Here is a 43,320-nt window from a genome sequence, read left to right on the forward strand (position 1 = left end):
GGAACCAGCGGCGGCACGTCCGGGGGAACCAGCGGCGGCACGTCCGGCGGAACCAGCGGCGGCACGTCCGGGGGAACCAGCGGCGGTACGTCCGGGGGAACCAGCGGCGGCACGTCCGGCGGAACCAGCGGCGGCACGTCCGGGGGAACCAGCGGCGGTACGTCCGGGGGAACGAGCGGCGGCACGTCCGGCGGGACGAGTGGCTGAGCCTTGCTGCACGATCTGAAAACGCTGCGATTGAGCGCTCCGGATTCGCCTCCGCGATCGGCAACCGGGGCGTGGAGTGGCATCGCCGGTCTCGCCGCCATGATCGCGGCGGTGGTTACGCTGCGTTCATGGCAGCAGCCGGATTACGTCAAGACACTCGCTGTCCTCGCCGTCGTCGCGCTCGTCATGGTGGTGGTCGACCTGCAATTCTATCGGGTCCAGCTCAATGCCTCGTCCGACCTATCCGCCGCACCGCTGCGACCGTTCAATGTAAAGCGAACCCTCCGCAAGCTGGCCGGGCTGTGGTTCACCATCGGCATCATCGCCGCGCTCTACTGGCTGCTGCCGGTCTATGCCGATAGTTTTTATGATCCTTTCAAACAGGCGGCGCTCTACAGCCTGCCTGCGCTGGTGCTGCTTTCACCCCTCTACATCGCCTTTGTCGACAGCCTGCAGCGCCAGCCCGAGGATGCCTATGCTGAACTCGGCCGCCTCATCGCCGGCGACCGGTCAAGGGACTGGTCGATGCTAGCCGCGCTTGGTCGAGGCTGGATCATCAAGGGCTTCTTCCTGCCGCTGATGTTCGTCTACACGAACAATGATCTCGCCGCGCTCTGGGCGCGCTCGCCGCTGGCGCCGGCCGACGATTTCGAGCATTTTTTCTCCTTCGGCATCGATCTTCTCTATCTGGTCGATGTTATTTTCGCGGCTGTCGCCTACACGCTCACCTTGCGCCTGACCGACAGCCATATGCGCTCGACCGAGCCCACCGTCGGCGGTTGGGTGATCTGCCTGTTCTGCTATCCGCCCTTGTGGAGCTCGGTCGGGGTGAAATATCTCGCCTATGATCAGGACGGCGCCTATTGGGGCCAGTTCCTCGCGTCCTATCCGCTGCTCTATGGCCTCTGGGGCAGCATCATCCTGGCGCTGGTCTTGGTCTATGCTTGGGCGACCGTCTCTTTCGGCCTGCGGTTCTCAAACCTCACCAATCGCGGCATCATCACCAACGGACCGTATCGCTGGGTCAAGCATCCCGCCTATCTCTGCAAGAACATCAGCTGGTGGATGATCTCCATGCCGTTTCTGAGCACGATCGGTTGGGCAACTGCCGTGCAGTCGTGCCTGCTGCTCGCCGGCGTGAATGCCGTCTACTGGCTGCGCGCTGTGACGGAAGAGCGTCATCTCGTGGCCGACCCGGCCTATCGCGAATACCAGGATTTCATCGCCCGCCACGGTTTGTGGGCGAGGATTCGGCGGGGCTTGCCCCGGGTTGAAGGGGTAGCCTGATCCGCAACGTGACATAATTGGCACGCGACGACAGTTCCGCCTGGGGAAAACCTGCTTCGTCCTTGGCTTGTGCGCGCCCGCCATCCTAGAAGGCGCCCGCCCTGTAACGTCCGTGCAACCGCGATGAACCTTCTGTGTGATCTGCGCGACACACCGGCGAAACGGAATCTGCTTAGAAGCGCGAAATCGTCAAAACATTGAGACGCATTTTATCGTTTCAACGCATTGGTAACCGCCTCGTGCACAGATGCAGAAAGCTCAACCAGAGATGACGTCCGTGAAAGCAGCGCTTTTGTCCTTTGTCATGCTGTCTGCCATCGTCGTGTGCGGCCTAGGCATTTATTCCGCCGACGCGGCCAACAATCATCAGGCCGTCGACGGCTACGGTGTCACCGCCGCGCTTCGCTAAAGCCTGTCCTTCCCGACAAACGGAAAGCTGATCCCACAGTCGGGATCATGGCTAGAACGCCGTTCCCTCCACCGTCAGGATGAGCTTTTCAGCGCCATTGACGGCGAGCGCGCTCAGCGTTCCCGCCTGCCAGGCGAGTGTGTCGACATTGACGCGGTTGGCCATCACCTCGGCTTCCGGCACCGGCGTATGCCCGTGCACGATCACTTTGGGAAAGAGCCCGGGGTGATCGTGGAACGCGTCGCGGATCCAGATCAGATCCTGCGGGCTCTGGTTTTCGAGCGGGATGCCGGGCCTTATACCGGCATGGCAGAAGAAGAAGTCGCCGAAGGTCACTGAAAAGGACAGCGAGTGCAGGAAGTCGACATGGGCTTGCGGCACCGCTTCGACCAATGCTGCGTGTCCGTGCGCCAGCGCCTCGTCCGATCTGCCGAACCAGCTGCTGCCGGTCGAGAGCTTCACCCCGTATGATGCCGCCGTCTGGACGCCGCCATAGCGCATGAACAGACCGTCTGGATCGGGTTTGGCAAGAAATTCCAGCATGCCGATGTCGTGATTGCCGGCAAGCATGATGTTGCGCGGGTCGCGCTCCCTTGCCTCGATCAGAAACTCGATGACGCTTTTGGAGTCCGGCCCGCGGTCGACATAGTCGCCCAGATGGATGATGCGCCAGTCCGACGACGGCGCATATTCCAGTTCGCTCTCGATCCGGCGGTGCATGGCGGCGAGCAGGTCGTGACGGCCGTGCACGTCGCCGATGGCATAAAGCCGCATGCCTTCCGGCCCACGCGCGTCGAGATAATGGATGCCCGTTTCAGTCAAGGCGAGCGTCTTCCCGTATCGATCATCACGGGAAACTAGGGCGGATCGGTGAATAAGCCCCTAGCGTCGCAGCTGGTCCTTGCCCATGTCGGTTACCAGACGCTTACCGCACAGCGCCAGCGTGATGTCCATTTCCTTGCGGATGATTTCCAGCGCCTTGGTGACGCCCGCCTTGCCCATCGCGCCGAGGCCGTAAAGGAACGGCCGGCCAATATAGGTGCCCTTGGCGCCGAGGCAAAGCGCCTTGAGCACGTCCTGGCCCGAGCGGATGCCGCCGTCCATGTGCACTTCGATCCTGTCGCCGACGGCATCGGCGATCTCCTCCAGCACCGAGATCGAGGAGGCCGCGCCGTCGAGCTGCCGCCCGCCATGGTTGGAGACCACAATTGCGTCGGCGCCGGTCTCGGCCGCCATCAACGCATCCTCCTTGTCGAGGATGCCCTTCAGGATCAGCTTGCCGCCCCAGCGCTCCTTGATCCAGGCGACGTCCTTCCACGACAGCTGCGGGTCGAACTGCTCCGTCGTCCATGACGACAGCGAAGAGACGTCACCGACGCCCTTGGCGTGGCCGACGATGTTGCGGAAGGTGCGGCGCGGCGTGCCGGCGATCCCGAGGCACCAGCGCGGCTTGAGGGCCAGGTCGACGATGTTGGCGAGCGTCATCTTGGGCGGCGCCGAAAGCCCGTTGCGGATATCCTTGTGGCGCTGGCCGAGGATCTGCAGGTCGAGCGTCAGCACTAGCGCCGAGCATTTGGCCGCCTTGGCGCGGTCGATGAGGTTCAGCACGAAATCCTTGTCGCGCAGCACGTAAAGCTGGAACCAGAACGGCTTCTTGGTCGCCGAGGCGACATCCTCGATCGAGCAGATGCTCATGGTCGAGAGCGTGAACGGCACGCCGAACTCTTCCGCCGCCTGCGCCGCCAGCATCTCGCCGTCGGCATGCTGCATGCCGGTCAGCCCGGTCGGGGCGAGCGCCACCGGCATCGCCACCTTCTCGCCGATCATGGTCGATTCCAGCGAGCGGTTGCTCATGTCGACCAGCACGCGCTGGCGGAACTTGATCTTTTGGAAATCCTCTTCGTTGGCCCGGTAGGTGCTCTCGGTCCAGGCGCCGGAATCGGCATAATCGAAGAACATCTTCGGCACCTTGCGGCGCGCCACGTCCTTCAGGTCGGCGATGGTGAGGATGTCGCTCATGGTGGTCCCCGCTTGATCGATGCTTAGGAGCGTTTGCGTGTGGGTTCGATGTCGTCGGCTTCCGAGCGCTGCCTGAGCCTCAGCCGCGAGACGCGCTGCCAGTCGCCGCTGCGCTCGGCTTCCGCCATCGAGCGCTCGACATAGGTGATGTGATCCATTGCGGCCTTGCGCGCTGCCGCCGGATCGGCAGCCTTGATCGCGGTGTGGATGGCGCGGTGCTGCTCGAGCAGCGCCTCGCGCGCGCCGGGCACGGTGAAGACCAGAAGCCGGTTCTGGAACACGCCCTCGGACAGCAGCCGGTAGCAGGAGCGCAACGTGTGCAGAAGAATGATGTTGTGCGCGCATTCGCAGACCGCGTGGTGGAATTCGACGTCGATCTCAGCCTCGTCGTCCAAGTCGCCGGTACGGTGCGCTTCGTCCATGCGCGCCATGATGCGATCGAGCAGGGCGAGATCCTCCGGCGTCGCGCGTCGCGCCGCATACTCGGCCGCGATCGCCTCGATCTCGCGCCGGTATTCCAGATAGTCGGTCACCGCCTTGCGGTGCATCGAGATCAGATCGGTCACCGGCTTGGTGAAAAGCTGGCCGATGACATCGGCGACATGCGTGCCGCCGCCGGGCCTGGTGGTCAGCAGCCCGCGTGCCTCCAGCGCCTTCAGCGCATCGCGCAGGATCGGCCGCGACACGTCGAACTGGCGCGCCAGCTCGCGCTCGCCGGGCAGCCGGTCGCCGGTGCGCAGCACGCCTTCGAGGATCAGGCTCTCGATCTGCTGCACCACCTCATCGGCGGTACGCGAATGCTCGATCCTGGAGAAGATATCGCTCAATGGAGGGGCGCCTGGGAACGGATTGGATGTCGCGCAGATTAAAGCCACTGTCGCCAACTGGTCAAATTATTTATCCAATTCGCCGGATCCGGTCGGTTCCGGCGCCGCGCCCTCCCATGCGTGCCTGCTAAAATTTGCTGTTTACGCGCCTGGCCGATTGCCGCAAGACAACGCGATTGCACGAACGGTCGAAACCAGGGGGACCAACCGTGTCGGACGAGACGTCCAATCTCGAATTCCAGCCGCGCGCCCAGGGCAGCGTCATGGGCTTCCCGGCTTTTGAAGGACGCCCCGGCGCGCTGGGCGAGGTCCATGCGCGTCCGCATCCGCTGGTCGAGAAGCCTCGCGTGCTCATCCAGCTTTCCTTCATGACCGAGGGCGGCTCGGCCGTCGACCATGCCGTGCTTTCGGAATTGTCGCGGCGCCTCGGCATCGCGGCGCCCGAGCGCCATGCCCGCCATCACGCCATGAGATGGGGCAAGGGCACGCTGCGCTGGGAGCGGCACACGGAATTCTCCACCTACCTTTGGGAAGGGCCGCTCGCCGAAAACGGCCGGGGCCAGGAGGATTCACCCTTCGGCAACGGCTTTTCGCCGCCGGGAACGGTGATTTCCGGCATCCGGCTCGAGATCCGCAAATGGACGCAGGCGAGCGAGAAGCTGATCGCCGGCTTCGACCCGACCAGCCTTTGCTACTCGCTGGTCGAGCGCGGTGCCGCCGCCATCATCACCGACTTCCGCCAGGACGGCGACGGCCTGACCCGCATGCTGGTGCTCGACCGCGGCCTGACGCCGGCCAGCACCGGCGCGCTGTCGCAGCGGCTGATCGACATCGAGACGTACCGGACGCTTGCCATGCTTGGCCTGCCGCTGGCGCAGACGCTGTCCGGCCGCGCCCGCCGTATCGAGGACCGGCTGGCGCAGACGACGCTTGAAATGAAGGCGGCCGAGACCCGCGACAGCCAGAATTTGCTCGCCGACCTCACCGAGCTTGCCGCCGAACTCGAGGCGGACGCGGCCTCCAGCCTCTACCGCTTCGGCGCCAGCCGCGCCTATGACGGCATCGTCTCCGAACGGCTCGAGGCGCTGGATGAGGAGCCGGTGCAGGGCTACGATACCTGGGCGGGCTTCCTGCAAAGGCGCATGGCGCCGGCGATGCGCACCTGCCGCTCCGTCGAGGAGCGCCAGGCCAACCTGTCGCGCAAGCTCACCCGCGCCACCACGCTGCTTCGCACTTGGGTCGATGTCGATGTCGAGCGCCAGAACCGCGACCTGCTCGCCTCGATGAACAACCGCGCCCGGCTGCAATTGCGCCTGCAGCAGACCGTCGAAGGCCTCTCGGTCGCCGCCGTGTCCTATTACGTCGTCGGCCTGATTGGCTACGTCGCCAAGGGCGCCTCGACCTTCGGTCACGCCTTCGCGCCGGAAGTCGTCACCGCGGCTTCGGTGCCGGTCGCCATCCTGCTCGTCTGGTGGGGCGTGCGCCGCGTGCGGAAGATGCATTCCGAGCCGGCCAAGCATCCGGGCGAGTAGTCTCACCTTTTACCCTGCCCTTTGTGGGGAGGGTTGATCCGCGCAGCGGAGCGGGATGGGGGTGCTCGTAGGCGCTTCCAGCGCGACCCCCACCCCGCTCACTTCATTCGCGACCTCTCCACGAGGGGAGGGTGAACTGCCAGCGGCAGATTGCCGCTGCGGAACCGCGTGCGCATGGTCGATGCCCGATCCCGACCAAAGCAGGGTTTGCAACAGTCACGCTCAGCTGGTAAAAGATTTTGACCAGTCAAGCCAGATGAGGCTGCCCGATGTCCGGCCTTGCCATGCCCAAGCCAGATGCCGAGACGATGCGCCGGCGCGCCGAGATCGTCGCCGACATGCGCATCATCGTGCCGGGCGAGGGCGTCGTCGACACGGCAAACGAAATGCGCGCCTTCGAGAGCGACGGCCTCACCGCCTATCGGCAATTGCCGCTGGTGGTGGTGCTGCCGGAGACGGTGGCGCAGGTCTCGCGCGTCTTGAAATACTGCAACGAGCGCGGCATCCGCGTCGTGCCGCGCGGTTCCGGCACCTCGCTGTCGGGCGGCGCGCTGCCGCTCGAGGATGCGGTGCTGCTGGTGATGAGCCGCTTCAACCGCATCCTCGCGATCGACTATCCCAACCGCGTCGTCGTCGCCCAGCCGGGCGTCACCAATCTCGGCATCACCAACGCCGTCGAGCAGGAGGGCTTCTACTACGCCCCCGATCCATCCTCCCAGATCGCCTGCTCGATCGGCGGCAACGTCGCGGAGAATTCCGGCGGCGTGCACTGCCTGAAATACGGCCTCACCGCCAACAATGTGCTGGGCATCGAGATGGTGCTGATGAATGGCGAGGTGGTGCGGCTCGGCGGCAGCCATCTCGACCAGGAAGGCTACGACCTGCTCGGCGTCATGACCGGCTCGGAAGGCCTGCTCGGCGTCGTCACCGAGGTCACCGTTCGCATCCTGAAGAAGCCAGAGACGGCGCGCGCGCTTCTGATCGGCTTCCCGACCAGCGAAGAGGGCGGCCAGTGTGTCGCCGACATCATCGGCGCCGGCATCATCCCCGGCGGCATGGAGATGATGGATCGTCCGGCGATCCACGCGGCCGAGGATTTCGTCCATGCCGGCTATCCGCTCGATGTCGAGGCGCTCTTGATCGTCGAGCTCGACGGACCGAGTGTCGAGGTCGATCACCTGATCGGCCTCGTCGAGGCGATCGCCTACAAGAACGGCTCGACCACCTGCCGAATCTCGCAGTCGGAGCAGGAGCGGCTGAGTTTCTGGGCCGGGCGCAAGGCGGCCTTCCCGGCGGTCGGCCGCATCTCGCCCGACTATTACTGCATGGACGGCACCATCCCGCGCAAGGAATTGCCGCGGGTGCTCGCCGGCATGCGTGACCTCTCCGAGAGATACGGGCTCGGCGTCGCCAATGTCTTCCACGCCGGCGACGGCAATCTGCACCCGCTGATCCTCTACGACGCCAACGTGCCGGGCGAGCTCGACAAGGCCGAAAGTTTCGGTGCCGACATCCTGCGCCTTTGCGTCGAGGTCGGCGGCGTGCTCACCGGCGAGCATGGCGTCGGCGTCGAGAAGCGCGACCTGATGCCGGAAATGTTCAACCAGGTCGACCTCGACCAGCAGATGCGGGTCAAATGCGCCTTCGACCCGAACCATCTTCTCAACCCCGGCAAGGTCTTCCCGCAGCTGCGCCGCTGCGCCGAGTTGGGACGTATGCACGTGCATCGCGGGCAGGTGGCGTTTCCGGACATTCCGAGGTTTTGATGGGGTTTCCATCCCGCATGTCGACGATCCTTCGCGCCCCCCTCTGTCCTACCGGACATCTCCCCCACAAGGGGGGAGATCAGCCGCTTTGGCGCCGCGCTCAATCCTGCCACGTTAGAGATTGGCGAAATCGGCGGCGACATCTGATCTCCCCCCAAGTGGGGGAGATGTCCGGCAGGACAGAGGGGGGCGCGACAGAACGCGACTTGCCACCTCTCCCCCGCTTTGCGGGGGCGAGGAACGAGGTGCATTCATGACCGCCTTCACCCCGTCCACCAGTGCCGAAGTCCTCTCCACCATCCAATGGGCGGCAGCGGAGGAATCACCGCTGGAGATCCTCGGCCACGGCTCCAGGCGCGGCATTGGCCGTCCGCTGCAGACCGGGCACACGCTGGATCTCTCGAAGCTTTCCGGCGTCACCCTTTACGAGCCTGCCGAGCTGGTGCTCTCGGCAAAGGCCGGCACGCCGCTCGCCGAGATCGAAAAACTGCTGACCGAAAGCGGCCAGCAATTCGCCTTCGAGCCCATGGACTATAGCCCGCTGCTCGGCGGCGGGGCGGGCAGGGGCACGATCGGCGGCGTGCTGGCCTCCAACCTCTCCGGTCCGCGGCGTCTCAAGGCGGGTGCCGCGCGCGACCATATCCTTGGCATCGCCGCCGTCTCAGGACGCGCTGAAGCCTTCAAGTCTGGCGGCCGCGTCGTCAAGAACGTCACCGGCTACGACCTTTCCAAGCTGATGGCGGGGAGTTGGGGCACGCTTGCCGTGCTGACTGACGTCACCTTCAAGGTGCTGCCCGCGGCCGAAACCGAAGTGACGCTGGCCATTCGCGGCCTGCTCGACGATGCTGCCGTCGCCGCCATGGCGCTGGCGCTTGGCTCCAGCGCCGAAGTGTCGAGCGCGGCGCATCTGCCGGAGCGCATCGCCGCGCGCGTCGCCGCCGGCCATCTGGGCACCGACGCCGCGACCCTGCTGCGCGTTGAAGGCTTTGGGCCGTCGGTCGTCTATCGCACCGAGGCGCTCAAGCAGCTGCTCGGCAAGGCGGGGCCGCTGCAAGAGATCGCCGGCGAAGCCTCAAAGACGATCTGGCGCGATATTCGCGATTGCTTGCCCTTCGCCGACGGCCCCGCGAGGCCGGTCTGGCGCGTCTCGATGGCGCCGTCTGAGGCGCATCTCATGGTAATGGCCTTGCGTATGCAGGCCGCGGTCGATGCCTTCTACGATTGGCAGGGCGGACTGGTGTGGCTGTCGATGCGCGAGGATGAGCCGGAGGCTGAATTGCTGCGCGGCTTGATCCGCAAATATGGCGGCGGTCACGCGACACTGGTGCGGGCGTCTGCCTCGCATCGCGCCGCTCTGCCTGTGTTCGAGCCGCAGCCGCCGCATCTTTCAGCGCTGTCGACGCGGCTCAAGACCGAGTTCGATCCGAAGAATATCCTCAACCCCGGCCGAATGGCCTAGGACTGATATATGCAGACCAATTTCTCAGCCGCGCAGCTTGCCGATCCGCATGTGGCGGAATCGGAGAAGATCCTGCGGAAATGCGTGCATTGCGGCTTCTGCACCGCCACCTGTCCGACTTATGTGGAGCTGGGCAACGAGCTCGATTCACCGCGTGGCCGCATTTATCTCATCAAGGACATGCTGGAGAACGGCCGGCCGGCCGACAAGGAACTCGTCACCCATATCGATCGCTGCCTGTCCTGCCTTGCCTGCATGACCACATGCCCTTCGGGCGTGAACTACATGCATCTGGTGGATCATGCCCGCGCCCATATCGAGCAGACCTACCAGCGGCCGCTGCTCGACCGGCTGACGCGCGCCATGCTGGCTTTCGTGCTGCCTTACCCGGGGCGCTTCCGGGCTGCGTTGAAGCTCGCCGGCCTCGGCCGGCCGTTCATCGGGCTGTTCGAAAAGCTGCCAGCGCTGAGGCCGGTCGCGGCCATGCTGAAGCTTGCGCCGGCGTCTATCCCGCCGGCATCGCCGATGGCTTCCCCTGGCGTGCATGTCGCCCACGGCACGAAACGCGGCCGCGTCACCATCCTCACAGGCTGCGCGCAGTCGGTGCTCGATCCGGCCATCAACGAGGCGACCGTCTCGCTGCTGACGCGGCTGGGCGTCGAGGTCGTAGTGCCGGAAGGCGAGGGGTGCTGCGGCGCGCTCGTCCACCATATGGGTCGCGAGGATCAGGCCCTTGCCTCGGCAAGGCAAAATGTCGATGCCTGGACGCGCGCCATCGATCAGGGCAGGCTCGACGCCATTATCATCACGGCGTCCGGCTGCGGCACGACGATCAAGGATTATGGCTTCATGCTGCGCCTCGATCCGGCTTATGCGGGAAAAGCGGCGCGCGTTTCGGCGCTCGCCAAGGACGTCACCGAATATCTCGCAGCACTCGACCTGCCCGAGCCTGTGCGCAAGCCAGGCACGATCGTTGCCTATCATTCCGCCTGCTCGATGCAGCATGGCCAGAGGATCACGCGCCAGCCGAAGGAGCTTCTCGCCAAGGCCGGCTTCGTCGTGCGCGAGCCGCGCGAAGGGCATCTCTGCTGCGGCTCGGCCGGCACCTACAACATCCTGCAGTCCGAGATTTCGGCCAGACTGCGCGACCGCAAGGTCCAGAATATCGAGGCGACGGGCGCTTCAGTCGTCGCCACCGGCAATATCGGCTGCATCACCCAGATCGCGTCCGCCGCCAAGCTGCCTGTGGTGCATACGGTGAAGCTGCTCGACTGGGCTTATGGCGGCCCGAAGCCGGAAGGCGTTTCCGAGCAAGATCTTCTGGCGGCAGAGTGATCTTCGCCGTCGGCGCCCCCTCATCCGGCCGCTTCGCGGCCACCTTCTCCCCCGCGGGGGGAAGAGGTTGGCGCCGGCGCCGACAGTCTCCTCTCCCCTTGGGAAGAGGTCAGCCGAGCGAGGCTGGGTGAGGGGCCGCCTACTCCGCCGCGAGCTTGTCAGCCACCCCATAGGTCGCGCGGTAAAGCGCGCGCTGGCGGTTGAGCGCCACCATGGTGTTGCGCAGCAGGATCGCGACCGTGAGTGGGCCGACGCCGCCGGGCACCGGCGTAATCCAGGAGGCGACCTCCTTGACGCTCTCGGTGTCGACGTCGCCGACGATGCGGCTTTCGCCGTCCGGGCCGGTCTCGGAATTGATGCCGATGTCGATGACGCAGGCTCCGGGCTTCACCATCTCGGCCTTGATCAGCCGCGGCCTGCCGACGGCGACGAACAGCGCATCGGCGCGCCGCGCATGTGCCGCCACCGAGCGCGTCATGTGATGGCACACCGTCACGGTTGCGCCTTCGCTCATCAACAGGAAGGCGATCGGCTTGCCGACGATCTCGGAATGGCCGACGACCACCACCTCGAGCCCTTTGAGATCGAGGCCGGTTTCCTTCAGTAGCTCGACCGAAGCGGCGGCCGTGCAGGGCGCGAGGTCGAGCTGGTTGTAGACGATATTGCCGATCGAGGCCGGATGCATGCCCTCGACATCCTTCAGCGGATGCACCGCCGCCTGCAGCGTCTTGATCGGGATATGCGCCGGCACCGGCCGCTGGATGATGATGCCGGTGACACGCGGGTCGGCGTTGAGGCCGTGGATGGCGGCTTCCAGCTCGCCCGCCGTGGTATCGGCGGCAAAGCGCCGTTCCTCGAAGCCGATACCGGCAAGCTCGGCCTTGGCGCGCTGGTTGCGCACATAGACGTCGACCGCGTCGGTATCGCCGACGGTGATCGAGACCAGCTTCGGTGGAAAGCCTTCGGCCGCGGCGATTGCCGCGTCCTCGCGTACCGAAGCAATGATGCGCTGGGCGACCGGACCGCCCCTGAGATAGCGGCTGTCGTCGGACCGGGTCATGGTTGGGACCTCTGCCTTTCTAGAGCAATCCCAGGCACGGCGGTTTTCCGTCCGGAATTGCATAAACCAAGATTTGTGCGCTGCAATAGCAGAGGTGCGCCGGGAAATCAGCCCCGAAAGCGAAACCTGCTGCTTTCGGGGCGACCCGCTGCGGGATTGAAACAAAAAGGGCAGCGCGGTCTCCCGCGCTGCCCTTTCGTGACTGGCCGTATCCCCACACGGCCCGTCCCCCGTAAACTCGCTGCCAGTCTAAGCACGTCTTCCCAAGGCGCGCTATGGCTTGTGGGCAACAGCATGCGCCAAAACGGCGCCGCCTGACCGGCTGATTCGGAGTTACTATATCACCTCGACGGTTGTTCCGACATTTACGCGCTCGTAAAGGTCGACGACATCCTCGTTGCGCATGCGGATGCAGCCCGACGACACCGCGCCGCCGATCGTCCAGGGCTGGTTGGTACCATGGATGCGGTATTCGGTGGTGCCGAGATAGAGCGCGCGCGCGCCGAGCGGGTTCTCCATGCCGCCGGCGAGATAGGTCGGCAGGTAGCGGCCCTTGGCCGCCTCGCGCTTGATCATCGCCGCCGGCGGGCGCCAGTCCGGCCACACCTTCTTGTCGGTGATCTTGTGCGTGCCCGACCATTCGAAGCCAGGCTTGCCGGTGCCGACGCCGTAGCGCCGCGCCTTGCCGTCCTTCTCGATCAGGAAGAGGAAATTCTGCTTGGTGTCGATGACGATGGTGCCGGGCTTCTGCGGGCCGTCATAGGCGATTTCCTGCGGCAGGTAGATCGGGTTGATCTGCGGCCGCATCACCATGCGCTTGGCAGGCTGCTGCACGGCCGCGGTGCGCTGCCGGTCGGGCTGTGCCTGGGAAAGCCGCTGCAGCGGCTGCTGCGTTGCCTGGCGGCTCGGGCGCACGATGCCGGGCGCATGGCCGAGTTGCAGCACCCAGGGTGCCGACAGATCGGGGCTCACCATGACCGGCGGCATGTCGGCATAACGGTCATTGGCGAAAGAGGTCGTCGCGCCGGCGGCAAGCACCGCGGCTGCGCCGAGCACGAAAGTGAACGCTGTCTTCATCGGAACGCACCTTGATCGTCAGAACTCGTCCGGGGCGGGAAAAGGGGCCCTCGGCGTGGCGATCCTTGGCGCGGAGCGGCAACCGAAACATGAATCGGAATGCGTAAAATGCCGACTTGTCAGTAAACTTTTTGGTGTGGTTACCGGCCGGTTCAGGAATCTGGTAAAGCCACGGTAAAGCCCGCGCCGAAGTGCATTAACGAATGGAATTTTTCCGATGGGACAAGAAAATGCCGGCCTGCTCGACGGCCCCGATGGTGTCGCGCGCTGCTTCTGGCACGGCAATCTGCCGGACTATCTGCACTATCACGACCATGAGTGGGGCCGGCCGGTGGCGGACGATCGCCGGCTGTTCGAGAAGATCTGCCTCGAAGGGTTCCAGTCGGGCCTGTCCTGGCTGACCATCCTGCGCAAGCGCGAGAATTTCCGCGAGGCTTTCGCCAATTTCGAGTTCGACAAGGTGGCGCTCTTCACCGACAAGGACGTCGAGCGGCTTCTCGGCAATGCCGGCATCATCCGCCATCGCGGCAAGATCGTCTCGACCATCAACAACGCCAGGCGCGCCCGCGAGCTTGCCGACGAGGCCGGCTCGCTGGCCTCCTGGTTCTGGAAGTTCGAGCCGGGTCCCGACGAGCGGCCGACGGTCGTCGACCTCGCGCATCTGCGCGCCAATCCGACGACGGCGGTCTCGGTCAGGATCTCGAAGGAATTGAAGAAGCGCGGCTGGAGCTTTGTCGGCCCGACTACGGTCTACGCCTTCATGCAGGCGATGGGGCTGGTTAACGACCACCTCGAAGGCTGCGTCTGCAGAGCAGAAGTGGAGGCGGAAAGGAAGCGGTTTAAAAGGCCGAAGTGAGCGCTTTTTCCTTCTCCCCGTTCACGGGGAGAAGGTGCCCGAAGGGCGGATGAGGGGCGGCGCCGACTTTCGAAATTTCTCGGCGAGCGACAAATTCAGACGCTGCCGGCGCCGGCCAGGAACAATCCGGCAAGGATCGCAGCCACGGCGGCGAAGGCCGGGTAGATCACCAGCAGCCCGGTCACCAGCGCGTCGCGCACCGTCGGCTTTTGCGCTTCCGCCGCAACTTCGAACGGTCCGGCCGGCTGCTGCGCCGGCTTGCGCATGAGGCTTCCGGCAGGCCGCAGCCTGGCAGTACCGCCCTCAATGATGTCTTCAGCCGTCGTCATGGCCCGAACCCCTTGTTTCGGTGCGCTTTATGCTCGTGGATTGTGTCGGCAGCATGCCGCGCCGATGGCGGAATTGTTTCGTTTTTGGTGTGATTTGTTTCGAAGGGTGCGACTTATCTCCTCCGCGAGGAAGGAGATGGCGCAAACCCTTGCCGCACCAACCGGCATCGGTTAGGACACGCCCGCTCGAAGAAGTCAGCGTTTACTTAACGAAAAGACCATCCCATGGCCGACAAACCGGAAAAGACGAAAGCGCGGTTGCCGCGCGGTTTTGCCGACCGCAGCGCCGAAGACATCCGCGCCGTCGAGAAGATGATGGCGACCATTCGCTCGGTCTATGAGCTTTACGGTTTCGAGCCAGTCGACCAGCCGATGATCGAATACACCGACGCGCTCGGCAAATTTCTGCCCGACCAGGACCGGCCGAACGAAGGCGTCTTCTCCTTCCAGGACGACGACGATCAGTGGCTGTCGCTGCGCTATGATCTCACCGCGCCGACGGCGCGTTTCGTCGCCGAGAATTACGACCGCCTGCCGAAGCCTTATCGCAGCTACCGCTCCGGCTGGGTGTTCCGCAACGAAAAACCCGGCCCAGGCCGCTTCCGCCAGTTCATGCAATTCGACGCGGATACGATCGGCACGCCGAACGGTGTGGCGGGCGTCGCCGCTGACGCCGAGATGGCGATGATGATGGCCGACGTCATGGAAGCGCTCGGCATCAAGCGCGGCGACTACATCATCCGCGTCAACAACCGAAAGGTGCTGGACGGCATTCTGGAGGCGATTGGCCTCGGCGGCGACAAGAATGCGGGACGCCGGCTGACGGTGCTGCGCGCCATCGATAAGCTGGACAAGATCGGGCCGGAAGGTATCGCGCAACTGCTGGGCGCCGGCCGCAAGGATGAAAGCGGCGACTTCACCAAGGGCGCCGGCCTCGAGCGCAAGGCGATCGAGACGGTCCTCTATTTCATGAATTACGAGCCTGGCACGGCAGCGGGCGAATGGCGCAAGCTGGAGGTCGCGACCGACATCTCGCCGAACGCCGCCCAGATCCGCTGGCTGAAGACGTTGGACTATTTCGCCGACACCGGCCGCGAGGGCGTCGAGGAACTGGCCGCAATCGCGGCCATGGTAGACGCTGCCGGGTACAGCGGCCGCGTGCTCATCGACACATCCGTCGTGCGCGGCCTCGAATACTACACCGGCCCGGTCTTCGAAGCCGAACTGCTGGCCGAGATCCCCAACGAGGACGGCCAGATCGTGCGCTTCGGCTCGGTCGGCGGCGGCGGCCGTTATGACGGGCTGGTCTCGCGCTTCCGCGGCGAGCCGGTGCCGGCGACCGGCTTCTCCATCGGCGTGTCCCGGCTGATGACGGCACTGAAGAACCTCGGCAAGCTCGACATCTCCGATGTCATCGCGCCAGTGGTCGTTTTGGTCATGGACAAGGACATTGAAAGCCTCGGGCGCTACCAGAGGATGGTCGCCGAGCTGCGCGCCGCCGGCATCCGCTCCGAAATGTATCTCGGCGGCGCCGGCATGAAGGCGCAGCTGAAATATGCCGACCGCCGCGGCAGTCCCGTCGCCATCATCCAGGGTGGCGACGAGCGCGCCCAGCGTGTCGTGCAGATCAAGGACCTCATCGAAGGCGCGCGCCTGTCGGCCGAGATCACCGACAACGCCGAATGGCGCGCCGCAAGGCCTGCTCAGGTGACCGTGGCGGAGAGCGAGCTGGTTGCCGAGGTGATGAAGATCCTGGCTGCGCAGGCGGCCGACCGCGCGAAGGGTGGCGCTTGAGCACCCCCCTCTGGCCTGCCGGCCATCTCCCCCGCAAGGGGGGAGATTGGATGTCGCGCATGGTTTCGCCAACTTCCGGCGTTGGGGAAAAGGCGCCGTGCTTGAAGCTGCCGATCTCCCCCCTTGCGGGGGAGATGTCCGGCAGGACAGAGGGGGGTGCCTCGCGCCCAGCCTATCCATGACCTCCCGCTACCCCGCCATCGCCACCGACATCACGAAGCTCTTCGCCGCGCGCCATACGCACGCCGTCGAAGTCGCCGTGCTGCAGCCGGCCGATCCGTTCCTCGACATGGCGGGCGAGGACCTGCGCCGCCGCATCTTCCTCACCGAGAGCGAGACCGGCAAGACGCTGTGCCTCAGGCCGGAATTCACCATTCCGGTCTGCCTCGACCACATCGCCAGCCAGGCCGGCACGCCACGCCGTTATTCCTATCTCGGCGAGGTGTTCCGCCAGCGCCGCGAGGGCGGCAACGAGTTCTTCCAGGCCGGCATAGAGGATCTCGGCGACCGCGACACGGCTGCCGCCGATGCCCGCTCGCTGGCCGACGCGCATGCGCTGCTTTCGCTGGTGCTGCCCGGCCAGGCGCTCGCCATCACGCTTGGCGACCAGACGGTATTCGAGGCGGTGCTGGCGGCCCTCGGCCTGCCGCGCGGCTGGCGCATGCGGCTCGCGCGCGCATTCGGCTCGGCGCCGATGCTGGAGGCGGCGCTTGCCGACCTCGCCAACCCGCCGCGCAACAGCCAGCTCTCCGGCCCGGTGGCAATGTTGGTGCTCGACGGCGATGCGGAAGGCCTTGCCGCGCATATCGCCGCCGGCATGGAGGAGTCCGGGCTGTCGGCATCGACCGGCCGCGCGCCGGCCGACATCGCGCGGCGGCTGATCGAGAAGGCGCAGCTGCGCAGCGTGCGGCTGTCTGACGAGGCGTTCTCGGCGCTGAAGGGCTTTCTCGCGATCGACGTTGCGCTGAATGGGGCGACGGAAGCACTGGAAAAATTCGCCGCCGATGCCGGCCTGTCGCTGGGCGCAGCGCTCGAAAATTTCGCCGCGCGCGCCAAGGCGATCGAAGCGCATGGCCTGCCGATGGCGGCAATCCGCTATGACGCCGCCTTCGGCCGTCCGCTCGATTATTACACCGGCCTCGTTTTCGAGATCGCTGCAGCCAATGCTGATCGCCCGTTGGTCGGCGGCGGCCGCTACGACCGGCTGCTGACGCTGCTCGGCGCCAAGACGCCGATCCCCGGCGTTGGTTTCTCGGTCTGGCTCGACCGCATCGAGGCTTTGCGGGAAGGCGCGAAATGATCACGCTGGCGATCCCGTCGAAAGGCCGTCTCAAGGAACAGTCGCTGGAGGTGCTGGCCAAGGCCGGCCTGGCGGTCACCTTGCCTGAGGACGACCGCAAATACCGCGCTCGCATCGATGGCCTCGACAATGTCGAGGTGGCCTTCCTGTCGGCATCCGAAATCGCCGGCGAGATCGGCCAGGGCACTGTCGATCTCGGCATCACCGGCGAGGACCTGCTGCGCGAGAACCTCGCCGACTGGGAAGCGCGTGCCGAGATCGTCGCCCGCCTTGGCTTCGGCCTTGCCGATGTCGTGGTCGCGGTGCCCGACATCTGGCTCGACGTCGACACCATGGCCGATCTCGACGACGTCGCCGCCGATTTCCGACAGCGCCACGGCCGGCGCCTCAGGATCGCCACCAAATACTGGCGGCTGACGCAGCAGTTCTTCTCGCTGAAGCACGGCATCCAGGTCTACCGCATCGTCGAGAGCCTCGGCGCCACCGAGGGCGCGCCGGCAGCCGGGCTGGCGGACGTCATCGTCGACATCACCACCACCGGTTCGACGTTGCGCGCCAACCACCTCAAGGTTCTGGGCGACGGCGTGATCTTGAAGTCTCAGGCCTGTCTCGTCGCTTCGAAGAAGCAGCGTGATGCGGCCGACGAGGCGCTGTTGCGCGATATCTCTGCCAAGATGAGCGCCCTCTCTCCTCCTTGAAGGAAGGGGGACCTTTGGCGGATTTTCACCGCCGCCACCGGCTGATAGGCTGACGCATCCCGGGAGGAGACGGCGATGGCGATCAAACTCGACGAGCTCAAGAACGCCACCAATCTGCGCAAAGCGCGCAACAGCTTCATTGCTCCGGTGGATGGCAGGGCGCATGTCTCGGGCGACCGTTCGGCGCCGTTGCTCGACAAGACCATTCCGGAGCTGTTTTCCGACACGGTCGCCAAATACGCCACGCTCGACGCCGCCGTCTTCGTCGGGCAGGACAAACGCTTCACCTGGAGCGAGCTGTCGGACGCGGTCGATGCTCTGGCCGCCGGCTTCCTGGCGCTCGGATTGGAGAAGGGCGACCGCGTCGGCATCTGGTCGCCCAACCGCTGGGAATGGCTGGTGACGCAGTTCGCCACTGCGCGCATCGGCCTGATCCTGGTCAACATCAATCCGGCCTACCGGCTGACCGAGCTGGAATATGCCCTCAACAAGGTCGGCTGCAAGGCGCTGGTCACCGCCGTCAGCTTCAAGACCTCCGACTATCTCGGCATGGTCGAGACGCTGGCGCCGGAAATCGCCACGGCGGAGCCCGGCAAGCTTAAGGCCAAGAAGCTGCCGGCGCTGAAGATCGTCATCCGCATGGGCGACGACAATTCGCCCGGCATGTTCAACTTCGGCGACGTGCTTGCCATGGCCGGACGCGACGAGCATGACAGCCTCGACCGCATATCCGAGAGCCTGAAGCCGAATGAGGCCATCAACATCCAGTTTACAAGCGGAACGACCGGCGCGCCGAAGGGTGCGACGCTGACCCATTTGAACATCGTCAACAACGGCAATTTCGTCACCTCGGCCATAAAACTCACCGTCGATGACCGGCTCTGCATCCCGGTGCCGCTCTATCACTGCTTCGGCATGTCGATGGGCACGATGGGCTGCGTCACCAAGGGCGCGACCATGGTCTTCCCGGGCGAAGGTTTCGATGCCGGGGCGACGCTCAAGGCGATCGCGCAGGAGCGCTGCACCGGCATTTACGGCGTGCCGACCATGTTCGTCGCCATGCTCGACCATGCGGATTTTTCGACCTTCGACCTCTCCAGCCTGCGCACCGGCATCATGGCCGGCTCGCCATGCCCGATCGAGGTGATGAAGAAGGTGGTGTCGCTGATGAACATGTCTGAGGTGACGATCGCCTATGGCATGACCGAGACCAGCCCGGTTTCCTTTCAAAGCAGCGTCGACGACCCGCTGGAAAAGCGCGTCTCCACTGTCGGCCGCATCCATCCTCATGTCGAGGTCAAGGCGATCGGAGCCGACGGCGCCACCGTCGCGGTCGGGGAGCCTGGCGAACTCTGCACACGCGGCTATTCGGTGATGAAGGGCTATTGGGACGACGTGGACAAGACCCGCGAGGCGGTCGACACGGACGGCTGGATGCATACCGGCGACCTCGCGACAATAGACGCCGAGGGCTATTGCAACATCGTCGGCCGGGTGAAGGACATGGTCATCCGCGGTGGCGAGAACGTCTATCCGCGCGAGGTCGAGGAATTCCTCTACCGCCACCCGAAGATCAAGGAAGTGCAGGTCTTCGGCATTCCCGACGACAAATATGGCGAGGAGCTCTGCGCCTGGATCGTGCTGAAGCCTAACCAGATCGCGACGGAGCAGGAGATCAAGGCCTTCTGCGCTGGCCAGATCGCGCATTACAAGGTGCCGCGCTACATCCGCTTCCGCACCGAGCTGCCGATGACGGTCACCGGCAAGCCGCAGAAGTTCTTGATGCGCGAAAAGATGGTCGAGGAACTGGGGTTGGTGGCGCAGAAGACGGCGTGAAGCGGGATTGATGGACAACGAGTTTCCGAATTTCGCAGCGCTGAAAGCCGCCAAAACCGAAAACGTAGATTATCGCATAGTCGTCCGGCGCGGAGCGCGAACCGGCAGTGCGATCGTCATGGCTCCGCATGGCGGCATGATCGAGCCCCGCACCTCCCTGATCGCCGAGACGATAGCAGGGCGCGACCTCGATATGTATTGCTTTGAAGGGCTCATGCCGGAAAGCAACCGGGAGCTGCACATAACATCCAGGAACTTTGACGAGGAGTCCGCACTGGAACTGTTGCGGACGAAGTCCACTGTCGTCGCCATCCACGGTCGTCAGGATCGGGACGATCCCTCGACAGTTTACCTGGGCGGCAAGGACGCCGCGTTGGTTTCCGAGATAGCCTGGCGTCTGCGGGAGGCCGACTTCCAGACGAAAAAGGATAATCATCCCTTTCCAGGTATCCAGGATTCCAACATCATCAACCGAGGATTGACGGGGAAAGGAGCACAGCTGGAAGTGCCCTTATCGTTGCGCCGTCGACTGGGAAGCGAGCCGGAACTTCTGGAAAGATTCTGTGGGGCGGTTCGCAAGGCCATTGACATCGTCGATGCCAGAAACGGTTCGATCGTGTCCTAAAGCCGCATCACATAGACCGGAAAGGGGGGAGCACCCACCAGTTCAGCCGGCGGACGCTCGTCCCGGCGCGCCGCCGCTACTGCCGCCGCCCCGCCTTCATCTCCGACGGTCTCGGCGCCGAGCCTGGTTTTTCAACCAGCGGGCCGAGCAGCACTTCGCCGAACAGCGGCTGGTAGCTGCGGCGCACGGCGGGGTCCTCCTTGAAGGACAGAGCGTATTGGCCGATCTGGTGGAAATAGGTGATGCGCGCCCTGACCAGGCTTTCGTCCGGCGAATAGCCCATGGCGCGGAAGGATCGGACGAGGAGAGCAATCCTGAGATCGTCCATGTCCTTCACTTCCTGCGCCAATTTCCTCGACGTCCGCGACCAGTCGCGCACGGCAAGATCGAGCAGCGGGCTGAAGGGTGCCTCATCGACCCATACATGCACGATGTCGGTGAAGAACTGCAGGCCGTCTATGTCGTGCATTTCGCGCATCGCCCAGAAGGGCGCGCAGTTGATGTTGCGCCATTCCTGCAGCAGGCCGTCGCGAAGGTCGGCGAGGCTGGTGAAGTGGAAGTAGAAGCTGCCGCGCGTGACCTTGAGCTGCTTGGAGAGACGGTCGATCTTGACCTCGGCGATGCCGCGCTTTTCCAGCACTTTGCGCGCCGCGGCGATCCAGGCCTCGCGGCTCAGCGTCTGCCGCGCCGTCGTCCGTCCGGCCCGCGTCCTGGACGATCGTTTCGTCTTTGCCGAGGCGGCATCCGCTTTCACTGCTTCCAGACCTCCGTGGCGGCCGGCGGCAATTCGCCGAGCCATCCTTGATCAAGCCGATGTCCGCCCGCTTCGCAACCCGCAACCGTCGCCGTCCATCGCGGAGCAAGCCGCTTCCTTTGTTTGATGCATGTCGTTCTCCCAAAACCGCAATGCACTTTTGGGCGACCTGCATCAGGGCAACGCGCTGATCCGCTGCAGCATCAGTTCGAAGAACGGTGCCGGCTCGATGCGGCGCAGCACGTTGCAATTCTTGCGCCGTCCGGTGACATGCCACCAGTCGACGACGGTCATGCCGATCGTCTCGGGCGAGACGATGTCCACCGTCACCGCGCATTGGCGCTTTTCGTAGATCTCCGGTGCCAGCAGATAGCCGGTGACGCAGGCGTCATGGATCGGCCGCCCCGGCGTGCCGAACTTGTGGCTGCCGTACTGGCGATAGAAGTCGGCGAGGTTCGCGGCCTCGATCGCGGCCCTGCTGCCGGTGGCGCGCAGGCGGTCGAGCCACTCCAGCGTCATCATCGCGGTGTAGGTGCAGTCGATGCCGGCCATCGTCAGCGGCACGCCGCTGTCGAACACTTTGTGCGCCGCATGCGGGTCGACGAAGATATTGAACTCGGCGGCGGGCGTCGCATTGCCGCCCTCGAAGAAGCCGCCGCCCATCAGCACCACTTCGCGCAGGCGCGGGATGATCCTCGGCTCCATGGTCATGGCCATCGCCAGGTTGGTCATCGGCCCGAGCGTGCAGACGGTGAGCTCCCCCTCCGGCGCATCCATGATCGCCCGCACCAGATAGTTGACGCCGTGCTCGCTCTGCAGTGGCGTCACCGGTTCGGGAAGATCGGCGCCGTCGAGCCCCGTCTTGCCGTGCACATATTCGGCCGTCATCAGCGTCTTCACCATCGGCCCCGGGCAGCCGGCATAGACCGGCACGTCGGGCCGCCCGGCGAGTTCGACGACCTTCAGCGCGTTCTTCGAGGTCAGCGGAAGCGGCACGTTGCCGCCGACGGTTGTGATGCCCACCACCTCGATCTCGGTCGGCGAGCCCAGCGCGAACAAGATCGCGAAGGCGTCGTCCTGGCCGGGATCGGTGTCGATGATGATCTTGCGTGGTGCCATGTCGTGCCTGCCTTCGAAAGCCTATTGATGAGCCCGTTCGGATGTGTAGAAATACAGTACTGTATCTTATGTTCAAGACAGGGCCTTCGAAAATGGACGAACGAGAGCGCGGCGACTTTTCCGAAATTCCGATCCTCGATGTGTCGGCTCTCTACGGCACCGACAGGGACGCGATCCGGGCGACGGCGGCGACGCTGCGCCGCTATCTCGAGACGATCGGATTCCTTTATGTCGTCGGCCATCCGATCCCGCGCGCCGATGTCGAGGCGGTGCGCGAGGCGGGCAAGCGCTTTTTCGCTCTGCCCGAGGAAGAGAAGCTCAAGCTGAAGATCGACCGAAACTTCCGCGGCTATCTGCCCTTCGCGGGCTCCACCATCGTTACCTCGTCGGTGGCGACCGTCAGCAAGCCGAACCAGAGCGAGTCGATCTTCTTCATGCACGAGGTCGGCGCAGACGATCCCAGGGCTCTCGCCGAAAAGCCGCTGCAGGGTCCGAACCAGTGGCCGGACGAGACGGCGCTGAATGGCTTCCGGGAAACGATCGAGCGCTATGTCGACGAGATGGGCACGCTCGCCCGCAAGATGGTCGGCGCCATTGCGCTGTCGCTCGGCCTGCCGGCCGACAATCTCGACCTTTACTTCGAGCAGCCGACCACCTTCCTCAGGCTACTGCACTATCCGACGCAGCCGCAGGAAGAAGGGCTGTTCGGCTCGGCGCCGCACACCGACTACGGCTTCATCACCCTGCTCGCGCAGGACGACGTCGGCGGTCTTGAGGTCAAGAACAAGGCCGGCGAATGGGTGCCGGCGCCGCCGATTCCGGATTCCTTCGTGATGAATGTCGGCGACATACTGGCGCGCTGGTCGAACGACCAGTTCGTCTCGACGCCGCACCGGGTCATCAACCGTTCCGGGCGCGAGCGCTACTCGCAGCCCTTCTTCTTCGACCCGTCGATGGACGAGACGATCGCAGCACTGCCCGTCTGCGTTCCGGCCGGCGCGAAGCCGAAATACGAGCCGGTGCTCTATGGCGACTACCTCATGGAGCGCATCGACAAGAACTATCACTATCGCAAGAAGAAGGCTGCCGAAGCGGCGGGCGCGTGAGCGATTGAACAGTCTGACCTGCGCCGGACATATGGCACGGCGCCGGCGCAATGAGATTGCAACCATGCAATGAGCAAAAGGGGAACGACAATGAGAACAAATCTGCGCATGGCCGGCCTGGCGCTGGCTGCATTTGCTACCGCCTGGGGCGGGCTTTCGAAGGCCGCCGAAGTTCCGAAATCGGCCGAGGTCCAGCAGACAGGCACGCTCGCCGTCGCCAACACGCTGGACTATGCGCCGTTCGAATATCTCGACGCCGACGGCAAGCAGACCGGCATCATCATCGAGATGGCCGGCGAGGTCGCCAAGCTGGTCAGCGCCAAGCTCGACGTCCAGCGTACACCGTTCCCGTCGATGATTCCCGGCCTAGCCGCGGGCCGCTTCAAGATTGCCTGGGAGACCTTTTCGGCCACGCCCGAGCGCCTCAAGCAGGTCGACTTCGTCATGTTCCTGAAGGCCGGCCTCGCCGTCTCGACCTCGCCGGACAAGAAGGCGAGTTTTACCGGCGACACGCCGCTTTGCGGCAAGCGGATCGGCGTCTCGGCCGGCAGCGCGTCCGATTTCCTGGTCGACAAGCTCGGTAAGGAATGCACCGACAAGGGCCAGGCGGCGATCGAGAAATCGGTCTTCAACTCCTCGACCGACATCGTCCAGGCGGTGCTCTCCGACCGCGTCGACGCCCGCATGGACGATGCGACCGCGTCGAGCTACTTCGAGGTGACCAGCAAGGGCCAGCTCGTCGTCCTGCCGACCCTCTATGACGTCGCGCCGCTCGGCCTCGCCATCGCCAAGGACGACAAGGGCACCACCGACATGATGGTCGCGGCACTCACCGAGCTGTTCAAGAACGGCACCTACAAGACCATCCTCGAGAAGTACGGCATGGGCGCCTACGCGATCAAGGAACCCTATTTCGTCAACAGCATGGATGCCTTGCGCACTGACTGAGGCACCGGCCCGAAATCGGAATCGATTTCCGGCAAGGATCATGCGCAAGTTCAGCACGACGCATTTGCGCGCCCGAAAGGGCGCGCGGGCGTTTTGAACGGAACCTCGGCGTCCGGTCGACCGGATGCCTGACAGGATCAGGAGATCTCAGATGGGCGTGGCCCACCCGACCGAGATGAGAGTCGAGCCGAGCGCCGCAGCCGCGGTGGCGCGGCTCACCGTCGTGCCGCAGCGCCGCTATGGCATCTGGATCGGCACGGCGCTCGCCTTGCTGCTGGCCTTCTTGATCGTCCGGGCCTTCGCCAGCAATCCCGCCTTCGCCTGGGGCACGGCCGCCGGCTATCTCTTCCATCCCTCGATCATGCGCGGCCTCTCCAACACCTTGATCCTCACGGTGGTGATCATGGTGCTGGCGATCGTCATCGGCACCATCATCGCCATCATGCGCGTGTCGCCGAGCCCGGTGCTGCGCGCTTTCGCCGGCGTCTATGTCTGGTTCTTCCGCGGCGTGCCGGCACTGATCCAGCTGATCTTCTGGTTCAACCTGTCGCTGCTGGTGCGCGAGGTCTCGGTGGCCTTGCCGTTCCTCGGCACGATCTTCTCCGCCCGCACCAACGATTTCATGACGCCGTTCTTCTCGGCCGTCGTGGCGCTTTCGCTCTGCGAGGCGGGCTACATGGCCGAGATCATCCGCGCCGGCATCAAGTCGGTGCCGTCGGGCCAGGCGGAGGCGGCGAGCGCGCTTGGCATGCCCTACCGCATGATCCTGAAGCGCATCACGCTGCCGCAGGCCATGCGCTTCGTGTTGCCGCCGACCGGCAACGAGGCCATCAATCTCTTGAAGATGACGTCGCTGGTGACCTTCATCGCGGTCGACGATCTGTTCTATTCGGCCCAGAGCATCTATGCGCGCACTTTCGAGACGATCCCGCTGCTGATCGTCGTGGCGTTCTGGTACCTCGCGGTGGTCTCCATCATGTCGGTCGGGCAGCATTTCCTCGAGCGCCATTTCGGCCGCAGCGACACGCGCCGCGACCCGCTCGCCATGCGCGCGCTGCGCAACGCCATCAGCCTGGCGGGCATCGCCCGATGAGCGACGTGAAATCCGAGAACCGCGCCCGTTTCGGCGTGCCCGCCGATTCCATGGTGTTCGCGCGCGGCGTGCGCAAGTCCTATGGCCAGCTGGACGTGCTCCAGGGCATCGACCTCGACGTGCCGGCGGGCTCGGTCGCCTGCATCATCGGTCCGTCGGGCTCCGGCAAGAGCACCTTCCTGCGCTGCATCAACCATCTGGAGAAGATCACCGCCGGGCTCTTGCTCGTCGACAGCCAGTTCGTCGGCTACGATCTGAGGGACGACAAGCTCTACGAGGTGAAGGACGATCTGCTCTGCCAACGGCGCGCCGAGATCGGCATGCTGTTCCAGTCGTTCAACCTTTTCTCGCACATGACCGTGATGGAGAACCTCATCGAGGCGCCGACGCAGGTGCGGCGCATCGCGCCCGAGCAGGCGAAGGCCGAGGCCGAGATCCTGCTCAGGCGCGTCGGCCTGCTCGACAAGGTCGACCGCTATCCGCGCGAGCTGTCCGGCGGCCAGCAGCAGCGCGTGGCGATCGCCCGCGCCATGGCGATGAAGCCCAAGGTGCTGCTGTTCGACGAGCCGACCTCGGCGCTCGACCCCGAGCTCGTCGGCGAGGTTCTGCAGGTCATGCGCGATCTCGCCGAGAGCGGCATGACCATGGTCGTCGTCACCCACGAGATCGGCTTCGCCCGCGAGATCGGCGATCAGCTCGTCTTCATGGACGGCGGCGTGATCGTCGAGCGCGGCGCGCCGCGCGAGATGATCGCCGATCCGCAATCGCCGCGCACGCGCGAATTCCTGTCGCGGGTCCTTTGAGATTGGTCATGAGCCGGCCATTCGCCCACACCCGCTCGGCACCGATTTGCCGTAACCGGCAAAGCCGCGGCGGGTTGACACCGCTTGAACAAGTCGAACGGCCGGGTTGCGGGTTTCGCACTGATATCGGCTGAGGTGCTCCCCGTGAGCTTTTCCGCTAGGATCGCGGAAACGCATGGGGCTTCAATGACTGGTTTCGGACGGTCGGTGACTTCCTACACGATGCCATTGGTCGCCTTGGCGATGGCTGTCGCGGTCAAAGCCAGCGGTCTTTCGGTGGACGAAGGCTCGCTGAACGTCAGGATTCTTGTTGGAGCGCTTTCGAGCGCGATCATGTTCACCACCATTTTCGTGGTGCTCGATCATGCCGAGACAGTGGCCCGGCGCGTAGGGGAGCCCTACGGAACATTGGTGCTGACCTTTGCCGTGACGGCAATCGAAGTGTCGATCATCGTTGCCATGATGCTGCATGGAGAGAACAACCCGACATTGGCGCGTGAGTCCGTTTTCTCGACGGTGATGATTACCTCCACCGGCGTCGTCGGCACATGTCTTACGCTTGGCGGCTGGCGTCATCGCAAACAGGCAATCGTTCGCCAAGGGACCAGCGCGTATCTGGCGGTTCTGATCGCGCTGACCGTCATGACGCTCATTCTCCCGACCTACACGCAAACGACGGATCCCGGCACGTTTTCGGCAGCTCAGCTTGGTTTGGTAAGCGTCCTTTCAGTGCTGCTCTATGCAAGTTTCGTGTTTGCCCAGACCGTCCGGCACCGGGAAGACTTCGTCCAAGGACAGACACACGACGTGTCGACGCGAACTGCCCATCGCGAAAGCGTTTCTGTCAGCGCTCTGCTGCTGGTAAGCGGGCTGATCGGAATTGTCATGCTCGCCGAGCAGGTCGCCGCAAGTGTCGAGAATACGCTCGTCGCCTACCAGGTGACCCAGGCCGACAGTATTGTAGGCGCGTTGATCGCGGGGCTGGTTCTGATGCCGGAGGCCATTTCGGCGGTTCGCGCTTCACTCAACAATGAGCTGCAGCGCGGCTTGAACGTTGCGATGGGCTCGGCTTGCGCCACGATTGGCTTGACGATACCGGCGGTCGCGGCCGCCAGCCTGCTGACAGGCAGAGGGTTGACACTGGGGCTTCCGGCGACTGACGCAGTACTTTTGGTTCTAGCGCTTTTTATATGTAGCGTAAGCTTTAGCAATGAAAGAACGACATTCCTGACCGGCATGGTCCATATTGTGGTATTTTTTACTTTTGTATTTCTGATATTTGTACCTTGAAGCTGTGATGCGAGCTGGCAATCAGACGCACGGACGGGACGACGACCGGCTAGGAAATCCCCTATCGCGCCAACTCGCGCGCTGCGGCATCGGTTCGTCCCCCTGAAACAGAAGACCTTTGAGACATAGGCCTTGGCTTGCTTTCGCAGCTTGAAGAACTCGTATTCGCTTTCGTCGCTCATGCCCCGACACTATCGCAGAATTATCAAGGTGGAAGGGATCTTCCTTACTGGGGCTCAGAAATTGGCGTACGGGGCGGGTCCGCAACATCTGTGTAGGGCGGATTTTGATGGAATGAGCATGCTGTGACCTCAGCTCACGCCGCCCGACTTGTTTGCATCCTCAAAGCGTTGCCAGCCGCGAATTCGGCATGGTCTTTCCATAGGCTCGGCGCAGGGTCGCCTTCTCCTCCAGCGCGACGATGACCCGTGCGGCGAAATCCGTTTTGTACATATCGGCCAGCCGTGCCAGCCCGCCTGGCGTAAAGACATTGATCTCCAGAAGTTTGTCGCCGACGATGTCGAGCCCAACCAGAAACATGCCGTCGCTGACCAGTTTGGGGCGCACCATCTCGGCAATGCGCAACATCGTGTCCGTTACCTTGACCTTGCGGGCGGTTCCCGCGGCGTGGATGTTGGAGCGGACGTCGCCCTTGGCTGGGAGGCGGCGAAAGGCGGCGTAGCTGCCGTCGCGCGCCAGCGGCAGGCCGTTCATCAGGAAAAGCCGTACGTCACCAGCCTTGGCCTCCGGAATGTAGGCCTGCGCGATGAGATAGCCGTCACCGCTGGCGGCCTCGAAGATCTGGTTGAGGTTGGAATCGGCAGGCGTCGCAATATGGAAGACGTTCTTGCCACCCGACCCTTGCAGTGGTTTGACGATGCAGCCCTTCGAGTTTTTGTCGATGAAGGCGCGGATCTCGGCAATGCTGCGCGATATCAAGGTTGCCGGCCGTACCGCTTCGGGAAAGGTCTGCAGGTAGAGCTTGCTCTGCGCCTGTGCCAGACCGTCCGGATCGTTGACGACGATGACGCCCTGTTCTGCTGCGAGCCGCCCGAACATGATGCCTGCGTTGGCGGCCCATGGTCGATCGGTGGCGTCGAGCGACGGGTCGTTGCGCAGAAACAAGATGTCGATATCGCCTGTCGCGAAGGTCTTTTTCTGCTTCGAGGCATCCTTCAGGGCGGCATACAGTTTGTCGGGCGTCTTGTAGGGAGCGTCCGGCAGGACCGCGACGCTGACAGCCAGGCTGTCATCCGGACGCAGTATGAAGTCGCCGGGTTCGACATAGACAACAGAATGGCCTCGCTGGATTGCAGCCAGCGCCAACGTTGTCGTCGTGTAGCCTGGCGTCTCGCTCTCGATCGAATTGACGAAGAACGCAATGCGCATCGGGGATGCTCCCTCAAGTCTCAACCATATCGATCGGATCGATCCCCGCCATCGCCTTCTTGAGCCGCGGACGCGCCGCGTCGGAAGAGAGGAAGGCAGGTTCGAGGCGCGGCGCGCGCAGCAAGCCGCGCGCGTTGAGTTCCTGGATTGCGCCGAAATGCGCTGCGGAGATCTTGCCGATCCAGAATGGCGTGAGGCTGCCGCCGCTCCTCAGATGATCGAGGACCTGCACCATGCCGCGCAGATAGATGGCGTCCTTTGCCAGGCCACCACCTCGAAAGACGCGCAGCACGACGTTGAAGGCGCTGCGGTCGTCGAGACCGAAATCCTTGTGGAGGATGCGGAAGGTTTCCTCGAACGCAGCGCCGTCGAGCATCGCCTGACACGCGACGACCCTGGCCGCGATCAGCCGCAGCCGCGCCGCGGTCATGCCGCCGACCAGATATTCTGCCAGCACCGCCAGTCCCTCCTGCATGCCTTCGTAGCCGGCGAGCCCATTGCGGAAGATGGCGAGCCCCTGCGCATTGCCATTGAAATAGGTTAGCAGATGGACGCCGATTTCGTGACTGAGCAGTGCGGTGAGACGCTCCGGTGGAAGGTTGGTATCGCGCGAAACCAGCAGCAGGTTTCGAGAGACGAGTAGGCCGGCCGGGAGGTCGCCGCGGATCTCCACGGAAGCATCGAAATCGGAGTAGGCGGCACGATATCCCGCGATCATGTCTCGCGCCGCCGCGGCGACGGCGTCGGCGCCCAGCCCCTTCTGCCTCGCCGCCGACGCAGCGCCGTGCGCCTTTTCAAGAATGGCGCGTGCTCGTGTCGCCAGGCTCGGCTCGACGCTGCCATAGAGGGCTCGTCCGAGTTCGACGAAGCGGGGCGTCTCGCGGGCCCCGAGCATTGACAGTTGGAGATCGAGCTCCTGCTGCTTTTGCGAGAGCAGCGTAGTCAGCAGCGGATCTTCCAGATGATCGAGCGAGACCGAATAGAGTTTCCGCTTCTGGGCGGCGACCTCAAATTCGAGCGGCCTGTAGAGCAGTGCAGGGACATGCTCGAAGCCGCCCGCCTGGAATTCCCGCCAGGCCGGTTCGGCGTTGATCGGTGTGACGGCAAGCAGGAAATCGAATGTCGACGCGACGCTGTCGAGCGCCCGGTCGGCGCGCACGACGGCGTCGATGTAGGCGCGCCGCCCCAGCGAACGGTGGGTTGCCGGCGGTTCCAGCTTTGATGCCTTTAGAAAAGCGCTGACCGCCTGGAGCGCGGAATCTACCATGTTGGCGACAACAAGGTCGCGCAATTCAGGATAGACGCGCTCGCTGCCAGGCACCCTGTAGATCGGCGCGAAGCGCACCGTCAGGCCCGCCACATCGCCGAGATCACCCGAGAGCCGTGCTTTGGCGCTTTTCGTGGGAATGAATTCGGCGACGCGGGGCGTGCGGTATTTTGCTTCGCGTCCGGACGCCGCAGTGGCGAAGCGCTTGAGCGCCGCCTTCTCCGCCGTCGTTTCGCCGCTGGCCAGTGCAATCTCGAAAGGCGGCAGGAACGGTACGTCCTCCGTCAGGAACCGGTCTTCGGCCAACTCGCCAATGTCGAGCACGAGGAACGCGCCGCAATGATCGCGCATCCTTCGCGCCACCAGCCGCGCGACCTCGCCGGCCAGGCTGATATCGGCCACGATCAGATAGGACGCGTTGGCGGAAACAACTTGGAACGCCGCATCCTGCTGCGACCCGATATGGACGCATAGAAACGGCAGCGGCCGATCGATGTGCAAACGATTGCCGTCGCCGAACTCGCGGCGGATCGGCTTGCCGTCCCGGAAAAGCGCGTCCAGGTCCGCCTCGATCTCTGCCAACGGAGACTCAGCCTCGACAAGCTTCGGCTTCATGTCATGCCCCGCACCGCGGCCTCGAGAACGGGCACCGTGGACGCCAGCATGGCGCGCAGCCGTTCGATCGCTCCCCAGTCGGGCTCGCCGCTCCATTCGTCCATGAAGATCTTCTTGAACTCGACTGCGATGGCGCACCCGGTGTCGGGGAAATTGGCATGGACGAAACGGGTCTGTTCGCCCTTGCCCTGGAACGACACATTCTCGCGCACGTCGATCGGCTTGCCGTTGAAACACTGGCCGCGAAGCGCCTCCATGAAGGCGTCGACGACCGGCGCCCAGCGCGCGCGGTCCATCGAGGATGTGCCGATATTGATATCAGGCGCGCCATCCTGCGATGCAGGCACTGCTTTCGGCCCTTCGCGCCGGTGGTTGTAGCTGTGGACGTCGACAAGGACGAACCTGCCGTAACGTTTCTCGACATCGGTAAGCACACGCTTGAGCTCGCCGTAGAACGCATCGTGAAAGGCGAGAGACTCGTTCACAAACTCCTCAGCCGGTGGCTCTCGCCATACGTTCAAGCCCCAGGACTGGTCCGGCGACCGGTAGACCGCTGCCTCGCGCGCGCGGTTCAGATCGACCTGAAAGCGCGATCGATGAACGATGATCTGTGTCGGGAAATCGGCGATAAAGTACTCGGTGAAGGGATCCTCCTCCCGCTGTCGGTCAGGGTCGGGGATGCACATGAGCGATTGGCACGCGCGCCCGACATCGGAGCCGCTGTGGATTGCCGTGCCAATAACGGGGGAATCGCCAAGCTTGATTGTCCAGCCCGCCGGTGTTCCACCCCGATTATTGTTGAAAATAGGCTTACTCACCATCCATCGAAATGCGTGGGGAGGGTGGACGGTTCCGCGGCGTTGTACAGGCCAACCGGTTGACGCTTGCAACCAGGCCCGCACCTCACGCCAGAACGGCCGCATCCAGCCCGCGGATGATCTTCGCCAGTTCCAGGCATTCGTCCTGGCGAACCTTGTTGCGCCGCCAGGCGAGGCAGATCATGCGCTGCGGCATCGGCTCCTGGAACGGCACGATCCTGAGGTCCGGCATGACGCTGGCGGCACTTGCCGCCATTTCCGGCACCAGCGTCACACCCAGCCCATGCGCCACCATCTGCAGCAGCGTCGTAAGACTCGTGGCGCCATAGCTTGCCATCGCCACCGGCCGCACATTGCCGCAGACGGCCAAAGCCTGTTCGCGCAGGCAGTGGCCTTCCTCGAGCAGCATCAGCCGTTCCAGCGCCGGGCTTTCGGGCGGCACCGGCGGCGAGGCGAAAGCCGGATCGCCGGCGGGGACCGCAAGGAAGAAGCGGTCCGGGAAAAGCTCTTCGGTGACGAGCCCTGGCTGGTCGAGCGGCAGCGCGGCGATGAAAGCATCGAGCCTGCCCGAGACATTGTCCTCGACCAGAGATGCGGTCACCGCCTCGCGCAGCTCGAGCTGCAGGCCCGGGAAGTGCTTCTTCAATTCCGGCAGGACCCGCGGCAGGAGATAGGGCGCAACCGTCGGGATGATACCCAGCCGGAAGCGGCCTTCCATCGCGGGGCGGCCGCGACGGGCCGTCGTCTCGACGTCACGTATGTCGGCAAGGATGCGCTCGATGCGCGGCTGCAGCACCAGCGCTTCGTCCGTCATCCGCACCGTCTTGCCGCCGCGCTCGAACAGATGGCAGTTCAACCGCTCTTCCATTTCGGCGATCTGGGCGGAGAGCGCCGGCTGGCTGACGCCGGCAAGCTTCGCGGCGCGGCCGAAATGCAGCGTCTGCGCCAACGCGTCGAAATAAAGCATCTGCCGGACGGTGAGACCGATCATAAGGAAATCCTATCGGAAAAAACAGGAAAGGCAATTTGTCTTTATCGCCAAGCCGACCTAGTCTGGAATCGTTCCAGATTGGCGCGGCCGCTGGCCGCCCCGGAAACCCAATTCAAAACCCGGCAAAATCGGAGAGTAAGATGGACGCGAAAACCGACGACAACAGCGCTGGCAAATGCCCCGTGGCGCATGGATCCGCCGGCAGGACCAACCGTGACTGGTGGCCGAACCTGCTCGATCTTGGCGTTCTTCACCAGCAGTCGAACCTCTCGGATCCGATGGGCGAGGATTTCGACTATGCCAAGGAATTCCAGAGTCTCGATCTCGATGCGGTGATCAAGGACCTGCATCAGGTGATGACGGATTCGCAGGACTGGTGGCCGGCCGATTTCGGCCATTACGGGCCGCTCTTCATCCGCATGGCCTGGCACAGCGCCGGCACCTATCGTATCGGCGACGGGCGCGGCGGCGCCGGTGCCGGCCAGCAGCGCTTCGCGCCGCTCAACAGCTGGCCGGACAACGCCAATCTCGACAAGGCGCGCCGGCTGCTCTGGCCGGTCAAGCAGAAATACGGCCGCAAGATCTCCTGGGCCGACCTGATGATCCTGGCCGGCAACGTCGCGTTGGAATCGATGGGTTTCAAAACCTTCGGCTTCGCCGGCGGCCGCGCCGACGTGTGGGAGCCGGAACAGGACGTCGACTGGGGTTCCGAAACCAAGTGGCTGGATGACGAGCGCTATTCGGGCGATCGCGAACTGCAGGGCCATCTCGGCGCTGTCCAGATGGGCCTGATCTACGTCAATCCGGAAGGGCCGAACGGCAAGCCGGATCCGATTGCAGCGGCGCGCGACATCCGCGAGACCTTCCGCCGCATGGCCATGAACGACGAGGAGACCGTGGCGCTGATCGCCGGCGGTCACACTTTCGGCAAGACGCACGGCGCCGGCGATGCAGCACTTGTCGGCGCCGAGCCGGAAGGCGCCGGCATCGAGTCGCAGGGCCTCGGCTGGTCGAGCAAATATGCCACCGGCATTGCCGGTGACGCCATCACCTCGGGCCTCGAAGTCACCTGGACCACGACGCCGACCAAGTGGAGCAACAACTTCTTCGACAACCTCTTCAACTACGAATGGGAGCTCACGAAGAGCCCGGCCGGCGCCAATCAGTGGACGCCGAAGGGCGGCGCCGGCGCGGGCACGGTGCCCGACGCGCACGATCCGTCCAAGCGCCGCGCGCCGGCCATGCTCACCACCGACCTCTCGCTGCGCGTCGACCCGGCCTATGAGAAGATCTCGCGGCGCTTCCACGAGCACCCCGATCAGTTCGCGGACGCCTTCGCCCGCGCCTGGTTCAAGCTCACCCATCGCGACATGGGCCCGGTGGTTCGCTATCTCGGCCCGCTCGTGCCGAAGGAACAGCTGATCTGGCAGGATCCGATCCCGGCGATCGACCACGACCTAGTCAGCGAAGAGGATATCGCGGCGCTGAAGGCGAAGATCTTGGCCACCGGCCTCACGGTTCCTGAGCTGGTCTCGACCGCCTGGGCCTCGGCCTCGACGTTCCGCGGCTCGGACAAGCGCGGCGGCGCCAATGGCGGTCGCATCCGCCTGGAGCCGCAGAAGGGCTGGGACGTCAACCAGCCGGCCGAACTCGCCAAGGTGCTGGCGAAGCTCGAAGCCGTCCAGAAGGAGTTCAACACAGCGAAGGCCGGCGACAAGAAGGTCTCGCTGGCCGACCTGATCGTGCTTGGCGGCGTCGCCGCTGTCGAGAAGGCGGCCAAGGACGGCGGCAACGAGGTGAGGGTGCCGTTCACGCCAGGCCGCATGGACGCTTCGCAGGAGCAGACCGATGTCGAATCCTTCGCGGCGCTTGAGCCGAGGGCCGACGGCTTCCGCAACTATGTCGGCGGCAAGCTGCCGATGTCCGTCGAAGCGATGCTGGTCGACCGGGCGCAGCTCCTGACGCTGACGGCGCCGGAAATGACGGTGCTGGTCGGCGGCCTGCGCGTGCTCGGCGCCAATCATGGCGGCTCGAAGCATGGCGTGTTCACCGACAGGCCGGGCAGGCTGACCAACGACTTCTTCGTCAATCTGCTCAGCATGGGAACGGTCTGGGATCCGGCCGCCGGCACCGATCAGGTCTACGAAGGGCGCGACCGTAACACCAAGGCGGTCAAGTGGACCGGCACCCGCGCCGACCTGATCTTCGGCTCGCACTCGCAGTTGCGTGCGCTGGCCGAGGTCTACGGCTCGGGCGATGCCAAGGCGAAGTTCGTCAAGGACTTCGTCAGGGCCTGGACGAAAGTGATGAACCTCGATCGCTTCGAGCTGGCCGCGAAGTAAGGTTCCATCTTCCCAAAGAAAAGGCGCGGGTTCATGCCCGCGCCTTTTGCATTGGCCAAGGTGACGATCAGTCTTTTTCGAAGACGCCCGCCTTGGCGACGACGCCGGCGATCGCGCCGCCGATCAGCGGCGCGACGATGAACAGCCAGAGCTGGCTGAGCGCCGCGCCGCCCGAAAACAGCGCCGGGCCGATCGAACGCGCCGGATTGACCGAGGTGCCGGTGACCGGGATCATGGCGAAGTGAATCCCTGCCAGCGTCAGGCCGATGACCAGGCCGGCAAAGGCCGTCGTGTGCTTGGCGTTGGTGACGCCGAGGATCACCGTGACGAAGGTGAAGGTGCCGATCAGCTCCCAGAGGAAGGCCGAGCTCATGCCCCATTTCGCTTCGTCCCAGCCATTGGCGCCGAAGCCGCCGGTGTGGCCGCCGGCCTGGCCGGTGACGATGATCCACAGCGCCAGCGAAGCGATAATGGCGCCGATGATCTGCGCGATCCAGTAAGGGACGACATCCTTGGCCGGCATCCGTCCCGCAAGGAACACGCCGAGCGTCACCGCCGGATTGAGATGCGCGCCCGAGATCGGGCCGATGGCATAGGCCGCCGCGATCAGACCGATGCCGAACGCCAGGCCGATGCCTTCCTGCCCGAGCGGCAGCGCGCCGCCGAAGCCGCCCGTGACCACGGAGGCCGTGCCGATGAACACCAACAAAAACGTGCCTAGAACTTCTGCCAGATAAGTCTTCATTGCCCTCTCCTCGTGAGGATCCGCCAAACCGCGTTTCCCGCGCCGCGAATCACAGGCGAGAGAGTATTCCCACCCGGAAAACTTGGAAAGCAGACTGGTTAAGCCAGGCCGCTTGCTTGTATCCACCAGTCAAAACATTAGAGAACTTTCATGTTCCGGTCGATTTGTTCTTGTTTTCCACCGACGGACGACTGCTGCGAAAAAGCATTCCGTTTGTCGTAGAGAGGATGGCATCGGACAGGCCGTTTTGGCCTCGCCGCAACAGAACTGTTTCAATCGGAGCAGGAAAGGCTCTAAGAGCAGGGCTGAAGGCAACGATGGACGGAAGCAGGAATGAGATTGGGCGGAAGGCTGGCGGCGGCCATCGAAGTTCTGGAAGACATCGGCAGGCGCCACCGGCCGGTGGCCGACGCCTTGCGCGACTGGGGCCTGTCGCACCGCTTTGCCGGCGGCGGCGACCGCGCGGCGATCGGCAACATCGTCTACGACGCGCTGCGCCGCAAGCGCTCGGCCGGCTGGCTCTTCGGCGAGGATACGCCGCGCGCCATCGGCTTCGGCGCGCTGCTGCTGGAATGGGGCCAGACGGCGCAGTCGCTCAACGACGCGCTCGACGGCGACAAGTTCGCGCCGCCGCTGCTCAGCACCGCGGAACTCAAAGCGGCAGCCTCGGGCAGGCTCACTGATGCGCCGGACGCCGTGCGGGCCGATGTTCCGGACTGGTGCGCGCCGCTCCTCGAGCAGGCCTATGGCGAGGATTGGGTCAAGGAGGGAGCGGCTCTTGCGATGCGCCCGCCGTTGGACCTCAGGGTCAATGCCTTGCAGGCCGACCGCGGCAAGGTGCTGGCGGAACTCCAGGGCACGGGTGCAGCGCCTGCCGCAATCGCGCCGAGCGGCATCCGCATCCCGCCGATAGACGGCGACGGCAGGCATCCGAACGTCCAGGCCGAACCCGCCTTCCAGAAAGGCTGGTTCGAGGTGCAGGACGAGGGCTCGCAGCTTGCGGCAGCGCTTGCCGGTGCTCTGCCAGGCATGCAGGTGCTCGACTATTGCGCCGGCGCCGGCGGCAAGACGCTGGCGCTCTCGGCCGAGATGGACAATCGCGGCCAGGTCTTCGCCCATGATGCGGAAAAGGTGCGGCTGGCGCCGATCTTCGAACGCATCCGCCGCGCGCACAGCCGCAACATCCAGGTCGTCAGCAAGCCCGCCGAGCTCGCGCCGCTCACCGCGCATATGGACATCGTGCTGATCGACGCGCCCTGCACCGGCAGCGGCACCTGGCGGCGGCGGCCCGACGCCAAATGGCGGCTGACCAACAGGCAGCTCGAGGCTCGCAAGGGCGAGCAGCAGGCGATCCTCGACACGGCGCAGGCTTTCGTGAAACCGGGCGGACTGCTCGTCTACATCACCTGCTCGGTGTTCGATGGCGAGAACGGCGAGCAGGTCGCGGCTTTCCGCGAACGCCACGGCGACTTTGCGCCGGTCGACCATCGCAAGCTTTGGGACGGCTATTTTCCGGGCCATGAAGGCGCCGCGCGCATCGCCGACACCGGCGGCATCTCGCTGTCGCCGGCGCTCAGCGGCACCGACGGATTCTATTTCCATGCCTTGCGCAGGGCCGTCTGACAGGCGGTCGGCATTTGCTGCGCTGCAACATAAGCGATTGCCTGTCTTGCCTGCCTCTGCAATAAGCTTCGCCAGCAAAAAAGGTGAGGCGAAGGCTATGGCAGCCAAGATCGTACCCGCTCCCGACTACGAGGAACGCGTCAGGGCCTCCTTTGCGCGCCAGAAAGCCATGGCCACCATCGGCGCGGAACTGACCCTGGTCACGCCCGGCATCATCGAGATCGAGATGCCCTATGCGCCTTCGCTCACCCAGCAGCACGGCTTCCTGCATGCCGGCGTCATCTCGACCGCGCTGGACTCGGCCTGCGGCTATGCCGCCTTCTCGCTGATGCCGCAGAATTCCAGCGTGCTGACCATCGAGTTCAAGGTCAACCTGCTGGCGCCAGGCCGGGGCGAACGCTTCCTCTTCCGCGGCTCGGTGACCAAGCCAGGCCGCACCATCATCGTTGCCGACGGCCAGGCCTATGCGTTTGCCGCCGACGGCGAGGCCAAGCTGATCGCTACTATGACCGGCACGATGATGACGGTGGTCGGCCGCGACGGCATCGAGGGGTGATCCATGGCAACCGCGGCACGGATAGGGGAAAAAGCCGTTCTCTTCATCATGGCGGCTGAGGCCGAATACGGCCCGCACCTCAAGAAGCTGTTCACACCGCTGATGACCGGCGTCGGGCCGGTCGAGGCCGGTGTGCGCCTCGGCGCCGAGCTTGCGACGCTCAAAGCGCAGGACGCGCTGCCGGACCTCGTCGTCTCGCTGGGCTCCGCGGGAAGCCGCACGCTGGAGCAGACCGAAATCTACCAGGCCGTGTCGGTGAGCTATCGCGACATCGACGCTTCGCCGCTCGGCTTCGAGAAGGGCGCGACCCCGTTTCTCGACCTGCCGGTGACCGTGCCGCTGCCCTTCGCCGTCCCCGGCATCAGGAGCGCGACGCTGTCGACCGGCGGTGCGATCGTCACCGGCGCCGCCTATGACGCGATCGATGCCGACATGGTCGACATGGAGACCTTCGCCTGCCTGCGCGCCTGCCAGCTGTTCGGTGTGCCGCTGATCGGCCTGCGCGGCATTTCCGACGGCGCCGCCGACCTCAGGCATGTCGGCGACTGGACGGAATATCTGCATGTCATCGACGAGAAGCTCGCCGGAGCAATAGGGTTGCTGGAGCAGGCGATTGTGTCAGGCACGATCCGCCTTATCTAATGCATGTCGCCCAAAAGTGCGCAGCGGTTTTGGGAGAACGACATGCATCAAAACGAAAAACTTAAAGCGCGTCGCCTGAGTCCGTTTAGAAGCGATGCGCGTTAAGCCCTTGAAAGGACCGAAAGCCGCAGCGCGCCACCATTGCGCCGAATCGGTTCTTTCTTTAAAGGCTCGCCATGACGACACATCCCGATACCGTTCTCATCATCGACTTCGGCAGTCAGGTCACGCAGCTGATTGCGCGGCGCGTGCGCGAAGCCGGGGTCTATTGCGAGATCGTTCCGTTCCAGTCCGCCGCCGAGGGCTTCCGCCGCATCCGGCCGAAGGCCGTCATCCTGTCGGGTAGTCCGCACTCGACCGTCGATATCGGCTCGCCGCGCGCGCCCGACGAAGTCTTTTCCGCCGGCGTTCCGGTGCTCGGCATCTGCTACGGCGAGCAGACGATGTGCGCTCAGCTCGGCGGCAAGGTCGAGGCCGGCCACCATCGCGAGTTCGGCCGAGCCTTCCTGGAGATTGAGGACGATTGCGCGCTGTTCGATGGCGTCTGGGCCAAAGGCACGCGCCATCAGGTCTGGATGAGCCATGGCGACCGCGTCACAGCCATTCCCGCCGGCTTCAAGATCGTCGGCACCTCCACCGGCGCGCCCTTCGCCGCGATTGCCGATGAGGCGCGCAAGTTCTACGCGGTGCAATTCCATCCCGAGGTCGTCCATACCCCGGATGGCGCGAAGCTGCTTAGCAACTTCGTCCACCATATCGCCGGCCTCAGCACGGGCTGGACGATGGCCGCCTATCGCGAGCAGGCGGTCGAGGCGATCCGCAAGCAGGTCGGCAAGGGCAAGGTGATCTGCGCTCTGTCGGGCGGCGTCGATTCCTCGGTCGCCGCACTCCTCATCCACGAAGCGGTCGGCGACCAGCTGACCTGCATCCTTGTCGACCACGGCCTGATGCGCAAGGACGAGGCGAAAAGCGTGGTGGAGATGTTCCGCCAGCACTACAACCTGCCGCTGATCCTGGTCGACGCCTCCGACCGCTTCATCACGGCGCTGGAAGGCAAGAGCGATCCCGAAAAGAAGCGCAAGACCATCGGCCGGCTGTTCATCGAGGTGTTCGAGGAAGAGGCGAAGAAGCTCGGGGGCGCCGATTTCCTGGCCCAGGGCACGCTCTATCCCGACGTCATCGAAAGCGTCTCCTTCTCCGGCGGCCCTTCGGTGACGATCAAGTCGCACCACAATGTCGGCGGCCTGCCCGAGCGCATGAACATGAAGCTGGTCGAGCCGCTGCGCGAATTGTTCAAGGACGAGGTGAGGGCGCTGGGCAAGGAACTCGGCCTGCCCGAGAGCTTCATCGGCCGCCATCCCTTTCCGGGGCCCGGCCTTGCCATTCGCTGCCCGGGCGGCATCACCCGCGAGAAGCTGGAGATCCTGCGCGAGGCCGATGCCATCTATCTCGACGAGATCCGCAAGGCCGGCCTCTACGACGCCATCTGGCAGGCCTTCGCCGTGCTTTTGCCGGTGCAGACCGTCGGCGTCATGGGCGACGGCCGCACTTATGAATTCGTCTGCGCGCTGCGCGCCGTGACCTCCGTCGACGGCATGACGGCCGATTTCTACCACTACGACATGGCGTTCCTGGGCGCTGCCGCCACCCGCATCATCAATGAGGTGAAAGGCATCAACCGGGTCGTCTACGACGTGACGTCCAAGCCGCCCGGAACCATCGAGTGGGAGTAGGGGAAACGGCGGCAATGGTGTAGCTGCGATGGCGATTCTCGCCGTGTAAATTGGTTTCGTGTCCGTATCTCACTTCCCGCCGAACTGGCATTCTCCATCTCCAATCAGGCAAGTCCGATCTGCGGCCAAGTACCTGATGAAGTAAAGCCCTTTCAAAAGCGGAGAGGCCTATAGCGTAGAACGGCGTGCATAAAGGCGGGTCTGCTTCGCGCCGCGTGCACGAACCCGCTGCGCGGGAGGGGCGCCTCGTTCTGAGATGGCGCGGTATTCATAGGCCTTGAGCGGGTAGAGACCACGATCCGACCATGGAGTTCCTTCAACGAGAGGAACTCGCCATGGATACCCTGTCGACCGATGCACCGATCACGCCGCTTCGCCAGCGCCACGCGGGCGCGGGTCAACGGGAAGGTATGCGCGCCTCGCTATGGCGCCGGTCGTCAGGCACGTGAAGCCCGTCGCTATCACAGCAAGAAGCTCTCCGACCTGGCCCAGAAGCCGCATGCTCGACCAGCCATCAGCGCCCCTTGCGGACGTTCGCGACAGGCGCCGGCACACTCCGAAACACAAATCCCCATAGCTCACCGCGCTCGGACCACGGGTTCCTGCATGAGAGGCTTTCGTACGCCTGACGGCACCCGAAACCCTTCAGCAACTCGGCCGTTGAGGACACCTTTTCCACTGCCCAAGAGCAGTCGTCGCCGACAGTGAAACTGTAGGGCAAGGTTGCGCCATTGCGGACCTGCACAGATCGTGGCGCCAACGTCGGTTTAGCGCCACCAATTCCGGACATCAGTTTTGGACGCAGGCGCGGTCGGCCTTGCTAAAAGAGCCAAGCGGTTCCCGCGGGGGCGCAGGTTCGGTTAATCGAACCGTTTCCGAACCACAAATCCTCCTGGTGATACCAGGGCGGCGGGCCAGCGGGATTTAGATATGGCACGAACCGCTGAACCTGATACTTTAGGCTTCTCTGAAAATCCGGATTTCCTCATGGAGCGCCGGCTTACTGCAATCCTCGCCGCCGATGTGGTTGGCTACAGCCGCCTCATGGGGCTGGATGAGGCTGGTACGCTGTCGGCTCTGAAGACGCATCGGCGCGAGATGGCCGACGCCAAGATCGCCGAGCACCAGGGCCGCATCGTCAAGCTCACCGGCGACGGCATGCTTGTAGAGTTCCCGAGCGTGGTGAACGCCGTTGCCTGTGCCACGGAGATCCAGCGCAAGATGCGCGAGCGCAACGTCGAAGTGGCGGAGGACCGTCGCATCGAGTTCCGCATTGGCATCCATCTCGGCGACATCATCTTCGAGGACAACGACATCTATGGCGACGGCGTCAACATCGCGGCGCGCATCGAAAGCATCGCCAGGCCGGGCGGCGTCGCAGTGTCCGGGTCGGTCCGCGACAATGTCGGCAACCGGCTCGATCTGACGTTCGAGGACACCGGCGAGCAGGCGCTCAAGAACATCGAGCGGCCGGTCAGGGTCTACAACGTCAACCTCTTCCAGGCCGCTCCGCCGCCACGTGTGAGCGGCGCTGCGCAACCCAAGTCGGGGCCGGCGAAGGAAAAGCCGTCGATCGCCGTCCTTCCCTTCAACAACATGAGCGGCGACCCCGAGCAGGAATACTTTTCCGACGGTATCACCGAGGACATCATCACCGACCTGTCGAAGATCTCGGGGCTGCACGTCATCGCCCGCAACACGGTGTTCACCTACAAGGGCAAGCCTATCAGGGTACAGCAGGCAGCACAGGAACTCGGCGTCAGATTTGTTCTGGAGGGTAGCGTGCGCAAGGTTGGGTCGCGCGTGCGCGTCACCGGACAGCTCATCGACGGTGCGGATGGCGGGCACGTCTGGGCCGACCGCTACGATCGCGATCTGACCGATATTTTTGCGATCCAGGACGAGATCACTCACACCATCGTCGACCAGCTGAAGGTCAAGCTGCTGCCGGAAGAAAAAGAGGCGATCGAGCTGGCGCCGACTGAGAATGTCGAGGCCTATACTTACTATCTCAGGGGGCGGGAGTTTTTCTACCGCGGTTCGAAATCATATTACAGGCTGGCCAGGCGAATGTTCGCCATGGCGATCGAACTCGACCCGCTCTATGCGCGCGCTTATGCCGGTACCGCCGATTGCGACTCGTTCCTCTTTCTCGACTATAGCGAGGAAGTTTCGCTCGAGGGCATCCTCGCCAACGCTGCGAGGGCGCTCGAGATCGACAGCGGTCTGGCTGAAGCGCACGCCTCCCGCGGACTCGCCTTGGCGGTCGGCCAACGCTACAAGGAGGCCGAAACGGCGTTTGAACGGGCGATCGCAGGCAATCCCAATCTGTTCGAAGCGCATTACTTCTACGCCCGCTGCTGCTTCGCACAGGGTAAGCTGGAGACGGCCGCCACTCACTGGGAGCGCGCGGCCGAGATCGACCCCAATGACTATCAGTCATCGATGTTGCTCATGCAGGTCTATCGCTCGCTCGGGCGATATGTCGACAGATTGGAGACGGCTCGCAGAGCCATCGAGCGCGCGGAGCGGCAACTGGCGAGGAACCCTGAAAATGCCCGGCCCGCCTATCTCGGCGCCAACGCACTCTTAGGATTGGGAGAGTTCGATCGGGCTAAGGAGTGGGCGGCACGCGCGCAGGCCATCGATCCCGACGACGTCCTGACCCAATACAACCTTGCTTGCTTTCATTGCATGCTTGGCGATTGCGATCGGGCGTTCGACTTGCTCGAAAGGGTGATGCCGCGGGCCAACCATGAAATGAAGGCTTGGGTTCTGCACGACTCCGATTTCGACCTGCTTCACAACGATCCACGCTGGCAGAAGGTGCTCGATCTCACCACCTAATACGGTTGATCGGCGATGATCGAGCGCACCGAAGCGGCAAGCTTTCCATGTGTTGCCAGACGAACAGGTCAAAACGTGTGAGGTTACAGACCGTGACGGCCCCTTTGTCAGCTGCCGAAGCCGGGGGCGCCGCCGCGGTGGTTGCCGACCTAGAGTCTTTCACGTTTTGACGGAAGCGTATCCGGCGTTTGCGAAGTAGTTCATGCATTCGGCTGCCTCGATG

Annotated in this window: 37 protein-coding genes; 23 read left to right on the forward strand and 14 right to left on the reverse strand. The window is 64.2% G+C overall.

From position 1 onward, the window contains the following. Positions 1-290 (reverse strand): hypothetical protein (locus RFN30_RS32520; RefSeq protein ID WP_320265717.1); only part of this gene is annotated, 290 nt, incomplete at its 3' end. A gap of 16 nt (positions 291-306) precedes the next feature. Here RFN30_RS32520 and RFN30_RS30555 point away from each other — a divergent pair. Both RFN30_RS30555 and RFN30_RS30560 read left to right on the forward strand, forming a co-directional pair. After that, positions 307-1,494, forward strand: coding sequence for a methyltransferase family protein (locus tag RFN30_RS30555; RefSeq protein WP_320265718.1), 1,188 nt, complete (start codon positions 307-309; stop codon positions 1,492-1,494). 277 nt (positions 1,495-1,771) lie between these two features. Further along, on the forward strand, positions 1,772-1,903 hold the full coding sequence (locus RFN30_RS30560; RefSeq protein ID WP_275955501.1) for a hypothetical protein: 132 nt from the start codon (positions 1,772-1,774) through the stop codon (positions 1,901-1,903). Positions 1,904-1,954: 51 nt separating this feature from the next. Here RFN30_RS30560 and RFN30_RS30565 read toward each other — a convergent pair whose 3' ends face one another. Genes RFN30_RS30565 through RFN30_RS30575 form a run of 3 tightly spaced genes read right to left on the reverse strand, consistent with a single transcriptional unit; the run spans position 1,955 to position 4,749 of the window. After that, positions 1,955-2,725, reverse strand: a complete 771-nt coding sequence (locus RFN30_RS30565) for a metallophosphoesterase (protein WP_320265719.1) — start codon at positions 2,723-2,725, stop codon at positions 1,955-1,957. A gap of 60 nt (positions 2,726-2,785) precedes the next feature. After that, positions 2,786-3,922 (reverse strand): alpha-hydroxy acid oxidase, encoded by a 1,137-nt coding sequence (locus RFN30_RS30570; RefSeq protein WP_320265720.1) that lies wholly within the window; start codon positions 3,920-3,922, stop codon positions 2,786-2,788. A gap of 23 nt (positions 3,923-3,945) precedes the next feature. Then, positions 3,946-4,749 (reverse strand): FCD domain-containing protein, encoded by an 804-nt coding sequence (locus RFN30_RS30575; protein ID WP_320265721.1) that lies wholly within the window; start codon positions 4,747-4,749, stop codon positions 3,946-3,948. Between the two features lie 209 nt (positions 4,750-4,958). Between RFN30_RS30575 and RFN30_RS30580 the strand changes: the two genes are divergently transcribed. The 4 genes from RFN30_RS30580 to glcF all read left to right on the forward strand — a co-directional run bounded on the left by RFN30_RS30580 (position 4,959) and on the right by glcF (position 10,841). Beyond that, entirely contained in the window at positions 4,959-6,281 is a 1,323-nt protein-coding gene (locus tag RFN30_RS30580) for a DUF3422 family protein (RefSeq protein ID WP_320265722.1), read from the forward strand. A 269-nt stretch (positions 6,282-6,550) separates the two neighbouring features. Next, positions 6,551-8,047, forward strand: coding sequence for an FAD-linked oxidase C-terminal domain-containing protein (locus RFN30_RS30585; RefSeq protein ID WP_320265723.1), 1,497 nt, complete (start codon positions 6,551-6,553; stop codon positions 8,045-8,047). A 253-nt stretch (positions 8,048-8,300) separates the two neighbouring features. Beyond that, positions 8,301-9,506 carry an FAD-binding protein gene (locus tag RFN30_RS30590; protein ID WP_320265724.1) on the forward strand — a complete coding sequence of 402 codons (1,206 nt, stop codon included), beginning with the start codon at positions 8,301-8,303 and terminating at the stop codon, positions 9,504-9,506. A 9-nt stretch (positions 9,507-9,515) separates the two neighbouring features. After that, the gene (glcF, locus tag RFN30_RS30595) at positions 9,516-10,841 is read left to right on the forward strand and encodes a glycolate oxidase subunit GlcF (protein WP_320265725.1); all 1,326 of its coding nucleotides are present in this window, start codon (positions 9,516-9,518) and stop codon (positions 10,839-10,841) included. 139 nt (positions 10,842-10,980) lie between these two features. Here the strand turns inward: glcF and RFN30_RS30600 are convergent, their stop codons facing one another. Together RFN30_RS30600 and RFN30_RS30605 are read right to left on the reverse strand one after the other, a co-directional pair. Further along, a complete protein-coding gene (locus tag RFN30_RS30600; protein ID WP_320265726.1) occupies positions 10,981-11,901 on the reverse strand; it encodes a bifunctional 5,10-methylenetetrahydrofolate dehydrogenase/5,10-methenyltetrahydrofolate cyclohydrolase in 921 nt (306 codons plus the stop codon). 336 nt (positions 11,902-12,237) lie between these two features. Further along, on the reverse strand, positions 12,238-12,978 hold the full coding sequence (locus RFN30_RS30605) for a L,D-transpeptidase (protein ID WP_320265727.1): 741 nt from the start codon (positions 12,976-12,978) through the stop codon (positions 12,238-12,240). 217 nt (positions 12,979-13,195) lie between these two features. On the opposite strand from RFN30_RS30605, the gene RFN30_RS30610 reads away from it, so the two are divergent. Beyond that, complete coding sequence (locus RFN30_RS30610; protein ID WP_320265728.1) at positions 13,196-13,834, forward strand: DNA-3-methyladenine glycosylase I; 639 nt, start codon at positions 13,196-13,198, stop codon at positions 13,832-13,834. A 95-nt stretch (positions 13,835-13,929) separates the two neighbouring features. Here the strand turns inward: RFN30_RS30610 and RFN30_RS30615 are convergent, their stop codons facing one another. Then, complete coding sequence (locus RFN30_RS30615; protein WP_320265729.1) at positions 13,930-14,163, reverse strand: hypothetical protein; 234 nt, start codon at positions 14,161-14,163, stop codon at positions 13,930-13,932. 225 nt (positions 14,164-14,388) lie between these two features. On the opposite strand from RFN30_RS30615, the gene hisS reads away from it, so the two are divergent. The 5 genes from hisS (at position 14,389) to RFN30_RS30640 (ending at position 20,416) form a co-directional block, all read left to right on the forward strand. Beyond that, positions 14,389-15,957, forward strand: coding sequence for a histidine--tRNA ligase (gene hisS, locus RFN30_RS30620; protein WP_320265730.1), 1,569 nt, complete (start codon positions 14,389-14,391; stop codon positions 15,955-15,957). Between the two features lie 178 nt (positions 15,958-16,135). After that, entirely contained in the window at positions 16,136-17,257 is a 1,122-nt protein-coding gene (locus tag RFN30_RS30625) for an ATP phosphoribosyltransferase regulatory subunit (RefSeq protein ID WP_320265731.1), read from the forward strand. Further along, entirely contained in the window at positions 17,254-17,955 is a 702-nt protein-coding gene (hisG, locus tag RFN30_RS30630; protein ID WP_320265732.1) for an ATP phosphoribosyltransferase, read from the forward strand. The genes RFN30_RS30625 and hisG overlap by 4 nt, the downstream gene beginning before the upstream one ends. A 75-nt stretch (positions 17,956-18,030) precedes the next feature. Beyond that, a complete protein-coding gene (locus tag RFN30_RS30635; RefSeq protein WP_320265733.1) occupies positions 18,031-19,791 on the forward strand; it encodes an AMP-binding protein in 1,761 nt (586 codons plus the stop codon). A gap of 10 nt (positions 19,792-19,801) precedes the next feature. Then, a complete protein-coding gene (locus tag RFN30_RS30640) occupies positions 19,802-20,416 on the forward strand; it encodes a poly-gamma-glutamate hydrolase family protein (RefSeq protein ID WP_320265734.1) in 615 nt (204 codons plus the stop codon). A 76-nt stretch (positions 20,417-20,492) separates the two neighbouring features. Here the strand turns inward: RFN30_RS30640 and RFN30_RS30645 are convergent, their stop codons facing one another. Beyond that, positions 20,493-21,170 carry a TetR/AcrR family transcriptional regulator gene (locus tag RFN30_RS30645; protein ID WP_320265735.1) on the reverse strand — a complete coding sequence of 226 codons (678 nt, stop codon included), beginning with the start codon at positions 21,168-21,170 and terminating at the stop codon, positions 20,493-20,495. 174 nt (positions 21,171-21,344) lie between these two features. Continuing rightward, the gene (locus tag RFN30_RS30650) at positions 21,345-22,289 is read right to left on the reverse strand and encodes a nucleoside hydrolase (RefSeq protein WP_320265736.1); all 945 of its coding nucleotides are present in this window, start codon (positions 22,287-22,289) and stop codon (positions 21,345-21,347) included. 92 nt (positions 22,290-22,381) lie between these two features. Between RFN30_RS30650 and RFN30_RS30655 the strand changes: the two genes are divergently transcribed. From RFN30_RS30655 to RFN30_RS30675, 5 genes are all read left to right on the forward strand, one after another. Continuing rightward, entirely contained in the window at positions 22,382-23,395 is a 1,014-nt protein-coding gene (locus tag RFN30_RS30655; RefSeq protein WP_320265737.1) for an isopenicillin N synthase family dioxygenase, read from the forward strand. A 90-nt stretch (positions 23,396-23,485) separates the two neighbouring features. After that, a complete protein-coding gene (locus RFN30_RS30660) occupies positions 23,486-24,343 on the forward strand; it encodes an ABC transporter substrate-binding protein (RefSeq protein WP_320265738.1) in 858 nt (285 codons plus the stop codon). Between the two features lie 151 nt (positions 24,344-24,494). Next, the gene (locus tag RFN30_RS30665) at positions 24,495-25,436 is read left to right on the forward strand and encodes an amino acid ABC transporter permease (RefSeq protein ID WP_320265739.1); all 942 of its coding nucleotides are present in this window, start codon (positions 24,495-24,497) and stop codon (positions 25,434-25,436) included. After that, positions 25,433-26,239 (forward strand): amino acid ABC transporter ATP-binding protein, encoded by an 807-nt coding sequence (locus tag RFN30_RS30670; protein WP_320265740.1) that lies wholly within the window; start codon positions 25,433-25,435, stop codon positions 26,237-26,239. The genes RFN30_RS30665 and RFN30_RS30670 overlap by 4 nt, the downstream gene beginning before the upstream one ends. An 84-nt stretch (positions 26,240-26,323) precedes the next feature. Further along, the gene (locus RFN30_RS30675) at positions 26,324-27,529 is read left to right on the forward strand and encodes a calcium:cation antiporter (RefSeq protein ID WP_320265741.1); all 1,206 of its coding nucleotides are present in this window, start codon (positions 26,324-26,326) and stop codon (positions 27,527-27,529) included. Positions 27,530-27,871: 342 nt separating this feature from the next. Here the strand turns inward: RFN30_RS30675 and RFN30_RS30680 are convergent, their stop codons facing one another. The 4 genes from RFN30_RS30680 to RFN30_RS30695 all read right to left on the reverse strand — a co-directional run bounded on the left by RFN30_RS30680 (position 27,872) and on the right by RFN30_RS30695 (position 32,609). Continuing rightward, positions 27,872-28,918, reverse strand: a complete 1,047-nt coding sequence (locus tag RFN30_RS30680; protein ID WP_320265742.1) for a glutathione synthetase — start codon at positions 28,916-28,918, stop codon at positions 27,872-27,874. Between the two features lie 13 nt (positions 28,919-28,931). Next, positions 28,932-30,800 carry a flavohemoglobin expression-modulating QEGLA motif protein gene (locus tag RFN30_RS30685; RefSeq protein ID WP_320265743.1) on the reverse strand — a complete coding sequence of 623 codons (1,869 nt, stop codon included), beginning with the start codon at positions 30,798-30,800 and terminating at the stop codon, positions 28,932-28,934. Beyond that, positions 30,797-31,621: an N-formylglutamate amidohydrolase gene (locus RFN30_RS30690; protein ID WP_320265744.1), complete on the reverse strand. Its 825-nt coding sequence runs from the start codon at positions 31,619-31,621 to the stop codon at positions 30,797-30,799. The genes RFN30_RS30685 and RFN30_RS30690 overlap by 4 nt, the downstream gene beginning before the upstream one ends. A gap of 82 nt (positions 31,622-31,703) precedes the next feature. After that, complete coding sequence (locus RFN30_RS30695) at positions 31,704-32,609, reverse strand: hydrogen peroxide-inducible genes activator (RefSeq protein ID WP_320265745.1); 906 nt, start codon at positions 32,607-32,609, stop codon at positions 31,704-31,706. A 140-nt stretch (positions 32,610-32,749) separates the two neighbouring features. Here RFN30_RS30695 and katG point away from each other — a divergent pair, with 140 nt between their 5' ends. Next, on the forward strand, positions 32,750-34,951 hold the full coding sequence (gene katG, locus RFN30_RS30700) for a catalase/peroxidase HPI (protein ID WP_320265746.1): 2,202 nt from the start codon (positions 32,750-32,752) through the stop codon (positions 34,949-34,951). Positions 34,952-35,018: 67 nt separating this feature from the next. Here the strand turns inward: katG and RFN30_RS30705 are convergent, their stop codons facing one another. Next, complete coding sequence (locus RFN30_RS30705; protein WP_320265747.1) at positions 35,019-35,696, reverse strand: MIP family channel protein; 678 nt, start codon at positions 35,694-35,696, stop codon at positions 35,019-35,021. Positions 35,697-36,029: 333 nt separating this feature from the next. Between RFN30_RS30705 and RFN30_RS30710 the strand changes: the two genes are divergently transcribed. The 5 genes from RFN30_RS30710 to RFN30_RS30730 all read left to right on the forward strand — a co-directional run bounded on the left by RFN30_RS30710 (position 36,030) and on the right by RFN30_RS30730 (position 43,097). Then, on the forward strand, positions 36,030-37,319 hold the full coding sequence (locus tag RFN30_RS30710; protein WP_320265748.1) for an RsmB/NOP family class I SAM-dependent RNA methyltransferase: 1,290 nt from the start codon (positions 36,030-36,032) through the stop codon (positions 37,317-37,319). A 97-nt stretch (positions 37,320-37,416) separates the two neighbouring features. Beyond that, a complete protein-coding gene (locus RFN30_RS30715; protein WP_320265749.1) occupies positions 37,417-37,875 on the forward strand; it encodes a PaaI family thioesterase in 459 nt (152 codons plus the stop codon). Between the two features lie 3 nt (positions 37,876-37,878). Further along, positions 37,879-38,517 carry a 5'-methylthioadenosine/S-adenosylhomocysteine nucleosidase gene (locus tag RFN30_RS30720; protein WP_320265750.1) on the forward strand — a complete coding sequence of 213 codons (639 nt, stop codon included), beginning with the start codon at positions 37,879-37,881 and terminating at the stop codon, positions 38,515-38,517. Between the two features lie 176 nt (positions 38,518-38,693). Beyond that, complete coding sequence (gene guaA / locus RFN30_RS30725) at positions 38,694-40,250, forward strand: glutamine-hydrolyzing GMP synthase (protein ID WP_320265751.1); 1,557 nt, start codon at positions 38,694-38,696, stop codon at positions 40,248-40,250. Positions 40,251-41,180: 930 nt separating this feature from the next. Beyond that, the gene (locus RFN30_RS30730) at positions 41,181-43,097 is read left to right on the forward strand and encodes a TPR end-of-group domain-containing protein (RefSeq protein WP_430699097.1); all 1,917 of its coding nucleotides are present in this window, start codon (positions 41,181-41,183) and stop codon (positions 43,095-43,097) included. Positions 43,098-43,320 lie beyond the last annotated feature (223 nt).

Origin of the sequence: Mesorhizobium dulcispinae, from assembly GCF_033977345.1 — a bacterium.
GTDB classification, from domain to species: domain Bacteria; phylum Pseudomonadota; class Alphaproteobacteria; order Rhizobiales; family Rhizobiaceae; genus Mesorhizobium; species Mesorhizobium dulcispinae.

Bases quoted from the DNA above. Each gene is read 5' to 3' on its own strand.
- glcF (WP_320265725.1), top strand. From the start codon at position 9,516: ATGCAGACCAATTTCTCAGCCGCGCAGCTTGCCGATCCGCATGTGGCG.
- RFN30_RS30610 (WP_320265728.1), top strand. From the start codon at position 13,196: ATGGGACAAGAAAATGCCGGCCTGCTCGACGGCCCCGATGGTGTCGCG.
- RFN30_RS30660 (WP_320265738.1), top strand. From the start codon at position 23,486: ATGAGAACAAATCTGCGCATGGCCGGCCTGGCGCTGGCTGCATTTGCT.
- RFN30_RS30710 (WP_320265748.1), top strand. From the start codon at position 36,030: ATGAGATTGGGCGGAAGGCTGGCGGCGGCCATCGAAGTTCTGGAAGAC.
- RFN30_RS30555 (WP_320265718.1), top strand. From the start codon at position 307: ATGATCGCGGCGGTGGTTACGCTGCGTTCATGGCAGCAGCCGGATTAC.
- RFN30_RS30635 (WP_320265733.1), top strand. From the start codon at position 18,031: ATGGCGATCAAACTCGACGAGCTCAAGAACGCCACCAATCTGCGCAAA.
- katG (WP_320265746.1), top strand. From the start codon at position 32,750: ATGGACGCGAAAACCGACGACAACAGCGCTGGCAAATGCCCCGTGGCG.
- RFN30_RS30570 (WP_320265720.1), bottom strand. From the start codon at position 3,922: ATGAGCGACATCCTCACCATCGCCGACCTGAAGGACGTGGCGCGCCGC.
- RFN30_RS30730 (WP_430699097.1), top strand. From the start codon at position 41,181: ATGGCACGAACCGCTGAACCTGATACTTTAGGCTTCTCTGAAAATCCG.
- hisG (WP_320265732.1), top strand. From the start codon at position 17,254: ATGATCACGCTGGCGATCCCGTCGAAAGGCCGTCTCAAGGAACAGTCG.
- RFN30_RS30685 (WP_320265743.1), bottom strand. From the start codon at position 30,800: ATGAAGCCGAAGCTTGTCGAGGCTGAGTCTCCGTTGGCAGAGATCGAG.
- RFN30_RS30590 (WP_320265724.1), top strand. From the start codon at position 8,301: ATGACCGCCTTCACCCCGTCCACCAGTGCCGAAGTCCTCTCCACCATC.
- RFN30_RS30705 (WP_320265747.1), bottom strand. From the start codon at position 35,696: ATGAAGACTTATCTGGCAGAAGTTCTAGGCACGTTTTTGTTGGTGTTC.
- RFN30_RS30625 (WP_320265731.1), top strand. From the start codon at position 16,136: ATGACCTCCCGCTACCCCGCCATCGCCACCGACATCACGAAGCTCTTC.
- guaA (WP_320265751.1), top strand. From the start codon at position 38,694: ATGACGACACATCCCGATACCGTTCTCATCATCGACTTCGGCAGTCAG.
- RFN30_RS30690 (WP_320265744.1), bottom strand. From the start codon at position 31,621: ATGGTGAGTAAGCCTATTTTCAACAATAATCGGGGTGGAACACCGGCG.
- hisS (WP_320265730.1), top strand. From the start codon at position 14,389: ATGGCCGACAAACCGGAAAAGACGAAAGCGCGGTTGCCGCGCGGTTTT.
- RFN30_RS30655 (WP_320265737.1), top strand. From the start codon at position 22,382: ATGGACGAACGAGAGCGCGGCGACTTTTCCGAAATTCCGATCCTCGAT.
- RFN30_RS30640 (WP_320265734.1), top strand. From the start codon at position 19,802: ATGGACAACGAGTTTCCGAATTTCGCAGCGCTGAAAGCCGCCAAAACC.
- RFN30_RS30680 (WP_320265742.1), bottom strand. From the start codon at position 28,918: ATGCGCATTGCGTTCTTCGTCAATTCGATCGAGAGCGAGACGCCAGGC.
- RFN30_RS30615 (WP_320265729.1), bottom strand. From the start codon at position 14,163: ATGACGACGGCTGAAGACATCATTGAGGGCGGTACTGCCAGGCTGCGG.
- RFN30_RS30650 (WP_320265736.1), bottom strand. From the start codon at position 22,289: ATGGCACCACGCAAGATCATCATCGACACCGATCCCGGCCAGGACGAC.
- RFN30_RS30695 (WP_320265745.1), bottom strand. From the start codon at position 32,609: ATGATCGGTCTCACCGTCCGGCAGATGCTTTATTTCGACGCGTTGGCG.
- RFN30_RS30585 (WP_320265723.1), top strand. From the start codon at position 6,551: ATGTCCGGCCTTGCCATGCCCAAGCCAGATGCCGAGACGATGCGCCGG.
- RFN30_RS30720 (WP_320265750.1), top strand. From the start codon at position 37,879: ATGGCAACCGCGGCACGGATAGGGGAAAAAGCCGTTCTCTTCATCATG.
- RFN30_RS30665 (WP_320265739.1), top strand. From the start codon at position 24,495: ATGGGCGTGGCCCACCCGACCGAGATGAGAGTCGAGCCGAGCGCCGCA.
- RFN30_RS30600 (WP_320265726.1), bottom strand. From the start codon at position 11,901: ATGACCCGGTCCGACGACAGCCGCTATCTCAGGGGCGGTCCGGTCGCC.
- RFN30_RS30715 (WP_320265749.1), top strand. From the start codon at position 37,417: ATGGCAGCCAAGATCGTACCCGCTCCCGACTACGAGGAACGCGTCAGG.
- RFN30_RS30670 (WP_320265740.1), top strand. From the start codon at position 25,433: ATGAGCGACGTGAAATCCGAGAACCGCGCCCGTTTCGGCGTGCCCGCC.
- RFN30_RS30605 (WP_320265727.1), bottom strand. From the start codon at position 12,978: ATGAAGACAGCGTTCACTTTCGTGCTCGGCGCAGCCGCGGTGCTTGCC.